General features: G+C 71.6%; 50 protein-coding genes, 2 pseudogenes and 1 riboswitch (1 of these 53 cut by a window edge). Of the genes and pseudogenes, 20 read left to right on the top strand and 32 right to left on the bottom strand.

Annotation, left to right across the window (positions count from 1 at the left end; translation table 11 throughout):
- The 4 genes in view from ABZ896_RS21620 to ABZ896_RS21605 are tightly spaced (at most 7 nt apart) and all read right to left on the bottom strand, a layout consistent with a single transcriptional unit that may run on beyond the window.
- A protein-coding gene (locus ABZ896_RS21620) for a Gfo/Idh/MocA family oxidoreductase (RefSeq protein WP_360931293.1) crosses the window boundary here: on the bottom strand, positions 1-1,125 show its 5' portion. It extends 60 nt beyond the left edge of the window; only the first 1,125 of its 1,185 coding nucleotides appear in the window; its start codon is at positions 1,123-1,125; its stop codon lies beyond the left edge, outside the window.
- Positions 1,126-1,128: 3 nt separating this feature from the next.
- Positions 1,129-1,965 carry a carbohydrate ABC transporter permease gene (locus ABZ896_RS21615; RefSeq protein WP_360931290.1) on the bottom strand — a complete coding sequence of 279 codons (837 nt, stop codon included), beginning with the start codon at positions 1,963-1,965 and terminating at the stop codon, positions 1,129-1,131.
- Positions 1,966-1,972: 7 nt separating this feature from the next.
- Entirely contained in the window at positions 1,973-2,980 is a 1,008-nt protein-coding gene (locus ABZ896_RS21610) for a sugar ABC transporter permease (RefSeq protein WP_360931287.1), read from the bottom strand.
- 2 nt (positions 2,981-2,982) lie between these two features.
- Positions 2,983-4,251 (bottom strand): sugar ABC transporter substrate-binding protein, encoded by a 1,269-nt coding sequence (locus tag ABZ896_RS21605; RefSeq protein WP_360931284.1) that lies wholly within the window; start codon positions 4,249-4,251, stop codon positions 2,983-2,985.
- A 142-nt stretch (positions 4,252-4,393) separates the two neighbouring features.
- On the opposite strand from ABZ896_RS21605, the gene ABZ896_RS21600 reads away from it, so the two are divergent.
- Positions 4,394-5,179, top strand: a complete 786-nt coding sequence (locus ABZ896_RS21600) for a DeoR/GlpR family DNA-binding transcription regulator (protein WP_360931281.1) — start codon at positions 4,394-4,396, stop codon at positions 5,177-5,179.
- Positions 5,180-5,345: 166 nt separating this feature from the next.
- Here ABZ896_RS21600 and ABZ896_RS21595 read toward each other — a convergent pair whose 3' ends face one another.
- The 3 genes from ABZ896_RS21595 to ABZ896_RS21585 form a co-directional block, all read right to left on the bottom strand.
- A complete protein-coding gene (locus ABZ896_RS21595; RefSeq protein ID WP_360931278.1) occupies positions 5,346-6,581 on the bottom strand; it encodes an MFS transporter in 1,236 nt (411 codons plus the stop codon).
- Between the two features lie 143 nt (positions 6,582-6,724).
- Positions 6,725-7,111, bottom strand: a complete 387-nt coding sequence (locus ABZ896_RS21590) for an NUDIX domain-containing protein (protein ID WP_360931275.1) — start codon at positions 7,109-7,111, stop codon at positions 6,725-6,727.
- Between the two features lie 211 nt (positions 7,112-7,322).
- A complete protein-coding gene (locus ABZ896_RS21585; protein WP_360931273.1) occupies positions 7,323-9,581 on the bottom strand; it encodes a M4 family metallopeptidase in 2,259 nt (752 codons plus the stop codon).
- Positions 9,582-9,990: 409 nt separating this feature from the next.
- On the opposite strand from ABZ896_RS21585, the gene ABZ896_RS21580 reads away from it, so the two are divergent.
- Entirely contained in the window at positions 9,991-10,617 is a 627-nt protein-coding gene (locus ABZ896_RS21580) for a DUF4232 domain-containing protein (protein ID WP_360931270.1), read from the top strand.
- A gap of 11 nt (positions 10,618-10,628) precedes the next feature.
- On the opposite strand, the pseudogene ABZ896_RS21575 reads toward ABZ896_RS21580, so the two are convergent.
- Positions 10,629-11,297, bottom strand: a pseudogene (locus ABZ896_RS21575) (DNA alkylation repair protein).
- A 228-nt stretch (positions 11,298-11,525) separates the two neighbouring features.
- Here ABZ896_RS21575 and ABZ896_RS21570 point away from each other — a divergent pair.
- The 3 genes from ABZ896_RS21570 (at position 11,526) to ABZ896_RS21560 (ending at position 14,692) form a co-directional block, all read left to right on the top strand.
- On the top strand, positions 11,526-12,437 hold the full coding sequence (locus tag ABZ896_RS21570; protein ID WP_360931267.1) for a glycoside hydrolase family 16 protein: 912 nt from the start codon (positions 11,526-11,528) through the stop codon (positions 12,435-12,437).
- A gap of 104 nt (positions 12,438-12,541) precedes the next feature.
- Positions 12,542-14,332, top strand: a complete 1,791-nt coding sequence (locus ABZ896_RS21565) for a serine/threonine-protein kinase (RefSeq protein ID WP_360931264.1) — start codon at positions 12,542-12,544, stop codon at positions 14,330-14,332.
- 90 nt (positions 14,333-14,422) lie between these two features.
- Complete coding sequence (locus ABZ896_RS21560; RefSeq protein ID WP_360931261.1) at positions 14,423-14,692, top strand: hypothetical protein; 270 nt, start codon at positions 14,423-14,425, stop codon at positions 14,690-14,692.
- On the opposite strand, the gene ABZ896_RS21555 is transcribed toward ABZ896_RS21560, so the two are convergent.
- Complete coding sequence (locus ABZ896_RS21555) at positions 14,683-15,138, bottom strand: hypothetical protein (protein ID WP_360931258.1); 456 nt, start codon at positions 15,136-15,138, stop codon at positions 14,683-14,685. The two genes, ABZ896_RS21560 and ABZ896_RS21555, sit on opposite strands and share 10 nt — an antisense overlap.
- A 165-nt stretch (positions 15,139-15,303) precedes the next feature.
- Between ABZ896_RS21555 and ABZ896_RS21550 the strand changes: the two genes are divergently transcribed.
- From ABZ896_RS21550 to ABZ896_RS21535, 4 genes are all read left to right on the top strand, one after another.
- Entirely contained in the window at positions 15,304-16,500 is a 1,197-nt protein-coding gene (locus tag ABZ896_RS21550) for an EfeM/EfeO family lipoprotein (RefSeq protein ID WP_360931255.1), read from the top strand.
- On the top strand, positions 16,497-17,714 hold the full coding sequence (gene efeB / locus ABZ896_RS21545) for an iron uptake transporter deferrochelatase/peroxidase subunit (RefSeq protein ID WP_360931252.1): 1,218 nt from the start codon (positions 16,497-16,499) through the stop codon (positions 17,712-17,714). Before ABZ896_RS21550 ends, efeB begins: the two co-directional genes overlap by 4 nt.
- A gap of 166 nt (positions 17,715-17,880) precedes the next feature.
- Positions 17,881-19,704, top strand: coding sequence for an alkaline phosphatase family protein (locus ABZ896_RS21540; RefSeq protein ID WP_360931248.1), 1,824 nt, complete (start codon positions 17,881-17,883; stop codon positions 19,702-19,704).
- Positions 19,705-20,139: 435 nt separating this feature from the next.
- Positions 20,140-20,964: a hypothetical protein gene (locus ABZ896_RS21535; RefSeq protein WP_360931246.1), complete on the top strand. Its 825-nt coding sequence runs from the start codon at positions 20,140-20,142 to the stop codon at positions 20,962-20,964.
- A 61-nt stretch (positions 20,965-21,025) separates the two neighbouring features.
- Here ABZ896_RS21535 and ABZ896_RS21530 read toward each other — a convergent pair whose 3' ends face one another.
- The 11 genes from ABZ896_RS21530 to ABZ896_RS21480 form a co-directional block, all read right to left on the bottom strand.
- On the bottom strand, positions 21,026-21,487 hold the full coding sequence (locus ABZ896_RS21530) for a hypothetical protein (protein ID WP_360931308.1): 462 nt from the start codon (positions 21,485-21,487) through the stop codon (positions 21,026-21,028).
- Between the two features lie 125 nt (positions 21,488-21,612).
- Positions 21,613-23,043: an Nramp family divalent metal transporter gene (locus tag ABZ896_RS21525; protein WP_360931243.1), complete on the bottom strand. Its 1,431-nt coding sequence runs from the start codon at positions 23,041-23,043 to the stop codon at positions 21,613-21,615.
- Positions 23,044-23,088: 45 nt separating this feature from the next.
- Positions 23,089-24,003 carry a phosphoglycerate dehydrogenase gene (locus tag ABZ896_RS21520; RefSeq protein ID WP_360931240.1) on the bottom strand — a complete coding sequence of 305 codons (915 nt, stop codon included), beginning with the start codon at positions 24,001-24,003 and terminating at the stop codon, positions 23,089-23,091.
- Positions 24,000-25,145, bottom strand: coding sequence for an exo-alpha-sialidase (locus ABZ896_RS21515; protein ID WP_360931237.1), 1,146 nt, complete (start codon positions 25,143-25,145; stop codon positions 24,000-24,002). The genes ABZ896_RS21520 and ABZ896_RS21515 overlap by 4 nt, the downstream gene beginning before the upstream one ends.
- Positions 25,142-25,921 (bottom strand): aldolase/citrate lyase family protein, encoded by a 780-nt coding sequence (locus tag ABZ896_RS21510; RefSeq protein ID WP_360931234.1) that lies wholly within the window; start codon positions 25,919-25,921, stop codon positions 25,142-25,144. The genes ABZ896_RS21515 and ABZ896_RS21510 overlap by 4 nt, the downstream gene beginning before the upstream one ends.
- Positions 25,922-25,940: 19 nt before the next feature.
- A complete protein-coding gene (locus tag ABZ896_RS21505; RefSeq protein ID WP_360931231.1) occupies positions 25,941-26,921 on the bottom strand; it encodes an aldo/keto reductase in 981 nt (326 codons plus the stop codon).
- Positions 26,918-27,733 (bottom strand): dipeptide/oligopeptide/nickel ABC transporter ATP-binding protein, encoded by an 816-nt coding sequence (locus ABZ896_RS21500; protein ID WP_360931228.1) that lies wholly within the window; start codon positions 27,731-27,733, stop codon positions 26,918-26,920. The genes ABZ896_RS21505 and ABZ896_RS21500 overlap by 4 nt, the downstream gene beginning before the upstream one ends.
- Positions 27,730-28,578: an ABC transporter ATP-binding protein gene (locus tag ABZ896_RS21495; RefSeq protein WP_360931225.1), complete on the bottom strand. Its 849-nt coding sequence runs from the start codon at positions 28,576-28,578 to the stop codon at positions 27,730-27,732. The genes ABZ896_RS21500 and ABZ896_RS21495 overlap by 4 nt, the downstream gene beginning before the upstream one ends.
- Before the next feature lie 3 nt (positions 28,579-28,581).
- Positions 28,582-29,481, bottom strand: a complete 900-nt coding sequence (locus tag ABZ896_RS21490; protein WP_360931222.1) for an ABC transporter permease — start codon at positions 29,479-29,481, stop codon at positions 28,582-28,584.
- Between the two features lie 3 nt (positions 29,482-29,484).
- On the bottom strand, positions 29,485-30,414 hold the full coding sequence (locus ABZ896_RS21485) for an ABC transporter permease (RefSeq protein ID WP_360931219.1): 930 nt from the start codon (positions 30,412-30,414) through the stop codon (positions 29,485-29,487).
- A 3-nt stretch (positions 30,415-30,417) separates the two neighbouring features.
- Positions 30,418-32,028, bottom strand: a complete 1,611-nt coding sequence (locus tag ABZ896_RS21480) for an ABC transporter substrate-binding protein (protein ID WP_360931216.1) — start codon at positions 32,026-32,028, stop codon at positions 30,418-30,420.
- A gap of 370 nt (positions 32,029-32,398) precedes the next feature.
- Here ABZ896_RS21480 and ABZ896_RS21475 point away from each other — a divergent pair, with 370 nt between their 5' ends.
- The 3 genes from ABZ896_RS21475 to ABZ896_RS21465 are packed head-to-tail and all read left to right on the top strand — an operon-like array spanning position 32,399 to position 35,670.
- Entirely contained in the window at positions 32,399-33,766 is a 1,368-nt protein-coding gene (locus ABZ896_RS21475; RefSeq protein ID WP_360931213.1) for a four-carbon acid sugar kinase family protein, read from the top strand.
- A complete protein-coding gene (gene pdxA, locus ABZ896_RS21470) occupies positions 33,763-34,821 on the top strand; it encodes a 4-hydroxythreonine-4-phosphate dehydrogenase PdxA (protein ID WP_360931210.1) in 1,059 nt (352 codons plus the stop codon). Before ABZ896_RS21475 ends, pdxA begins: the two co-directional genes overlap by 4 nt.
- A 51-nt stretch (positions 34,822-34,872) precedes the next feature.
- The gene (locus ABZ896_RS21465) at positions 34,873-35,670 is read left to right on the top strand and encodes a DeoR/GlpR family DNA-binding transcription regulator (protein WP_360931207.1); all 798 of its coding nucleotides are present in this window, start codon (positions 34,873-34,875) and stop codon (positions 35,668-35,670) included.
- Positions 35,671-35,680: 10 nt separating this feature from the next.
- Here the strand turns inward: ABZ896_RS21465 and ABZ896_RS21460 are convergent.
- A pseudogene (locus tag ABZ896_RS21460) lies at positions 35,681-36,103 on the bottom strand (kinase); the annotation flags it as partial.
- Positions 36,104-36,158: 55 nt separating this feature from the next.
- On the bottom strand, positions 36,159-36,851 hold the full coding sequence (locus ABZ896_RS21455) for a haloacid dehalogenase type II (protein ID WP_360931205.1): 693 nt from the start codon (positions 36,849-36,851) through the stop codon (positions 36,159-36,161).
- A gap of 48 nt (positions 36,852-36,899) precedes the next feature.
- Between ABZ896_RS21455 and ABZ896_RS21450 the strand changes: the two genes are divergently transcribed.
- Positions 36,900-37,457: a GrpB family protein gene (locus ABZ896_RS21450; RefSeq protein ID WP_360931202.1), complete on the top strand. Its 558-nt coding sequence runs from the start codon at positions 36,900-36,902 to the stop codon at positions 37,455-37,457.
- Positions 37,458-37,497: 40 nt separating this feature from the next.
- The gene (locus tag ABZ896_RS21445) at positions 37,498-39,441 is read left to right on the top strand and encodes a CHAT domain-containing protein (RefSeq protein WP_360931199.1); all 1,944 of its coding nucleotides are present in this window, start codon (positions 37,498-37,500) and stop codon (positions 39,439-39,441) included.
- Positions 39,442-39,473: 32 nt separating this feature from the next.
- Here the strand turns inward: ABZ896_RS21445 and ABZ896_RS21440 are convergent, their stop codons facing one another.
- The 6 genes from ABZ896_RS21440 to ABZ896_RS21415 all read right to left on the bottom strand — a co-directional run bounded on the left by ABZ896_RS21440 (position 39,474) and on the right by ABZ896_RS21415 (position 48,380).
- Positions 39,474-40,466 carry an ABC transporter substrate-binding protein gene (locus ABZ896_RS21440; protein WP_360931197.1) on the bottom strand — a complete coding sequence of 331 codons (993 nt, stop codon included), beginning with the start codon at positions 40,464-40,466 and terminating at the stop codon, positions 39,474-39,476.
- An 8-nt stretch (positions 40,467-40,474) separates the two neighbouring features.
- Complete coding sequence (locus ABZ896_RS21435) at positions 40,475-41,227, bottom strand: ABC transporter ATP-binding protein (protein WP_360931194.1); 753 nt, start codon at positions 41,225-41,227, stop codon at positions 40,475-40,477.
- A 2-nt stretch (positions 41,228-41,229) separates the two neighbouring features.
- Complete coding sequence (locus ABZ896_RS21430) at positions 41,230-42,267, bottom strand: iron ABC transporter permease (protein WP_360931191.1); 1,038 nt, start codon at positions 42,265-42,267, stop codon at positions 41,230-41,232.
- A 127-nt stretch (positions 42,268-42,394) separates the two neighbouring features.
- Positions 42,395-42,475: riboswitch (cobalamin riboswitch) on the bottom strand.
- Between the two features lie 37 nt (positions 42,476-42,512).
- The gene (locus tag ABZ896_RS21425) at positions 42,513-44,171 is read right to left on the bottom strand and encodes a serine/threonine-protein kinase (protein WP_360931188.1); all 1,659 of its coding nucleotides are present in this window, start codon (positions 44,169-44,171) and stop codon (positions 42,513-42,515) included.
- 219 nt (positions 44,172-44,390) lie between these two features.
- Positions 44,391-45,452, bottom strand: a complete 1,062-nt coding sequence (locus ABZ896_RS21420) for a LacI family DNA-binding transcriptional regulator (RefSeq protein ID WP_360931185.1) — start codon at positions 45,450-45,452, stop codon at positions 44,391-44,393.
- A gap of 6 nt (positions 45,453-45,458) precedes the next feature.
- On the bottom strand, positions 45,459-48,380 hold the full coding sequence (locus ABZ896_RS21415) for an aminotransferase (protein ID WP_360931182.1): 2,922 nt from the start codon (positions 48,378-48,380) through the stop codon (positions 45,459-45,461).
- Positions 48,381-48,408: 28 nt separating this feature from the next.
- Here ABZ896_RS21415 and ABZ896_RS21410 point away from each other — a divergent pair, with 28 nt between their 5' ends.
- On the top strand, positions 48,409-48,789 hold the full coding sequence (locus ABZ896_RS21410) for an iron chelate uptake ABC transporter family permease subunit (protein ID WP_360931179.1): 381 nt from the start codon (positions 48,409-48,411) through the stop codon (positions 48,787-48,789).
- A 65-nt stretch (positions 48,790-48,854) separates the two neighbouring features.
- Here the strand turns inward: ABZ896_RS21410 and ABZ896_RS21405 are convergent, their stop codons facing one another.
- Positions 48,855-49,529: a GntR family transcriptional regulator gene (locus tag ABZ896_RS21405; RefSeq protein ID WP_360931177.1), complete on the bottom strand. Its 675-nt coding sequence runs from the start codon at positions 49,527-49,529 to the stop codon at positions 48,855-48,857.
- Between the two features lie 100 nt (positions 49,530-49,629).
- Here ABZ896_RS21405 and ABZ896_RS21400 point away from each other — a divergent pair, with 100 nt between their 5' ends.
- Both ABZ896_RS21400 and ABZ896_RS21395 read left to right on the top strand, forming a co-directional pair.
- The gene (locus ABZ896_RS21400; protein WP_360931174.1) at positions 49,630-50,163 is read left to right on the top strand and encodes a YbhB/YbcL family Raf kinase inhibitor-like protein; all 534 of its coding nucleotides are present in this window, start codon (positions 49,630-49,632) and stop codon (positions 50,161-50,163) included.
- 8 nt (positions 50,164-50,171) lie between these two features.
- The gene (locus tag ABZ896_RS21395) at positions 50,172-50,861 is read left to right on the top strand and encodes an iron dependent repressor, metal binding and dimerization domain protein (protein WP_360931171.1); all 690 of its coding nucleotides are present in this window, start codon (positions 50,172-50,174) and stop codon (positions 50,859-50,861) included.
- A 500-nt stretch (positions 50,862-51,361) separates the two neighbouring features.
- Here the strand turns inward: ABZ896_RS21395 and ABZ896_RS21390 are convergent, their stop codons facing one another.
- Entirely contained in the window at positions 51,362-53,728 is a 2,367-nt protein-coding gene (locus tag ABZ896_RS21390) for a helix-turn-helix domain-containing protein (protein ID WP_360931168.1), read from the bottom strand.
- Positions 53,729-53,904: 176 nt separating this feature from the next.
- Here ABZ896_RS21390 and ABZ896_RS21385 point away from each other — a divergent pair, with 176 nt between their 5' ends.
- Entirely contained in the window at positions 53,905-54,360 is a 456-nt protein-coding gene (locus ABZ896_RS21385; protein WP_360931165.1) for a carboxymuconolactone decarboxylase family protein, read from the top strand.
- 55 nt (positions 54,361-54,415) lie between these two features.
- Positions 54,416-54,871, top strand: coding sequence for a DUF1801 domain-containing protein (locus ABZ896_RS21380; protein WP_360931162.1), 456 nt, complete (start codon positions 54,416-54,418; stop codon positions 54,869-54,871).
- A 116-nt stretch (positions 54,872-54,987) separates the two neighbouring features.
- On the opposite strand, the gene ABZ896_RS21375 is transcribed toward ABZ896_RS21380, so the two are convergent.
- Positions 54,988-55,353: a DoxX family protein gene (locus ABZ896_RS21375; RefSeq protein WP_360931159.1), complete on the bottom strand. Its 366-nt coding sequence runs from the start codon at positions 55,351-55,353 to the stop codon at positions 54,988-54,990.
- Between the two features lie 108 nt (positions 55,354-55,461).
- On the opposite strand from ABZ896_RS21375, the gene ABZ896_RS21370 reads away from it, so the two are divergent.
- On the top strand, positions 55,462-55,848 hold the full coding sequence (locus ABZ896_RS21370) for a helix-turn-helix domain-containing protein (protein ID WP_360931157.1): 387 nt from the start codon (positions 55,462-55,464) through the stop codon (positions 55,846-55,848).
- Positions 55,849-55,866: 18 nt separating this feature from the next.
- Here the strand turns inward: ABZ896_RS21370 and ABZ896_RS21365 are convergent, their stop codons facing one another.
- Positions 55,867-56,424, bottom strand: a complete 558-nt coding sequence (locus ABZ896_RS21365) for a TetR/AcrR family transcriptional regulator (RefSeq protein ID WP_360931154.1) — start codon at positions 56,422-56,424, stop codon at positions 55,867-55,869.
- Positions 56,425-56,497: the final 73 nt, after the last annotated feature.

Raw genomic sequence — 56,497 nt, 5'->3', positions numbered from 1 at the left:
CTCCACGGGTGTCCCGCCCGCCCGCAGCGAGTGGGCGGCGGCGACCCCCGCGGCGACCGCCTCCCGGGCCGCGACCGGCGAGGTGTCGGTGGGTCCTCCGACGGCGGCGAAGCGCAGGAACTCGGCGACGAGCGCGGCGTCGGCGCCCCCGTGGGCGCTGTCCCCCGCGCTCACCTCGATCGTCAGGTCGGCGTCGGCGCGGTAGCCCGAGCGGCCGGTGTTCCAGACCCGGACGACCGCCGGGTCGCCCTCGATGCCGTCGCCGAAGTTCTCCATGCGGCCGGCGTCGCCGACGACCGTGTAGTTGCGCCAGTAGTCGGGGGTGTAGTGGCACTGCTGGTAACTGGTCAGGACGCCGTTGTCGAGCCGGGTCAGCATCATGCTGAGGTCCTCGACGTCGACGACCGGGTTGAGGTCGGTCAGCGTCGACGGCGGCCACACGGACCGGTCGAACCACTCGGTGACGCGCTGCTCGGTCGGGGTGTCCCGGCGCGGGTTGGCGCCGTAGACGGTGAGCCCGCCGAGCGCGGTGACCGTGCGCGCGTAGCCGCCCGCCAGCCAGTGGACGGCGTCCAGGTCGTGGGCGCCCTTCTGGAGCAACAGGCTGGTGGTGCGGGCGCGTTCGGCGTGCCAGTCCTTGAAGTAGTAGTCACCGCCATGCCCGACGAAGTGCCGGCACCACACCGCGCGGACCTGCCCGATGGCGCCGTCGTCGATCAGGGCGCGCATCCTCCGCAGGACGGGCAGATGACGCAGGTTGTGGCCGACGTAGAGCCGGGTGCCGGTGCGGGCGGCGGTGGCCAGGACGTCGTCGCACTCCTCTACGGTGATCGCCAGGGGCTTTTCCACGAAGACGGCGACCCCGGCCTCCAGGAAGCGGCGGGCGGGCTCGGCGTGCCGGTCGTCGGGGGTGAGGACGAACACCGCGTCGAGGCCGTCGTCCAGCATCTCCTCGTAGCGATCGTGTACGGCGGTTTCGGCCCCGAAGATCTCCCGCGCGTGGTCCCTCGCGCGCGGGTCGGGGTCGGCGCAGGAGACCACCCGGGAGGTGCCGGGGCGGTGGGCGAGGGTCGCGAGCAGGGCGCGCTGGCCGACGCCGACGACACCGATGCGCAGTTCCGTCACGGCTCAGCCCTTCGTTCCGGACAGGGCGATGCCCTCGACGACCTGCTTCTGGAGCACGACGAAGACCACGATCACCGGGAGGGTGGCCAGCAGTGCGGCGGCCATCATCACGGGGTAGTTGGTGATGACCTGGTCGATGAGGGCCAGCAGGCCCACGCTGAGGGTCATCTTGTCGGTGTCGGAGTTGACGATCAGCGGCCACATCATGTCGTTCCAGGACCAGATCATCGTGAGGATGCTCAGGGCGATCAGGCCGGGGCGGGCCAGCGGGAGCATGATGCTCCAGAAGATCCTCAGCGGACTCGCGCCGTCCAGGCGTGCCGCCTCCTCCAGTTCGGCGGGCAGCGCCATGAAGAACTGGCGCAGCAGGAAGGTGCCGAAGGCGCTGAACATGCCCGGCAGGAAGAGGGCCGGCAGGGTGTTGAGGAGGTGCAGGTTCTGCATCACCTGGTACTGCGGGATGACCAGCAGCTGGCTCGGGACGAGCAGGACCGACAGGAACAGCCCGAACAGCACGCGCCGGCCCGGGAATTCGAGGCGGGCGAACGCGTAAGCGGCCATGGAGCAGAACAGCAGCTGCCCGAGGGTGCGGGCGACGGCGTTCAGGACGCTGTTGAACATCATCCGCCCGAACGGGATCTGCCCGAAGACGGTCGAGTAGTTGCCGGTGTGCCAGGAGGAGGGCAGCAGGGTCGGCGGGACGTGGGTGGACTCGGCGAGGCTCTTGAACGAGGTCAGCAGCTCCCACACGAAGGGGCCGGCGAACACGAGCACGGCGGCGACCAGGAAGGTGTGGGCGCCGATCGAGCCCGGCCGGAAGCGCGGTCGTGCGCCAGACATACGTGCGCTAGACATAGTGGACCCACCTCTTCTGGAGCCGGAACTGCAGGCCGGTGACGGCGGCGACGACGATCAGCAGCAGGAAGGCCATCGCCGCCGCGTAGCCCCGGTCGTTGTTCACGAAGGCGTCCTGGTAGAAGAGGAAGACCACGCTGCGGGCCTGGGGCAGCGCCGGGTTGGTCTTGCCGATCACCGCGTAGACCAGGTCGAAGCTCTGCAATGAGCTGATGACCGACAGGACGCTGACGAAGAACAGGGTGGGGCTCAGCAGCGGCAGTGTCAGCGAGAAGAACTGGCGCACCGGGCCCGCGCCGTCGAGCGCGGCGGCCTCGTAGTAGTGGCGGGGGATGGACTGCAGGCCCGCCATGAGGATGATCAGGTTGTAGCCGACGGTGGTCCAGATCGCGACCAGGGCGACCGCGACGAGCGCGGTGTGGGGGTCGTCGATCCAGTAGCGGCTGTGGATGCCGATCTTGCCGAGCAGGTAATTGATGATGCCGTAGTCGCCGTTGTACAGCCAGCGCCACACCATGGCCACCGCCACGGGCATCGTCACCACGGGCAGGAACATCAGCGTCCGGTAGACGCTGACGCCCTTGCGGCCGGGGCGGCTCAGCAGCACCGCCACCACCAGCGAGACCGGGATGCCGAGCAGGCCGTACAGGCAGTACCAGAGGGTGTTGCCGAGTGCCTGGTGCAGCTCCGAATCGTGAGCGAGACGGCGGTAGTTGGCGAGGCCGGTCCAGGTGTGGCCGCCGAAGGGGCCCCAGGCGGTGAAGCTGAAGTAGAAGGTCTGCACGACCGGCCAGAGGTAGAAGACCCCGAGCCCGATCGCGGTGGGGGCCAGGAAGAAGGCCGCCCACAGCGTGTTCGCCCGGCGCCGCCGGGCGGCGGCGGACCCCCACGATTCCCACGGCCGCCACTGCCGCCGCTGTCTCCGCTGCCGCCGCTCGGCGGAGGAGTCGCTCGGAGCGGCCGTGGGGGCCGGCGCGTCGGCGGACTTGGGCGCCGCCATGGTCACTTGGGCTCCTTGGCGAGGGCCGCGTCCATCTGCGTCGCCAGGGTCCTGGCGGCCGCCGCGGTGGACTCGGTGCCGTTCCACGCCTTGGTGAGGTTGCTCAGCTCCAGGGCGTTCCAGGCCGCCGTGTTGGCGGAGGACGGCAGCGGGACGGCGTAGGGAAGCTCGTCCAGGAAGCTCTGCAGGTGGTACTGCGGGTGCGCCTTCACCCACGCCTGCTGGGTGCCGTTGTAGGCGGGGATGACGGTGCCGGTGGCGGCCTCGATGTCGGCGGCCTGCTTGGAGCCGAGGAACGCCTCGAACTTCTCCGCCTCGGCGACGTGCGCGGTGTGCGCGGAGACCACGTTGGCCAGACCGTGGATGACGGTGGCCCGCTTCTCACCCGCGGGCAGCACGGTGACGTCCGCGTCCGTCTTGGTGGCGGCGTTGGAGCCGAAGGCCGCCGCGTCCCAGGAACCGCCCCAGAACATGGCGAGCTTGCCCGACTGGAACATCGCGTACGGCTGCGTGTCGGTCATCTGCTTGAGGTTCGGAGACTGCTTCTTGGAGATCAGGTCGGTCCAGAACTCCAGGCCCTTGATGGTCTTGGCGTCGGCGTAGCCGGACTTCTTGCCGTCGGCGGAGATGATCGAACCGCCCGCCTGGAAGACGGTGTTGTAGAAGTTCTCCTGGCCCTCCAGCGTGGCCCCCACGCCGTAGACGCCCTTGGCGGGGTCGCTGAGCTTCGCGGCGGCCTGCTGGAAGTCGCTCCAGGTCCAGGAGGCGGTCGGGTAGGCGACGCCGGCGGCCTTGAAGAGCTTCTTATTGTACCAGAGGCCTACGGTGTCGAAGTCCTTCGGCAGTCCGTACTGAACTCCCTTGTACCGGTAGAGCTTCACCAGGGAGGACGGGTAGACGGAGGTGTCGGTCTTCAGGTCGGTCAGCGGCCTGATCACGCCGTTGGACGCGTACAGCTGGAAGTTCGGGCCGTTCATCCAGAACACGTCGGGTGCCTGGCCGCCGGTGGCTGCGGCCTGGAGCTTGGTGAAGTACTGGGTGTACGGCGTGAGTTGGACCTTGACGGTGATGTCGGGGTTGGCCTTCTCGAAGGCGGCGACGATCTTCTTCATGGCCGGGACCTGCGTGGTGTCCCAGACGCCGTAGCTCAGCGTCACCTTTCCGCCGTCGGCGGACGAGGAGCCGCCGCTGGAGCACGCCGTCGCCGACGCGAGCAGGGCCGTGGACACCGCCGCGACCGCCAGTCTTCTTGCCTTGCCTGTTCCGAGCACCGCACAACTCCCTGCTTCAAGACTGTCGTTACCGCCGACCAGCCCCCGCCTGTCGTGGTTTTCGATGACCATAGAATGCTCGTTAGTGGTCGTACAGAGGATTCTGTGAGCAGTTTCGAGCATTTCTGCTAAGATCGGCGTCGTGAATCGTTACGCGCGGATGAACGCCCTGCTCGACGCCATGGCGAGCGAGGGGCATGTGGACGTCGAAGGTCTCGCCCGCAGCTTCGGGGTGTCCCCCAGCACGATCCGGCGGGACCTCAACCACCTGCACGAACAGCAGTTGGTGACGCGTACGCGCGGCGGGGCGGTGGCGACCACCGTCAACTACGACCTGCCGATCCGCTACCGCCGGGCCGCCCGCGGCTCGGAGAAGATCCGCATCGGCCAGGCCGCGGCGGCGCTGGTCGGTCCGGGCGACGTGGTGGGCATCAACGGCGGTACGACCACCACCGAGGTCGCCCGCGCGATCGCCGAACGCCAGCCGCCGGAGGGGGAGGCCGGGCCGGAGCAGATCACCATCGTCACCAACGCCATCAACATCGCGAGCGAGATGACCGTCCGACGGCACGTCAAACTCGTGATGACCGGCGGGGTTTCGCGGTTGCAGTCCTTCGAACTCACCGGACCGCTCGCCTACGACACCCTCTCCAAGGTCGACCTGGACGTGGCGGTGCTCGGTGTCGACGCCTTCGATCCCCGCTCGGGCGCGAAGGCCCTGGACGAGGACGAGGCGCACATCAACCAGCTCATGGCCCGCCAGGCGCGGCGGGTGGTCGTGGTGGCCGACAGCAGCAAGCTCGGCACCCGGGCCTTCGCGCGCATCTGCCCGCTGAGCGCGGTGGACTGCTTCATCACCGACAGCGAGGCGCCGGTGGAGGTGATCGAGCAGATCCGCGAGGGCGGGGTGGAGGTGATCGTCGTCTGACGGGGTGGGGCGGGGCGGAGGCAGTGGCGGCCGCGTAAGGCAGCGTTACCGGCGGGTCTGGTCAGGCGAACCAGCGGGGCGGGGGCGGGCTCCGGCCACAGCAAGGCCAGCACTACGCCCCCGGCGTGTGCGGTTTCGAGCTCCGGGCGGTCCCCGCAACGCGCCCTCAGGACCCTGCTGACTCCCGGAGCGGGCCAGGACACGAGTCGTCCGGTGCCTTGAGCGCGGGGGCCTCATCATGCGTAGCGCGGGTCAGGGCGAGGGCTGTCAAGGGTACGGCGGTCAGGGCCGCCGCCACCGTGCCCACCAGGGCCGGCCCTGCCTCCCGCAGGGACGAGGTCAGGGCGAGGCCGGCGATCCAGGAGCCCAGGGTGACACCCACGTTCGAGGCCGCGCTGCTCAGGGCGGAGGCGAGGGTGGGCGCGGAGGAGGCGAAGCGGACGACGAGCGCGCCGAGCACCGGGGTCGCCACGAAGCCGGTCACGCCCAGCAGGACCGAGAGGACGACCGTCGGCACCGGGCCGGTGGAGAAGAGCACCAGCAGGAGAAGGACGAGGGTGGCCGATCCGGCCGACCCGATCATCGTGGCGAGCGGCCGGGCGTCCCCCACCCGACCGCCGATCGCCGTGCCGAGCACCGCGCCCACGCCGTAGCCGGCCAGTACCAGGGGGATGGCGTCGACGGGGACACCGGCGCGGTCGGTGAGCAGCGGGGAGATGTAGCTGTAGGTCGCCAGGACGCCGCCCATGAGCAGGGCGATGAAACCGAGCACCAGCCACACCCTCAGCTGTCGCAGCGCCGCGAACTCGGCCCGCACGGACGGGGGTCGGCGCTCCGGCTCGTCGGGGATGAACCTCCCGACGACCGCCGCGGCGCAGGCTGACAGAACCGCCAGCACCCAGAACGGGCCCCGCCAGTCCGAGGCATGTCCCAGCCAGGCCCCCAGCGGCACTCCGACGACATTGGCCACGGTCAGTCCGCCCATCAGCAAACCCAGCGCCCGGGAGGTGGCCGCGGGACCGGCCGCGCTCGCCGCGACGACGGTCGCCACGCACCAGAAGGCGCCGGTCGCCAGGGCGGTCGCCACGCGGGAGACGAGCACCACCGTGAACGACGAGCTGAGTGCGGCGACCACGTGGCCGACGGAGAAGACGGCCAGCGCGAGGACCAGGGTCGAGCGGCGCGGCAGCCGCAGTGTCGCGATCGCCATCGCCGGCGGTCCGACGATCATCCCCGCGGCGAACGCCGTGATCAGCAGACCGGCGCGGGACACGCTGACCTCCAGGTCACCGGCCACCTCGGGCAGCAGACCGGCCACGACGAACTCCGTGCTGCCCATCAGGAACGTCCCGACGGCCAGCACCCACACGACGAAGGGCAGCTTGCGGGGGCGGTCGGGCATGGGTGCGTTCCCTCTCCGGGATTCACGGCATCGCCCTCGTGCGGTCGGCCGGACACGCGCGAAGGGCGATCAGCGGCGCCGGGGGCAGCGCTTGGATAACGATACCCACGACCGCAGGAGTCGGATCCGGGACCGGGACGGGCTCACAGTCCCAGCGGTACCGGGTCGGCCGGGACGCCCTCGGTGATCAGCGCGGTGAGGGGAGTTGCGAGGTCGCGGGGCGAGAACAGGTCGGGGCCGCCGTAGACGGTGATGTCCTGCGGTCGCCACCAGCGCAGGCCCTGGATGTTCTCGGCGGCGAGCTGCTCGTCCGTCATCGCGCCGCGCGGCCGGAAGGAGGCGGTGCGGACGAGGAAGTAGTCGTTGACCACGCCGTCGTAGCCCTCGGCGTGCCCCGGAGCGACGACTTCCTGGTGCCATACGTGAGGGGGGTCGGTGTCCAGGACCAGGCCGATCTCCTCGTGCAGTTCCCGGCGCAGGGCCTCCAGCAGGGTCTCCCCTGTTCGACACCGCCGCCGGGTGCGGCCCACACGGTGATCGTGCCGGGCGGCTCCGGGAAGACGAAGCGGCAGAGCAGGATGCGGTCGTCCTCGTCCAGGACGATCGCGCGGACGGCGTGGCGCAGGTTCGGCGGGGGCATCCGGGCAAGGTATCCGGTTTCGGGGAGCCGGGAGGAAAGGCGCCGTGCCGCGAATGCGCCGCCCTGGTCCCGCGGGACCAGGGCGGCGAGGTGATGACTTGTCAGGGGGTCAGTTGCCAGCGGGCGATGTAGCCGACGTCGATGGACGCCCGGTCCTGTACGCGGAGTTTCCAGGTGCCGTTGACCGGCTGGGCGGAGGCGTCGACCGTGAAGGTCTGGTCGACGTTGTCGGCGGAGCCGCCGCTGCGGTTGAGGAGGGAGTACACCGTGCCGTTCGGGCCGACGAGGTCGACGGTCAGGTCACCGCGGTAGGTGTGGACGATGTTGACGTACACCGTGGTGGTCGCGGAGGCGTTGCCGTCGCGGCCGGTGATGGTCACCGGGGACTCGACGGCGGCCCCGTTGTCGGGGATGTCCACGCGGGTGGCGTTGGCGTAGACGTAGGCGATCTGCCAGCTGAAGGTGTCCGAGGCACTCGCGCCGGTGGCGTCGGTCACCGTGACGGTGACGTCACCGGTGCCGAGGGTGGTCGGGGTGCCGCTGATCAGACCGCTCGGGCTGAGGGTCAGGCCGTCCGGCAGGCCGGTCGCCTCGTAGGTCAGCGCGGAGCCGGAGTTGGTGGTGTAGGCGTCCAGTTGGAGGCTGACCACCTGGTTGACCCCGCTGATCTGGTCGGCGACCGGCGCGAGGTTGACGCCGAGGGCGATGCGGTTGCCGACGTTGATCGCGGCCCACGCGTCGGCGACGGCGAGGTAGGTCGGGCTGTAGGCGCCGAACAGGTCCGCGGCGGCCGACAGGGTCGCGGTGCGGGCGCCCGCGTAGTTGGTCGTCGAGGTCATGTACGTCGTCAGCGCGCGGTACCAGACGGCGGCGGCGTTCTCGATGCCGATGCCGGTGACGGGCCGGCCGTCGGAGGTCGGGCTGTCGTAGGAGACGCCGTTGACGGTCTTCGCGCCGCTGCCCTCGGAGAGCAGGTAGAAGAAGTGGTTCGCGGGGCCGGAGGAGTAGTGGACGTCGATGCCGCCCAGGGTGGAGCTCCAACTGTCCCTGGAGTCCCCGTCCTTGGAGGGCTTGTCCATGTAACGCAGCGGGGTGCCGTCGCCGTTGATGTCGATCTTCTCGCCGACGAGGTAGTCGCCGGGGTCGGCGGCGAGGTTCTCGTGGAACTCGACGGCGGCGGCGAAGATGTCGGAGGTCGCCTCGTTCAGGCCGCCGGACTCGCCCGAGTAGACCAGGCCCGCGGTGGCGGCGGTGACGCCGTGGCTCATCTCGTGGGCGGCCACGTCCAGTGCGGTCAGCGGGTGGGTGTTTCCCGAGCCGTCGCCGTACGTCATGCAGAAGCAGGAGTCCTGCCAGAAGGCGTTGACGTAGTTGTTGCCGTAGTGGGCGCGGCTGTAGGCGGCGACGCCGTCGTTGCGGATGCCGTTGCGGCCGAAGGTCTCCTTGTAGTAGTCCCAGGTGGCCGCGGCGCCGAAGGCCACGTCGACGCCGGCGGTCTGCCGGTTGGACGGCAGCCCGTCGCCCCAGACATCGTTGTCGTCGGTGAAGAGGGTGCCGGTGCCCGACGTCCCCTGGTTGAGGTCGTACGTGCGGTGACCTGCACGGTCGGGGTCGACGAGTTGGTACGTCGATCCGGACGGGGTGGTGCCGAGCGGGACCGTGCCGACGAACTGGCCGGTGCCCTCGCCGGTGTGCACCTTCTCGGCGGCCAGGAGTTCCTTGCCGGTGGCGGCGTCGGTTACGACCTGGAGTTCGCTGGGCGTGCCGTCCTGCTGGACGCCCTCGACGACGGTCTCCCAGGCCAGCACGGGCTTGCCGCTGCCCGCCCACACGACCAGGCGGGAGCCGTTCTCCACTTCGGCGCCCTCGACCCGGTCCGCCTTCGAGGCTGCCAGCGCCTTGCCGGTGGCCGCGCCGGCCGTGAGCTTCGGGGTGAGCGAAGGCACCGTGAGCCGCGCCGAATTGGCCTTGGTGACGGTCGTACGGCCGCTGTCGTCGTGCACGACGAGGTCGCCGCCGAGGACGGGGAGTCCTGCGAAGGTGCGCTCGTAGCGGGTGTGCGTGGTGCCGTCGGCGTCGGTGACGACGTCCTTGACGACGAGTTTCTCCTTGGCGCCGAGGCCGATGCGCTGCGCGGTGCCGGTCGCCGCGGACTGGGCGCTCTTGATCAGGGCGGTGCGGTGGGCGGGGGTCAGGGCGGTCTGGGCGGCGCCCGCCCGAGGACTGGCGGTGATCTTCGCGGGCGCCGGGGCGGCGGTGGCCAGGCCGGGGGCGGCGAGGGCGAGCAGCGAACCTATCGCCGTGAGGGCGAGGGCGGTCGTGCGTCTGCTCCGCACGAGGGCGCGGTGGTGCAGGGACAACGGGGGCTCCTTCGGTACGACGGGCGGCCCGTGGTGGGGGCCGTGGACGAGACGGACCCGCGGGGTACGCCGGTCCGGTGCGCTGCACGGCATGCGGGTGGAAGGAGGTGGGGGGTGGGAACACACGGCTGCGCCGCGTGGTGAAACTGTCAAGGAACTGTGAATGACTGGAGAAGAGTGACACCGCCTCCGACCGATTGTCATGAGAGCGTCAAGGTAACGGCTGGAATTGGTCGTGCCGGTCGGGCAAATCGGAACCCACGGCGCCGGTTTTCGGCCTCACGTGATCATCGCTGTTGCAGAACCCGCACATCATGATCAACTGTTCGTGACCGGTCGGCCGGTACAAAGGAGCCCGCACCACGGAGTCATCCGGACCTCACCGACCGTTCCGCATCACGGGGGAATCATGTTGCACACCCGCAAGGCCGCCGCCGCTGTCATCGGCCTCGTCGCCGCGCTCTCGCTCACCGCCTGCAACGGCGACGACAACGCGTCCGACAGCGCGCAGGCGGCCCCCACCGAAGCGACGGCCACGCCGGGCAGCGCCGGCGCGTCGGAGCAGGCGGGCCAGAGCGCCGGCGCCAGCGCCGGTACCAGTACCGGTGACACGGGCAGCGGCAAGGCCGGCATCTGCCGTACCGACGAGCTGGAGGTCGACGCCAGCGACAACACCACGGACAAGACCGAGGGTGTCGTCACCGTCTCCTTCAAGAACGGCGGGGGCCGCGACTGCCGCATCTACGGGTTCGCGGGGGTCGACCTCAAGACCGCTCAGGGCGACACGCTCTCCGTGACCCGCAACAGCGAGAAGCCGCTCTCCGAGATACTCGCGGACGGTGACAGCGCCGCCTTCAACATCACGTTCCCGTACAACAACAGCGGCGGTTCCGGGGTGCAGTTGACCGACCTCGTGGTGACGCCGCCGAACGAGACCAAGAGCGTCACCCTGAAGTGGCCGGCCGGCAGCCTGCCCGTCTCCGACGGCAGCGACAGCGTGAAGCTGGAGATCAGCCCGGTCGGCAAGGTCGGCTGACCCGGAGTGACTCAGGGCGCCGTCGTGCCGCCCTGCCGACGCACCGTCTCCGCGATCCAGACCGGGGCGAACGGAGACGTGCAGCCCCGGGGCGTCGGGTAGTCCTTCAGGACCTCCAGCCGCTCGCCGATCTCCACGGCCCGGGCGCGGTGCTCGGCGTGGGAGATGCCGATCTGCGCCAGGCAGTGGTTCATCGCCCACTGCAGACGGTCGGGGGCGTCCTTCATCTCCGACTCGATGATGTCGAGGCGTCCGGCGAGGTCCAGACCCTCGGGGCTCTTCGCGACGCGTTCCGTGGTCAGGGCCCAGCCCGCGCTCGCGACCACGGGATCCTGGTCGGCCGACCAGGACAGGCGCAGTTCCTCGGCGTGCGGGCTCTTCTTCACCGCGTAGTTCACGAGCCAGTCGTGCACCTTGGGTGCGCGTGCCTCGCGCAGCATGGTGTCCAGTTCGTCGCGGCCGAACTCCTTGGGCCGGCAGATCAGCAGGGACAGCAGACGGGCCGCGGTGTCGCCGGTCCCCCACAGGCTCCGGGCGAGGTCCTGCTAGGTCTTCAGGCGCTCGGCCAGTGCGCGCAGCCTGCCGAGGTTCACGCCGTGGTCGTCGCCGTGTCGCTCGTTGACCGCGCGCGCTTTCGGGTCCTCGAGGGCGGCCAGCTCGGCCATCACCTCGGCGACCATCGTTCCGGGCACTGCCGTCTCCCGTCCCTCACATACGACTGGCTTCGCGTACGACCTGCTTCGCGTACGACCTGCTGCGCCTACGACAGCGAGCCTATGGCGCGAGGCCGTGGAGCGCCTTCCTCCGCATCCCGCGGGGTCCCGGGGGCTGACTCCGTCTCCACACCCGCGCGAGGATGCTCCTTCGGAGGACGCACCGGCGGAACCGAGGAACGAGGGAGCCTCCAGATGGGTGCACACGCGGCGCGGCGCCATCCCCACGGCAGGCGGATCCTGGTGGTGTCCGTGGCCCTCATGATCGCGGGCGTGCTGCTGGGGTTCCCCCGGGCCGACGGAGCCCCCGTCGCCGCCGACGCCTGTCGTACGGTGAGCGCGGCTCTGCCCCGCGGTGACTGCGGGCCCTTCTGGCAGGTGCTCGCGGAGGACTTCAACGGCGACCGGGTGCCGCTCGGCGCGTTCAGCGACTGCGCGCACAACATCGAGACCTCGGGCGCCCACTGCGCGGGGCTGAGCGGGAAGTACCGCGACAACTGGTGGGCGTATCCGACGGGTTGGCTCGACACCGCCAACAGCCGGGGGCGGGACGTGGTGGGTGTCTACCACCCCGAGGACACCGTGAGCGTCGGTCCGGCCGAGAACGGCGACGGGCGGATGTCCATCCGCATGTGGCGGCCCGCCGACGGAGGACCCGTGCACGCCTCGGCGGTGGTTCCGCGGGCGGTGATGGACATGAAGTACGGCAAGTACAGCGCCCGGATCAAGGTGGTGAAGCCGGCTCCCGGTTACAAGTCCGCCTGGCTGCACTACGGCGGGGGCTGCGAGATGGACCATCCCGAGGGCAACTGGACCGGTGACCTCACCGCCTTCCACCACCCCTGCGGCGGCGGTGAGCAGGGCTACTTCCCCGGCGCCGACGACTGGACCGAGTGGCACACCGTCTCCACCGAGTGGACCCCCGGCAACGTGCGCTTCTTCGTCGACGGCCGGCAGATCGGGCACGACACCCGCGAGGTGCCGAGCCGGCCGCTGTCCTGGGTGCTGCAGAACGAGAGCGCGCTGGAGGGGCCCGGAGCGGCCCCGGGGAGCAGCGCGCAGCTCGACATCACCTGGGTCGCGGCGTACGCGTACGACTGGAAGTGACGGCGGAAGTCGCCGATTGGCTGAACACATGTGCGGGCTGGGGCTAGCCTCGTCTTCCACGGGGGGCGAACTGGCGTGCATCGAAAGTGACTTCGGGGGATTTCTTGTCGGAACAGCGGCCCCTGCCGGCGGACGACGCGACGGCGGCGTTGCGGCAGACGGGCGCCTCACCGCTGCGGCTCGGCGACCCGCGGCGGGTCGGCCCCTATGTACCTGTCGCACTGCTGGGCAGCGGGGGCATGGGGCGGGTCTATCTGGCGCGGCCCGCGGACGACGGTCCCGGCCTGGTCGCGGTGAAGGTGATCAGGCCGGAGTACGCGGAGGATCCGCGGTTCCGGCGCCGGTTCGAACGCGAGGCCGCGGTCCACGCCCGGCTGCGCACCCCGCACGCGCCGCGGCTGTGCGGTACGGGCTTCGAGGACGAACTGCTGTGGATGGCCACGGAGTACCTCCCCGGCTTCGATCTGACGGAGGCCGTACGGGAGGACGGTGCCCTGGCGGCGGCCGCGGTCTGGCGGCTGGTGGCGGAGCTGGGGCGGGCGCTCGCCCATCTGGCCGCCGAGGGGATCGTGCACCGGGACCTGAAGCCGTCCAACGTGCTGCTGACCGTCCGGGGCGCGCACGTCATCGACTTCGGCATCTCCAAGGCCGCGGACGCGAGCGCGATCACCGGGACGGGCAACCGGGTGGGGACACCGGCCTACATGTCGCCCGAGCACCTGAGGGAAGGTGTGTCCGACACGGCGTCGGACGTGTTCTCGCTGGCCGGGACGCTGGTCTACGCGGCCGCGGGGCGTGCCCCGTTCGGTGACGGCACCGGCGTCGACGTGATGCACCGGGTGGCCTTCGAGGACCCCAACCCCGAGGTGCTCGCCGAGATCTCGGCGGCCGACCCCGCGCTCGGTGCGCTGCTGACCGCCTGTCTGACGAAGGAGCCCGCGCGGCGGCCCACTCCGCAGGAGCTGATCGACGCGGCCGGGGCGCGTGCCGTACCGGCCGACTGGCCGCAGCCGCTGGGCGGCAAGGTGCTGGCGCGGCAGCGGGCGTACGAGGGGCTGCACCTCCTGCCGGTGGCCGACATGCCCGGCCTGCGGACCCCGCCGGTCATGCCGCCCGCCCAGGTGACGCCACCGGCCCAGCCCGTACCACCGGCCGCCGTACCCGTATCGGAGCCGGAGAAGGACGCCGTCGGCGATCCCATGGCGACGTCCTCGGTACGGCTGTCGGGGCTCGCGGAGGTCTTCACGCGGGTACGGAGGAGGCCGTTACCGGTGGTCCTGGTCGCCCTCGCGGTCTGTGCCGCGGTCGCGGTCGCTCTGGTGCTCCTGCGACCGGACGCCCCCGCGACCGCCACTCCGGGCGCCGGTGGGCTGCGGGGCATCGGATCCGCGCCCCGTGGCATCTCCGCCGGGCCCGAGTCCCCGGGGACGACCGGCCGGACGCAGCAGGACGTGGACGGCGCCGCGGACCTGGAGACCGAGGGCCGGACCGGGGCCGCTTCGTCGTCCACGGCCCCGGGGACCGCCGGCGACCCGGCGACCCCGGGCTCGGGCTCGGGCTCGGGCGACGACAGCGCCTCCGCTCCCGGCGCGTCCCTCTCCCCCACGCCGTCCACCGACAGCCCGTCCACGGACACCGACGGCACGCCCTGGCTCACCGACTGCACGTACTACAACGGCAAGGGCCGCACGGGTCTCGGCGACAGCGGCAGCAAGGTCGAGCAGGTGCAGTGCATGCTGGTCAAGCGGGGGTACAGCGTGGGCGGCGGCGGGGTGGACGGCGAGTTCGGGACGGACACCGAGTCCGCGGTCCGCGCCTTCCAGAGCGACCGGGGGCTGGACGCCGACGGGGTCGTGGCCCACGACACCTGGGACGCGCTGCGCAGTACCGAGTGACACACGCGCGGGCCGACCCCGGTGAACCGGCCCCCGATTCCGGTGGCGACAATTCCTCCACCATCGCGTCATCGAGAAGGGGGAAGCACCGTGAGCGCACCCGCGCGCGGCTCCGTCGTCCTGTACACGGTCTCCGCGACCTGTGCCGTCATCGGCGCCCTGTTGTGGTTGCGGGGCCAGGCCGACCCGCCGAGGGTGTACGGGGCCTACCTCGCGGCCGACAGTTACACCGCGTCGGCCTGGCGGGTGTGGTCGCCGGCCGTGCCCGACCAACGCCTGGGCCTGTACCTCGTCGTGGCCGCCGTCGTGACCGCGGCCGTGGCGCGCTGGTTCTCCGTACGCGGTGGGCGTCAGTTGTAGTAGGTGTGGAACGAGCCGATCCACCAGGCCGCCGCCGGGAGGACACAGATCTGTACGGCGGCCGTGGTCCAGCAGCGGCACAGCACCGCGGTCCCGAAGGTCCACCACGCCGTCGTGTCGAGCACGTTCACGACGTCGGCCTGGTAGCTCTGTCCGGTCGGGTCCATCATGCCGGAGTGGCCCATCCAGCCCTCGGTGAAGACGCCGTCCACCCCGAACACGATCGCCGTCGAGATCAGCCACAGGTCGGCCAGGAGAGCCGTCACGGCGAGCGCGACGTCCAGGCGCCGGAAGGCGGGCGTCGGCAGCAGCAGTCGTACCGCCGGATTCCCCCGGCCCCGGACCCAGTCCACCCGCCGGATGCGGACCAGCACCACGACGGCGCGCACCAGCGCGGCGAGGGCGGCCGCCCACCCGAGAAGGAAAACGAACCCGAACAGCAACATCAACACGGGATGCCAGATGCCCGCCGGTCGTGGAACGGTTCCCTCCGAATCGTCGGTGAACCCGGAGGGAACTCTTGGTCATGGGTTCCTCTGGACGGTCGTCCGGGTGCTGGGGGCTGCCTAGCATGAGGTGATCGCTTACGGTACGACCCCGGGAGGCCCCGGATGGTGTTGTCCGGCCTCACCTGGAGGTCGCCGCGTCTGTGGGGCGTCACGGGTGTCGTCCTCGTGTGCCTCGCGGCCGCCCTGGTGGCCTTCACTCATGGCTCACGTCCGGCGCGCGCCGCCTCCGACGGGATGCCCCACACCACCGTCGAGGTGTCGGCGGGTCACTGCGGGCGCGGGTGGACGAGCCCGGTCTCCGGTGTCCAGGTGTTCGACCTGCACAACCCGTCCGACGGGGCCGCAGAAGTCTTCCTGGAGGATCCGGCGAGCCAGGCCGTCTACGGCGAGGTCGAGGACATCGGGCCCGGTACGACACGGGAGTTGACGGTTCGCGTCGGCAAGGGGTCGTATGCCTTCAAGTGCGTCCCGGACGACGCCGACGCGGTGACCGGGCCCACGGTCCGCATCGCCACCGGGAAGAGGGGTCCGGCGGCGGCGCCGATCACCGAGCACGACCTGATTCCGCCCGCGCTCGCCTACCAGAAGTGGGTGGGAGACGGGCTCGCCGAGGTCGTACGGCTCACGTCGCGGCTGCGGGACGACATCGACCGCGGGGATCTCGCCCGGGCGCGGACGGACTGGCTGCCCGCGCATCTGGAGTACGAGCGGCTCGGTGCCGCCTACGACGCCTTCGGGGACGCGGACGCGGCGATCAACGCGACCGACGCGGGGCTGGCCGGCGGGGTGCGCGACAAGGACTTCACCGGCTTCCACCGCATCGAGTACGGGCTGTGGCACGGCCAGTCCGCCACCACACTGCGCGCCCCGGTCGACGCTCTCGTAGAGGCGGTCACCTCGCTGCGCGACAGCTGGGCGCAGACCCGTATGGACCCCGCCCAACTCGGGCTGCGGGCGCACGAGATCCTGGAGAACACCGTGCAGTTCGAGCTGACCGGGCGGACCGACTACGGCAGCGGCAGCAACCTGGCCACCGCCCGCGCCAATCTGGACGGCACCCGTGAGGTCCTGTCCCGGCTGCGGCCGCTGCTCGCCACCCGGTACGCCGATCTCGCCGGCCTGGAGGGCGAGTTGGACCAGGCGGGGCGCAGGCTCGACGGCTTCCGGCACGGCTCCGGATGGACTCCGCTGGACCGACTCAGCCGTACCCAGCGCGAGGACGTGAACGCCGTTCTGGGTGATCTGGTGGAGCGGTTGGCCTCGGTGGCGACCCTGTGCGATCCGCGGAGGACGGTGTGAGTACGACCGGACGGCCGGGCGGAGTCGGTCGGCGCGGGTTCCTGCGCGGTGCCGCTCTCGCGGGCGCGGGGCTGACGGCGGGTGGTGCGGCCGCCCCCGCCTCCGCGGTCAGCGGGAGCATCGCGCCCTTCCACGGTGTCCATCAGCGGTCGGCGATCGCGCCGCCCCGCCGGACGACCGTGTTCGCCTCCTTCGACATCACGGCCGAGAGCCGGGCCGAACTCACCGACCTGCTGCGCACGTTGACCGACCGCGCCCGCTTCCTGACCACGGGCGGGACGCCCGACCCTGTCGGGATCACCGGACCGCCCGCCGACTCGGGCGTGCTCGGGGAGCAACTGCCGTCCGGCGAACTCGCGGTGACCGTCGGAGTCGGTGCCTCGCTGTTCGACGGCCGGTTCGGTCTGGCGAAGTCGGTGCCGCGACGGCTCACCGCCATGCCCGCCTTCCCCGACGACGACCTCAGGCCCGAGTGGTGCCACGGCGACCTCAGTCTCCAACTGCACGCCGACGACACGGACACCGTGCTGCACGCCCTGCGGGACATCGCCCGGCACACGCGGGGCGGCATGCAGGTCCGCTGGCGTCTGGACGGCTTCAGCAGCCCGCCCCGCCCGTCGGGGACCTCGCGCAACCTGCTGGGCTTCAAGGACGGCACCGCCAACCCCGAGACCACCGCCCGCGAGATGGACCGCCTGGTGTGGGTCGGCAAGGGGTCCGGCGAGCCCGACTGGGCGGTCGGCGGGAGCTATCAAGTCGTCCGGCTCATCCGGATGTTGGTGGAGTTCTGGGACCGGGTCTCGCTCAGCGAGCAGGAGCGGATGTTCGGCCGGTCCCGGGAGTCCGGGGCACCGCTGGACGGCGACGCCGAGCACGACACCCCCGACTACGCGGCCGATCCCAAGGGTGACGTCATCCCGTTGGACGCGCACATCCGGCTCGCCAATCCGCGCACCACGGCCACCGCCGACCAGCGGATCCTGCGCCGCGCCTACAACTACGACCGGGGCATGGACGGCAACGGCAACCTCGACATGGGCCTGCTGTTCTCCTGCTACCAGCAGGACCTGGCCCGGCAGTTCGAGACCGTGCAGAAGCGGCTGGCCGGCGAACCGCTCGTCGACTACATATCCCCGTTCGGCGGCGGCTACTTCTTCGCGCTGCCCGGCGTACGGGATGCGGCGGACTGGTACGGGCGCGCCCTGCTGAGCTGAGCCCGTCCGGACAACTTCCGTCACCTGAGCGGTCAATGGGCGGTCAAGATTCGCCCCTTTTAGCCTGACCCGGTGTTCACCCGCTCGCCACCCGCCCTCCGCCGAGGTGCCGTGCACCGGGCGGAGCATCCAGGCCGTACGACAAGCGCGCGAAGGGTGAACGAGCATGGCCGGCAAGGCAACCAGAACAACGGTCCGGAGCCTGGGGGCACTGGCGGGCGCCGCCGCGCTCACGGTCCTCGGCGGGGCGGCGCCGGCGGGGGCCGCCGGCCCCGCGGCCCTCTCGTCGACGGCGACACCGATCAAGCACGTGGTGGTGCTGTTCGACGAGAACATCTCCTTCGACCACTACTTCGCGACCTACCCGAAGGCCGCGAACACCGACGGCACGAAGTTCACCGCGTCCAAAAAGACCCCCAAGGACGTCGACACCCTCGCGCACGCCGGGCTGCTGACGAAGAACCCGAACCAGTACACCCCGAAGCGGCTGAGCGCGGCCCAGGCGATGACCTGCGACCAGAACCACTCCTACGGGCCGGAGCAGTACGCGGCGAACGGCGGCAAGGCCGACCAGTACGTGCAGAACACCGAGGTCGACAAGTGCAGCGGCGGCCTGTTCGGCGAGCCGGGCCTGGTGATGGACTACTACGACGGCAACACCGTCACCGGACTGTGGAACTACGCCCAGCAGTACGCCCTCGACGACCGGTCCTTCAGCTCGGTCTACGGTCCCTCCACGCCGGGCGCGCTCAACCTGGTCTCCGGGCAGACCCACGGCGTGGTGTCCATCGACCCGGCGACCGGCAAGCGGACGGCCACGCCCGACTCGTACGCGGTCAAGTCCCCGGACGCCAAGGGCGTCGGGACCGTCGTCAACGACCCGGACCCTGCCTACGACGACTGCGCCGACAAGGACCACACCAGCACCAGCGCGCTGGCCGCGATGCAGGGCAGGAACATCGGTGACCTGCTCAACGCCAAGAAGGTGACGTGGGGTTGGTTCCAGGGCGGCTTCCGGCCCTCCACCTCCTGGGACGGCAAGTCCGGCGACCACGCCAAGTGCGACGCCACCCACACCAACGTCGGCGGGGCCTCCGTGGTCGACTACAGCCCGCACCACAACCCCTTCGCGTACTACAAGTCGACGTCGAACCCGCACCACTTGGCGCCGAAGAACGTCGCCGAGATCGGGCACAACGGACAGGCCAACCACAACTACGACCTCACCGACTTCAGCGCGGCCCTCAAGGCGGGCAAGTTGCCGGCCGTCAGCTTCCTGAAGGCCGGTGAGTACCAGGACGGGCACGCCGGGTACTCCGACCCGGTCGACGAACAGCACTTCCTGGTCGGCGAGATCAACGCGATCCAGAGCTCGCCGCAGTGGAAGTCGACCGCGGTGGTCGTCGCCTACGACGACTCCGACGGCTGGTACGACCACGCCTACGCCAAGCCGCGCAACGGCTCCACGGACACCTCGCTGGGCTCCAACAATCTCGCCACCGACAGTCCCGCGTGCCAGAAGGGGCCGAAGGCGTCCGGTGGTTACGCGGACCGCTGCGGGCCGGGCACGCGGCAGCCGCTGCTGGTGATATCGCCGTACAGCAAGGTGAACAAGGTCGACCACACGCAGACCGACCAGTCCTCGATCATCCGCTTCGTCGAGGACAACTGGCACACCGGGCGCATCGGCGACCACTCCTTCGACGCGACCGCGGGTTCGCTGAGCGGCATGTTCGACTTCCGGCACCCGAACAACAAGCAGGTGCTGCTGAACGCGAACGGCTCGGTGAAGTCCGTCGGCCCGATCCGGCACGTGGCCCCCGTCTCCACGGACATCACGCCGGGGCCGGCGATGGTGAACACCGCCGCCGTCACGGACACCTCGGCCTTCCCGGCGCTTGAGGTGGGCCTGGGCGCGGGGGCGCTCGTGGCCGCCGGTGCGACGGCGTCGTACCTCGCCCTGCGGCGTAGGCAGCGGGCCACCGCCTGACGCCACACCGCCCGACCCGCTCGGCACGGTCCTCCTCCCCGGACCGTGCCGAGCGGGTGTTCATGCATGCCCGTCGCAACTTCATGAACCCTGACGGGGGTTGAGGGGCCCGTGGCGGGGAAAGCCTCCTTCGCACACGCGCAACGCGGACTATGCCGGGGAGGCGACCATGAGGCGTATTCAGCAGACGAGGCTTCCCCGTATTCCGCGGCGGCCGGAGCCCCAGGACCTGCGGACCCCCTCCGGGCGGCCCCTGCCCTACTGACTTGCGCCTCTGCGGAGAAACATGGACCGCATCTCCGCAAGAGCACCACACAGGCTGCACACCGCCTTGCCAAAGGCTCGCTACCGTACGTGCCGTTCGATCTCTCGTGCGATCGGGCCCAGGCCACGGCTGAATCCGCCGGTGGCGCAGCCGAGTCAGGAAGACCGCGGATGGACTACTGCTCCTCGTGCCGACGGCATCTCAACGGTGCCCTGGCGTGCCCCGGGTGCGGCGCTTACGCCCCGGACATCGCTCCCCTCCCGCTCGCGGAGGCGGCACCCGTTGCTGCGCACGGCGCGGCTGTGTGGCAGGACCCGGGCCCGGAGACCTGGCACGACCCGGCCGCCTACGCCGAGGACGTAGCGGCGGACCCCTACGACGGCACGGAGGGCCTGCCCGTCTCGCCGACGGGCCGGGCCGCGCGGCGGCGCCAGCGCGAGCGCTGGAAGAAGACCCAGCGGCGAGCCCTGGTGGCCACCGCGGTCGCGCTGGTCGGCGGCGGTCTGACCGTGGCCTCGATGGAGCGGCAGTCCACGGACCGCACGCAGGCGGCGTCCGCGCCGGACCGAGAGGTCATGGGCGGTGCGGAGGACGTGGCGGTGGAGCCGGCGTCCGACACCGCGACGACGCCCGGCACCCATCAGTCCACCCCGGCCGCGGCCGGCGCCGCCCACAAGTCCACGGCGAAGACCGCGCACGAGCAGGCGGCCGCGCTGCCGCAGGCCACCCCGACGACGCAGGCGGTCCGTCAGGACACCGCGGCCGCAGCGCTCCCCAAGGCCGTGTCCGCCACCACCGCGGCGGTCGACTCGGTGGTCTCCGGCGCCTCCGACACGGTGAGCGGGACGACGTCCACGCCGACAGCCTCGGCGACCGACAGCAGCAGTGACAGCACGAGTAGCAGCAGCGACTCGGCGTCGACGGCGACCCCCTCGACCTCGGCGACGGACTCCTCCGGGCTCTGCCTGCTCGGCGGGGTGCTCTGCATCAACTAGGCACCACGCGTGACAGCCCCGGCGGAGCGTCGCTCCCCCGGGGCTGTTCGTCGTCGGCGCCTCACGCGGACGGTGTCGGCCCCATGCCCCGCAGCTGCTTGACCGTGCCGCCGAGCTGGTCGCGGAAGGAGTCGAGCATCTCCGGCTTGGCGCTCACCACCCAGCGCAGGCCGACCAGGTACTTGCCGCCGTACACACTGGCGGCGTCCAGCCAGGCCTCCTTGTACTGCTCCTCGGGGAAGGTGGTGATCAGGTAGTCGGCCTTCTCGGTGTGACACAGGCCCTGGCGGAGTTCGTCCGCGTCGACGCGGATCGTGGCCTTGCAGCCGGTCAGACCGGCGATCACCTCCACCTTGGCGGGGGCGACGACTCCGGCGGACGGGGCGGCGGACATCTTGGAGGGGGTGACCGCCTTGACCGCCTTGTCCTCGTCACCGCCGCACGCCGTGGCCAGGGGAAGAATCACCAGGCTTCCGACGACGGCCGCGCGCCTCGCGGACGCGAAAGGCGCGCTTCGGTCGATGGGGCCTCGCGGTTGCTGCTGGGGCACGTCGCCACTCCCGGTCGTATGCTGATCGTCCTCGCCCTGGGGTACGGATGGCGGCGCAGGGCCGTTCACCTCGTACGACGTCGGAAGCGGACGGGTCGTCACTCGGCCGGAACGAGCCCCAGCGTGTCCAGAACCCCGTACACGCCGAGGAAGACGATCGCGGCGCTGCTGAGGGCCAGGGCGGCCGTCCGCCACGAGTTGGAGCGGAAGCGCCGGGGCACGCCGGTCGCGCGCATCCGCCACACGGCGACGACCACGGCGAGCAGGAACACGCCGCCGCCGATGCCGCCGATCTGGACCATCAGGACGGGCGACTGGACGTAGAGGAAGAACGCGCCCCACACCGGCGGCAGACAGCAGGTCAGGATCCGGATCGTACGGCGGCGGACCCGGACGTCCCGCCAGTCGACGACGCCGAGCAGGCCGAGGGTGTTGGTCCACAGACGCGGCACGCTGGCGGTGGAGCCGATGAGCGTGGAGTACAGGACCGCGATGGCGCCGGCGAGGAAGAGGTACTCGGCCCACGGGCCCATCGTGTCCGTGTAGATCCGGGAGAGGGTGGTGATCATGTCGTTGCCCTCGGGGACCAGGTTCTGCGGGTGCAGGACGGCCGCGCCGATGACGTAGAAGGACAGCGTGCACAGGGTGCAGACCAGCCAGCCGGCGGCGACGTCGAGGCGCATGACCTTCAGCCAGCCCTCGGCGCGCTTCGCGCGGGCCTCGGTGCCGTCGTCGGGGCCGGTCCAGCGGGCGTAGCCCTTCTCGATGCACCAGTAGGTGTACGTGGTCATCTCGTCGGCGCCGACACCGGTGATGCCGAACATGGCGAGCGCGATGCCGGCGGTTCCGGCGGGGATCTCGAAGCTGAGGCCCTGGCTCAACTCGTCGCCGCCGTAGCCGAATTGGGTGAGCGGGAGGCCGAGGGCGAGGCCGACCGTGGCGAGGGTGAAGACGACCACGCAGGCGACGCAGAGCCATTCGACGACGCCGTAGCGGCCGGTGCGCAGCAGCAGGACGGCCGAGCCGGTGACGAGCACCGTCCACACGGCCAGGGAGGGGAAGCTGAGGGCTTCGCCCGTGATCGGCCAGAGGATGGAGCAGGCGGCCGCGGTGCCGCCGATGATGCCGCCGCGCTGGAACATCTTGGCGAAGTCCATGCCGATCCAGAGCCAGTTGATCCAGCTCACGGGGCCGATGCGGGGGCCGACGTCGCGGTAACCCTCCAGCGCGGTACGGCCGTTGAGGACGGTCCAGCGGGCCAGCTCCAGTTGGACCCAGACCTTGACGGCGGTGCTGACGATCACGAGCCAGAGGAGCGCGAAGCCCGCCCTTGCGCCGAGCGAGGTGGTGACGATGAGTTCGCCGGAGCCGACGACGGCGGCCGACAGGACGAAACCGGGGCCGAGGTGGCGCAGGCGGCCGGGGAAGGTGGTGGGGGCTTCGCGGATGTCCTCGGCGCGGAGGGCGTAGGGGTCGTGGAGGGCTGTCGACGGGGGTAGGGCGGTCGGTTGGGAGGTGGTTTTCGACATGGGGGGCCTCCGGGCGGCGGGACCGAGGGGGGACGGGGGCGAGTGTCAGGTGGCCGGGTTGAGAGGCTCGTCGCCGGCGAGGACGCGGACCACGTCCTCGGCGACCGTCACGCCCATCAGGCGGTTGGCCTCCTGGCCACAGGCGGCCATGTGGGAGGTGAGCAGGACGTTCGGGGCGCCACGCAACGGACTGTCGGGGAGCAGGGGTTCGTGGGCGAAGGCGTCGAGCGCGGCCCCGCCGAGGTGGCCGTCGGTCAGGAGCGCGGCGAGGGTCTCCTCGTCGACGAGGCCGCCGCGGGCGGCGTTGACGAGCAGGGCACCCCGCTTCATCGAGGTGAGGCGGGTCCGGTCGAGGAGGGGGCCGGCGGCCGGGTCAGCGGGGAGGTGGAGGCTCACGACGTCGGCGCGGGCGAGGAGTTCACCGAGGGCCGCGGGCTCGGCGCCGGGCGGGTCGGGGACGTAGGGGTCGTGGGCGAGCACCCGCATACCGAAGGCGGCGCCGTATCCGGCCACCAGGCGTCCGATGCGCCCGAAGCCGATCACGCCGAGCGTCCGGCCGTGCAGTTCGGGTCCGAACAGCTTGGGCCACTCCCCCGCGGCGACTCCTTGGTGGGAGGCGAAGATGCCGCGGGAGGCCGACAGGATCAGGCCGAAGGTGTACTCGGCCACGGCACGGGAGTTGCTGCCCGGCGCGCACACCACGGGGATGCCCCGGGCGCGGGCGGCTTCCAGGTCGATGGTGTCGACGCCGACACCGTGCTTGGCGATCACCTTCAGGCGCGGGGCGGCGGCGATGACGTCGGCCGTGATCGGTTCCATGCCGACGATCAGGGCGTCGGCCGTGCGCAGGTCCGGTGCACCCTCGGGGCGGATCGGGCCCGCTCCGGCCAACTCCAGGATCTCCCAAGGGCGGTGGGCGCAGCGGGCGAAGGTCGGGGTGGTGATCAGGGTGGTCGTCACGCGGGCAGCTCCCGCTTCAGCCAGTCGGCGTCCAGCCGGACGTGCTTGATGGTGCGCCGGTGGCGGGTGTAGGCGAGGTGCACGCTGCCGTCCGGGGTCTGGGCGATCGACGGGTAGGACAGTTCCCGGTTGAGGCCGTCACGGGAGTTGTTGGTCAGGCAGTGGCCGTCGCCGGTCTCCACGTCGTGGCGGGCGGGCCAGGTGCGGCCGCCGTCCGAGGAGAGCGCGAGGGACAGGGGCGCGCGCGGGGCACCCCAGAACGCGTCGTCGGTGAACGGCTCCTCCCCTCCGGCGTCGTCGATCTCGTCGTACAGCGACTCCCGGCGGGCCACGGCGTCGGCGCGGCTGCTGTGGTTGTAGGCCAGCGCGAGTCGCCCGTCTGCCAACATCGTGTACTGGATGGAGGAGTTGTTGTTCGGCAGATCCAGGGGGCTCGGCTCGGTCCAGGTCTCGCCGCCGTCGTACGACATGCTGCGGTGCACGGCGTCCGCGCGGCGGCTGCGGAACAGCGCGAGGAGCGAACCGTCGGGCAGCGGGCGGACGTTCATGTGCACGAGGCCCCGTGAGCCGGGGACCGGGCGTTCGCGCCAGCTGCGGCCGCCGTCCTCGCTGAGCATGACGGAGCTGGTGTCGTGGCCGCCGGACCAGCGTTCCCCCGGTGCGGCCACGCAGCGGAAGACGGGCAGGAGCAGTCGGCCCGGCAGTTCGATGACGGGTTGGCGCACGAACACCCCGCCGTCGAAGAGGACTTGGGGCTCGCTCCAGGCCCCGCCGTTGTCGGCGCTCACTCGGCGTAGCACCTCGGCGGTGTCCTGGTGGCCCGACCGCTGGGCGGTGTGCAGCAGCCACAACTCGCCGGAGGGGGCCGGGAAGAGGAGGGGGTTCTGTTCGGAGCGGGTGGCGTCGTCGGAGAGGCGGACCGGCAGCGACCAGGTGTCGGAGCCGGGCGCGAGGCGGGCGAACCACACCGAGATGTCGGCGACGCCCTCCTGGGTGCCGCCGAACCAGACGCAGCCGAGTTCGCCGCCGGGCAGGACGGTGAGGTTCGCGGCGTGGTTCTGTACGGCGGGCGCGGCCAACTCGGTCTCGGAGCGGCCCGGTTGGTCCGGGTGGGCGCGCATGATGCCGTGGGCGCCGGTCAACGGCCCTCACCCGCCTGGCAGGCGGCGGCCAGGTGGGAGCCGGCGGCCTGTTCGAGGTGGACGAGGTCGCAGGCGACGGTGGCGAAGGTGAAGCCCTCGGCGAGTCGCTTGGCGGCGCTCGCGCCGTCGGGGTTGTGGATGCCGGCCGCGATCCCGGCGGCCGCGGCGGCCGTGCGTACGGTGACGAGCGCGGCCTCGAAATCGGCGGCGACCGCCGGGTCCGTGGAGGTGGCGCCGCCGAGGGCGATGCGCAGGTCGGAGGGGCCGATGTAGACGCCGTCGAGGCCGTCCGTGGCGCAGATCTCCTCGACGTTGGCGAGGCCTTCGGCGGTCTCGATCATCGCGAGGACGACCGTCTCCTGGTGCGCGTCGGCAGGGTTGGGTCCGATGCGGAGTGCCGAGCGCATGGGGCCGTAGGAGCGACGGCCGAGCGGCGGGTAGCGTACGGCGGCCACTGCGTCGGCGGCGTCCTGGGCGGTGTCGATGAGCGGGACGATGACGCCCGCGGCTCCGGCGTCGAGGGCCTTGCCGATGGGCGAGGGGTCGTTGGCCTCGACGCGGACCAGGCCGACGGCGGTGGAACCCTTGGTGTCGATGGCGGTCAACGAACGCAGCACACCGGCGTATTCGAGGAGGCCGTGCTGGGCGTCGAGGGCGATGTAGTCGTAGCCGAGGCGGGCGACGCGTTCGGTGGAGACGGGTGAGTCGAGGACGGCCCAGTAGCCGATGAGCTGTTCACGGGCGCGGAGGGCGGCGGCGAAGGCGGCGGGGGTCATGCGGTGCTCCTTGGGGTGGTCAGCGGTTGTAGGCGGGCATCGGACCGCGCAGCCCGGCGCCGATCTCGTCGCAGGCGGCGGTGACGTCGGCGGGCAGGGGTCCGGCGGCCGCGGCCGCGATGTTGGCGAGCAGGTGGGAGGTCTTGGAGCCGCCGAGGAGCAGGGCGTCGGTGGAGGGGCGGTCCAGCAGCCAGCGCAGGGCGAGTTCGGTGAGCGGCAGCCCCGACTGCTCTGCTACGGCGGTGAGTTGGCGTACGGCGGTGAAGAGCCGTTCGTCCCAGTAGCGCTGCCGGTACATCTCGGCGAGCCGGGAGGTGCCGAAGCGGCCCTCGTCGGGCGTGTCGGCGAAGTGGTGACGCCCCGTCAGGAGGCCGCCGCCGAGGGGGTTGTAGACCATGGTGCGCAGTCCGCTGACGGCCGCGTACTCGACGTACTCCTCCTCGATGCGGCGGGCGAGGAGGTTGTGCAGCTGCTGGGCGACGACCGGGCGGGGTGCGCCCACCTCGTCGGCGGTGCGGACGAGTTCGGAGATCTGCCAGGCCGCGTAGTTGGAGACACCGAGGGCGCCGATCTTCCCCTCGTCGACCAACTCCGCGACGGTGGCGAGGGTTTCGGCGAGCGGGGTCGCGCGGTCGGGCTGGTGCAGGTAGAAGAGGTCGATGTGGTCGGTGCCGAGCCGCTTGAGGCTGCCGTCGAGGGCGGCGCGCAGACCGGCCGGGGACAGGGGTGCGTTCTCGCCCTGGTCGGGGTGTGGGATGCCGGCCTTGGTGGCCAGGACGATGCGGTCGCGGCGGCCCGGCAGGAGTTCCCCCAGCAGCCGCTCGCTCTCGCCGCCCGCGTAGCCGTTGGCGGTGTCGACGCCGGTGATGCCCGCGTCCAGGGCGGCGTCGAGCATGGCGGCGGCGCCGTCCCGGTCGACGGTGTCGCCGAAGGTCATGGTGCCGAGGACCAGGCGGGAGAGCGGGACGGGCGTGTGCGGCAGGGTGATGCCGGTGGTCACGTGGGGGTTCCTTCCAGGACGTGGCGCGGTTTGAGGCCGTGAAGTGCGGTGGGGTCGAGGGCGGTGCGGCGCAGGGCGCGGGTGTAGGAGTCGGCGGGGGCGGCGAGGACGGTCTCGGTCGGGCCGGACTCGACCGTGCGGCCGGCCCGCATCACGACGACGTCGGTGCTCATCTCGCGGACCACGCCCAGGTTGTGGGCGATGACGAGGTAGGCGATGCCCGTCTCGGCCTGCAACTCCCTGAGCAGGGTGAGGACTTGGGCCTGCACGGAGACGTCGAGCGCGGAGGTGGCCTCGTCGCACACCAGGACGTCGGGGCGGGAGGCGAGGACGCGGGCGATGCCGATGCGCTGGCGCTGGCCGCCGGAGAAGTCGGCGGGGTGGCGGTCGAGCGCGGTGGCGGGCAGGCCGACCTGGTCGATCAACTCAGCGGCCCGGCGGGTGCGTTCGGCGCGGTGGGACATGCCGGCCAGCCGCAGCGGCTCGGCGACGATCTGCTGGGCGGTCAGGTGCGGGTCGAGGGAGCCGTAGGGGTCCTGGAAGATCATCTGCACGCGGCGGCGCAGCGGGCGCAGTCTGCGTTCCGGGAGGGTGGCGATGTCCGTGCCGTCCAGGACGATCCGGCCGGAGCGCGGTTTGAGGAGGCGGACGAGGGCGCGGGCGAGGGTCGACTTGCCGCAGCCGGACTCGCCGACGACGGCGAGCGAACCGCCGCGCTCCAGCCGGAAGCTCACCTGGTCCACGGCCCGGAAGGGCCCGTTCGCGGTCGGGTACTCGACGACGAGGTCCTCGACGGACAGCAGTGCGGTCATGAGGCGGCTCCCTGTGTCTCGTCCCAGGCGCCCAGCCGGGGCACGGCCGCGAGCAGGGCGCGGGTGTAGGGGTCGGCGGGGGTGTCGACGATCCGGTCAGCCGGGCCGGACTCGACGAAGCGGCCGTCCTTCATGACGTGGATGCGGTCGGAGACCAGGCGGGCCACGCCGAGGTCGTGGGTGATCATCAACATGCCGATGGCGGTGCGTTCCTGAAGCTCCATCAGCAGGTCGAGGACGCTCGCCTGGACGGTGGCGTCCAGGGCGGAGGTGGGCTCGTCGGCGACGAGGAGTTCGGGTTCGCCGGCCAGGGCGACGGCGATGAGGATGCGCTGGAGCATGCCGCCGGAGAACTGGTGCGAGTAGGCCTTCCAGCGGGTCTCCGGCCTGCTGATGCGGACCTGGGCGAGGAGGTCGATTCCCTTGTCCCTGGCCTGTGTTCGGGACAGTGAGGGGTGGCGCAGGCGGATGGCGTCGCCGAGCTGGCGGCCGATGGTGTGCACCGGGCTGAGGGCGGTCATCGGGTCCTGCGGGATGAGCGACACGGTCCGGCCGCGGACCGCGCGGGCCGCTGCGGGGTCGGCGAGGACGTCCCGTCCGGCGATGCGGACGCTGCCGGAAAGGACGGCGAGCCCTTCGGGCAGCAGGCGCTGAACGCCCATCGCGGTGGTCGACTTGCCGGAGCCGGACTCGCCGATGAGGGTCACGGTCTCGCCCCGGCGGACGGTGAAGCTGACGCCGTCGACGGCGCGGACGACTCCGCGCGCGGTGACGAGTTCGATCTGGAGGTCCGCCACGTCGAGCAGCGGGGACTCCTCTTTGGACGTCAGGGGCTGTTCGGTCACCGGTCAGGCTCCCTTCCGGTCGCGCAGGCCGTCGCCGAGGAGGTTCACGCCCACGACCAGCAGCGCGATGACCAGGCCGGGCAGGGTGACGAGCCACCAGGAGGTGGTGATGTACGCCTGGCCGTCGGAGATGATCCGCCCCCAGGTGGCGAACGGCCGCTGCGGACCGGCCCCGAGGAAGCTCAGCGCGCTCTCCAGGAGCACGGCCTGGGCGAGCAGGAGCAGCACCACGAGGCTCACCGGCCGGACCACGTTCGGCACGACGTGCCGGGCCAGCACCTGCGTGCCGCGCAGTCCGAGCACCCGCGCGGCGGCGACGTACGGCTTCTCCCGTTCGACGAGCACCAGCGAGCGCGTCAGCCGGGCCACCTCGGGCCACTGGGCGACGGCGATCACGCAGGTGATGACGGTGACCGAGGGCCCGAAGAGGGCGACCACGAGGAGCAGCATCATCAGGAGCGGCAGGGCGAGTTGGGCTTCGAGGAAGCGGGAGACAAGGGCATCGATCCAGCCGCCGAAGAACCCGGCTGCCGAGCCCGCGGCGATGCCGATCAGACCGGAGACGAGGACGGCGAGGACGCCGACCGACAGGGACACCTGGCCGCCGTGCAGGATGCGGGAGAGCAGGTCGCGGCCGAGCTGGTCGGTGCCGAAGAGGTGGCCGTCGGTGAAGGGTGGCAGTCGGCGCCGGGAGAGGTCCTGGGCGTTGGCGCCGGGCAGCGGCAGCAGGTTCGCGAGGAGCACCGGCAGGACGACGAGGGCCGTGCAGACGGCGCCGATCCAGATCTTGACGCGGGCGCTGCGCCGGCGCCGGGTCGCGGTGGCGCGGGCCAGGTCGCGGGCGGTGACGGCGCTGGGCCGGCCGGCGTCGGCGACCGTGCGCGGGGTGGCGGTGTCGGTCATGGCTCAGGCCGCCTTTCCGAGTCGTACCCGTGGATCGAGGAGCGGGTAGGCGAGGTCGACGAGGAGCTGGACGAGGATCGCGAGGGTCGCGGTGACCAGGACCGTCGCCTGGATGAGGGGGTAGTCACGGGTGGCGAGGGCCCGGACGACGAGCGAGCCGACGCCCGGCCAGCCGAAGACGACCTCGACGACCACGACTCCGTTGAGCAGCGCGGCGAAGCGGGTGCCGAGGGTGGTGAGCAGCGGGACGGCGGAGTTGCGGAGGCCGTAGCGCCAGGTCAGCGCGTGTTCGGAGACGCCTCGGGAGCGGGCGGTCGTGGTGTACGGAGCGGCCAGCGCCGTGGTCATCTCGCGGCGCACCAGCCGGGAGACCAGGGCGAGTTGGAGTACGGCGACGGTCACCGTGGGCAGCACCAGGCCGCTCCAGGAGGTGAATCCGGAGGCGGGCAGGACCGGCAGCAGCACCGCGAACACGGTCAGGAGCATCACGCCGGTCCAGAAGTCCGGCATGGACTGCCCGGCGATAGTCAGGACGTTCGCGCCCAACTCCCGCCGCGTGTCGGCCCGTCGGGCCATCCACACCCCGAGCGGCACGGCCACGACGGTGGTGAGCGCGATCGCCGAGACGGCGAGGGTGATGGTGTACGGCATCCGGTCCAGGACCACGTCGAGCGCGGAGGTGTGGAAGGAGTAACTGGTGCCGAGGTCGCCGGTGAACAGTTCGCGCAGGAAGATGCCGTACTGGTTGATCAGCGGCTCGTCGAGGCCGAACTCGGCGCGGATGCGGTCGAGGTCGGCACTGGGCGCGTTCGGGGCGGCGTAGGCGGCGGCCGGGTCGCCCGGGGCGAGGCGGACCAGCAGGAAGACCGTGGTGAGGGTGAGGAAGACGGCCAGCAGACTCTGGCCGAGGCGGCGGACGAGGTAGGTGGCCACGGCTCAGCTCTCCAGTCGTACGGCGGACAGGTCGTAGGAGTTGAGCTGCAGCAGGCCGAGATCGCTGACGCGGTCGCGGCGGGCCAGCATCGTCTTGGGCACGAAGGCCCACAGGCTGGGCCAGGTGCCCCAGACGGCGTGCTGGACGACGGCCAGCTTCCGGTCCCGCGCGGCCGTGTCGGTCTCGGTGCCCGCGTCGGCGAGCCAGCGCTGGACGTCCGGGACGACATAGCCCATGTAGGTGTCGCGGCTGCGTTCCTTCGCCGCGGTGCCGCCGTACATGCCCTGGAGGGAGGTGAGGGCCTGTCCGGTGGTGCCGGGGTAGCCGTTGCCGATGACGTCCCAGTCGCCGGCCCGCCCCTGACGCCATTTCAGGATGTCGCCGCCCGGCTCGAACTGGAGCAGTGAGGCCCGTACGCCGATGTCGCGGAACATGTCGACGACGGCCTCCATGACGGAGGCGTCGGCGGCGAACTCCCCCGACTCCCAGATGATCCGGATCCGCAGTCCCTCCGCGCCGAGGGACTTCAGCTGCGCCTTCGCCTTCTTCGGGTCGTAGGTGTACGTGCCGGTGCGCACCGCGCCTTCGAGGGCGAGCGGGACGACTCCCTGGGCCTCCTCGGCCGAGCCGGTGAGGACGTCCTTGACGAGGGACTCGCCGTCGACGGCGTAGGTGAGGGCGCGGCGGACCCGCGCGTCGGCGAGCGGACTCCCCTTGGGCTTGCGGAAGTTGTAGAAGAGCTGGCAGATGCGGACGCCGGAGGTCTCCTGGAGGGCGACCCCGGGCAGGCCGGTGAGCTGTTCGGCCGAGTCGGGGGTGAGCGTGTCGACGACGTCCAACTCACCGCTGCGCAGGGCTATTACGCGGCTGGACTCCTCCGGGACGAAGCGCACGCGGACCGTGTCGACGCGTGGACGGCCGCCCCAGTAGCGGGTGTTGCGGGCCAGGGTGTACTCCCCCACGCCACTGTTGGCCTTCACCACGGTGTACGGGCCCGAGCCGACGCCGCTCTGCAGCTCCTCCGGCTTGTTGGCGGCGGCCGGGGTGATGTGGATGTTGGCCATCAGGCGGTCGAGCACCGGGACCGGGCGCTCGGTGTGCAGCAGGAAGGTGCGGTCGCCGGTCTTCTCGACGCTGGGCAGCTCCGGGAAGAGGCCGAGGAGGAAGGAGCCGTTGACCTCGCCGTACATCTTCAGGGCGGTGGTGACGTCCTCGACGGTGACGGGGCTGCCGTCGGAGTAGCGCGCCTCCGCGTGCAGGCGGACCGTCCACGTCGTCGGCGCGGTCATGGTGAAACGGTCGGCCAGGACCAGCTCCCGCTTCATACCGGGGCCGATCCGGGTGAGCGCCTGACGGACCGCGCGCTGCACGGTGACCGCCGCGTCGAACTGGTTGAGCTTGTTGTCCAGGCTGATCAGGGAGCGATTGAGGCCGAGCGTGAGGGTGCCGGGGCCGGGGGCGCCGGTGGGACCTGCGCAGGCCGACAGCGGGCCCAGAGCCAGGGAGGCGCCGCCGACGGCGCTCCAGCGGAGGAGGGTCCGGCGGGCCGGGGCGGGGAGCGAAGCATGCCCCGGGGGCTCGGGGGGCGGGGCGCTGAATGGAGTTGGGGTCATCGTCGACCTTCTCGCGTTCCGGGGGCGACCGGCTCGGGGTCCGTTCCGGGCTACCGGAGCGGGGTGTGCGGAGTGTGCGGGGTGTGCGGGGTGTGCAGTACGTGCGGGGTGCGGCTCTCGCGGCGACCCGGTGGTCCTGTGATCCGTGGCCCGCAGTCCGACGGTCCGTGGCCCGTGGTCCGGTGGGGTGCCGGTCGTGGGGGTCGTAGGGGTCCTGGGGGGCGTGCGGGTCGGCGGGAGACGAACGGGTGTCGCGCCGGAAAAGGTGGCACGGTTGCGCGAAGTGCGCAAGGGGTCTCGCGCGGTTCGCGCATCTCGTGTCATCATCGGTGCCCGAGGCCGTCCGACCGGACCGCCCGAGGAGGTACCCGTGTCCCTCACCGCCGTCACCGACGTCACGGCCGTCCACGCCGTCGACCGCCCCGTCCTCGCCCTGGCCGACGATCTCTCCGGTGCCGCCGAGACGGCCGTGGCGCTCGGGCTGCCGGGGCAGGTGCTGCTGGGGCCCTTGTCCGGGGGCCTCTCCCAGGCGGCCGGCGCCGGGACCGTCGTGGTCGACCTCGACTCCCGGCAGCTGACCGGCGAGGAGGCCGGGCGGGCGGTGCGCACCGTGACAGCACAGGCTCCCGAGGGGGCCACGCTGTTCAAGAAGGTCGACTCGCTGCTCCGGGGCAATCTCGCCGCCGAGGCGGCCGCCTATGCCGAGGGCTGCGCGGGCGTGGTGATCGCCACTGCCCTGCCACCTGCGCGGCGCACCGTGCGCGACGGGGTCGTCCGGCTCGACGGGGTTCCGCTGCACGCGACCGCCGCCTGGCAGGCCGAGTCCCGGCCCGCCCCGGAATCCGTCGCCGCCGCGCTCGGGGACGTGCCGACCGCGCCGGTGCCGCTCGCGGTGGTCCGGGGCGGGCATCGCGCACTGCGGGACGCGTTGACTGCGCGAATCGCGCAGGGACGGCATCCCGTGTGCGATGCGGAGACCGACGCGGACCTCGACGCGATCGCCCGGTCCGCGCTCGAACTGGGGTCCTCGGTACGGCTGTTGGGGACCGGAGGGCTTGCGGGGGCGGTGGGGCGGGCGCTCGGGCGTGGCGGGGGCTCCTCGGTGCCGGGGGCTTCTGGATCGGCGGGGCCGAGGGGTATCGGATCGCCGACGCCGGTGAGCTCCGGATCGTCGGTGCCCGTGTCCCCTGGATCGCTGGCGCCTCCGGAGTCGCCGGCTCCGCCCTCCCCCGCCACCACACATCGCCCGCTGCTCGTCGTCGTGGGCAGTGCCGAACCCTCCGCCGCTCAGCAGGTCACCCATCTCGTGGCGGAGGGCGCGCATCACATACCGCTCACCGCGGACGACCTGCTGCGTGCCGGGCGGCCGCTCGTCGTCCCGCCCGAGGGGGTGACCGTGGTCCGGATCGCCGGGCTGCTAGCCCCCGGCTCGGCCCGCCGTCTCGTGGCCGCGCTGGCCGAGACCGTCGCGGCATCGGCGTACGACTGCGATCTGGTCCTCACCGGCGGCGAGACCGCACGCCGGGTGCTGGACGCCCTGCGGGTCTCGCACCTGCGCCCGGTCGGCCAGATCCACCACGGCGCCGTGCACTCCCACACCCCGGACGGCCGCCAGGTCGTCACCCGGCCGGGCAGTTACGGCGAGGCCGACTCCCTGCTGCGCATCGTGCGCGCGCTGCGCCGTCCCGCATCCGTACGACCCGTCCCGACCGACCACCCCACAGGAGTGACCTCGTGAACGCAGCCCCCACCGCCGCCACCTCCGCCGTCGACCAGGGCGGTGCCGCCGAGCGGCCGCTTCCGGTCGTCGCGGTGACCATGGGCGACGGCGCCGGCATCGGCCCGGAGGTCGTCGTACCGGCACTGCTGGACCCCGCCACCCTGCGCGTCTGCCGCCCCGTGGTCGTGGGCGACGCCCGACGGCTGCGGCAGGCGGCCGAGATCCGGGGCATCACCTGCACGGTCGTACCGGTGAAGACCCCCGCGGAGGCGGAGTTCACCCCCGGGCGGATCAACGTCATCGACCTCGGCCTGCTGCCCGCCGACCTGCCCTGGGGGGAACGGTCCGCCGCGGCCGGGGACGCCGCCTACCACTACGTCCGGGTCGCGGCCGAACTCGCGCTCAGCGGCGAGGTCGACGCCATCTGCACCGCGCCGCTCAACAAGGAAGCGCTCCAGGCGGCCGGTCACCTCTACCCGGGGCACACCGAGCTGCTCGCCCACCTCACCGGTGTCGAGGAGGTGTCGATGATGCTGTCGACGCCCAAGGTGAAGGTCATCCACGTGACCACGCACATCGGGCTGATCGACGCCGTGAACCGTATCGAGCCCGGGCTGGTGGAGCGGACGGTGCGTCGCGGGCACGAGGCGATGGTGCGGGCCGGGGTCGCGCGGCCGGTGATCGGGGTGTGCGGCATCAATCCGCACGCCGGGGAGAACGGGCTGTTCGGCAACGGCGAGGAGGAGTCGAAGATCGTGCCCGCGCTGGAGGTCCTGCGCGCCGACGGCATCGACGCGCGCGGCCCGCTTCCCGCCGACACGGCGTTCTACCTCGCCTCGCGCGGCGACTACGACCTGATCGTCGCGATGTACCACGACCAGGGGCACGGCCCGGTCAAGGTCCTCGGCATCGAGGCGGGCGTCAACCTCACCGTAGGACTGCCCGTGATCCGCACCTCCGTCGACCACGGCACGGCCTTCGACATCGCAGGTACGGGCCGCGCCGAGCCCGGTAGCATGGTCGAGGCCCTGCGCCAGGCCGCCGAGATGTCGACCGCTCCGGCCACCCGCTGACCGTCGGTTCGCCTTCGTACGGCACTCAGGACACCGGAGGACACCAGACCGATGTCTGCGATCGGATCCCAGGCCCGGCGCGACCGCATCGTCCACCTCGCCACGACCACCGGACTGGCGAGCGTCGAAGAACTCTCCCAGCTCTTCGGTGTGACGGCGTCGACCATCCGCCGCGACCTGGCCAAACTGACCACGGACGGCCGCCTCGCCCGCACCTACGGCGGTGCCATGGCGCTGACCGCGCATCCCGAGGCCTCACTGCGGCAGCGCGTCGGCGAGGCGTTCGAGGCCAAGCAGGCCATCGCACGCTGGGCCGCGTCCCAAGTACGGCCCGGGGAAACGCTGTTGCTGGACGCGGGGTCCACGGTGGGGGCGCTCGCCTATGAGTTGCGGACGGTCAAGGACATCACCGTCGCGACGACGGGGCTCACCTCGCTCCAGGCGCTGTCCGACGTGGAGACGATCCATGTCGAGTGCCTCGGAGGGACGCTCCGCCCGCTGAGCCAGGGCTTCGTGGGGCCGCTCACCGAAGCCGCCCTGGAGCGGATGACGTTCGACCGGGTCTTCCTCGGTACGGACGGTATCTGGCCCGAACTGGGCATCTGCGAGGCGGACTTGCGCCAGACGCGCCTCAAGGAGCTGATGGCCCGGCGCGCCGACCACGTCTACGTCCTCGCGCACGCGGCGAAGCTCGGGCGCCGTCCCTTCCACGCCTGGACCGCGCTCCGCGAGGGCTGGACCCTGGTGACGGACGATTCGGCCGACGCACGGGTGCTGGAGGAGGTGCGGGCGCGCGGGGTGGTTGCCGTCGCGGTGACGGCGGAGCCGGAGCCAGGCGAAACGGACTAGGCGGGGGCTGTCACCGGTCCACGGGCGGCAGCACGGCCAGGCCGGACTCGCGCAGGATGCGGTCGACCGTCGCCGTCAGCGGACTGTCGGGGCCGATGACGGTCTCGATGCCGTCGGGCAGCACGTCATGCTCCCGGTACCAGCTGCGCAACTCCTTCTCGCCGAACTCGGCCGCCTGCGGCTTCGTGGCGTGGCGGACGAGGGTCTCCGTGAAGGGCACGTCCAGGTAGTACGCGTGGGTGGGGCCGCGGTGGTCCGCACGGAGCCGGCTCAGCATGTCGCCGTAGCGGTCGGCGTACAGGACGCCCTCGACGACGACGTGGTAGCCGGCGTCCAGCGCGTAGCGGGCGACGGTGTCGATCAGACCGATGTTCGGCGCGCCGGGGCGGTCGCGCTCACGGAGGACGACCCTGCGCAGGTTGTCCTGGCCGACTCACGGGGCGCAGAGTATCCGGGCGGCTTGCACTGGGTCCTTGATCCCTAGGGTGTCATCCCGTCGTCAGTGCGGTGAACAGGTCGTCCAGTCCGCCGCACCGGAGGTCGAACGTGTCGTCGTCGGTCGGTGGGTCGCCGACCGGTCGGTGGACGTAGGCGGTGCGCATGCCGCTCGCCTGGGCTCCGCGCAGGTCCCAGGCGTGGGCGGCGACCATGAGGACACGATCCGGTGGGCACCCGGCGGTGTCGAGGGCGAGCCGGTAGACCTCCGGGGCCGGTTTGTAGGCCCGGACCGACTCGGCGGAAAGGGCCTGGTGCCAGCGCAGGCCGGCGTGCGCGTTGAGTCGCAGGAGTGCGGTTCGGGAGGCGTTGGAGAGCCCGAGTACGGGGAAGCGGCGTGCGAGCCGGTCAAGACCGGCGACGGAGTCGTGCCAGGGCGGCAGGCGATGAGCTGCCGTGGACAGGCGGGCGACGGTCTCGGAATCGGTGACACCGGCGCGGTCGGCGACGTGTTGAGCGGCCTCTGCGTCGATGACCTGGGTGTTCGCATAGGATCGGCGGCCTTCCGCGATGTGCCGTTGCTCCCGCTCCACATGCTGCTGCCAGAGACTGAGCAGTCCCTCCACGGTCTGATCGTCGGACGCGGGTACGGCTTCGCCTATGGCGGCTCGTAGACCGCTGGGTTCGTCGACAAGGGTGCCGAGGACGTCGAAGACGATGACGTCGATGCCGGGGGTGTCGACCATGCGTTCTCCTGATCGTGGGTGACAGTCAGCTCGGGGAGGATCACGCACATGGTCACGCCGGATGTTGAGATCGTCGAGTACGACCCCGCTTGGCTGGGGCGTGCGGCGGAGGCAATCACGGAGTTGTGGGATGTGCTGGCCGGGGTGTTGGTGGCGGTCGAGCACATCGGGTCGACCGCGGTGCCGTGGTTGGTGGCGAAACCGGTCATCGATCTCATGGCTGCCGTCGCGGATCTCACCGAGGTGGAGGGGCGGGAGCAGGGGCTGGCAGAGCTGGGGTACCGGCGGCATTTCAACGGCATGGTCGATCGGCTCGTCTACGTGCGGGGCGTGGAAGGCCGTAGAACTCATGTACTGCATGTGGTCACCGAGGCGAGCTGGCCGACGCGCAACCAGCGCATCCTGCGGGACCATCTGCGCACGCATCCACAAGACGCCGCCCGCTACGGGGAGTTGAAGAGGGCGATCGTCGCGGCGGGCACCTCCCCGCGTGACTACTCACGCGCCAAGACCGCTCTGGTCCAGGAACTCACCGACCTCGCCCGTGCGCGGCTCGGGCTGGAGTCGGTGCCGGTCTGGGAGAAAGAGGGCGGGGCCTCGCACTGAGTACCGTTGCGCCTGGGAATCGGGTGGTCGAGGGGAAGTCATGGATCCCGAGTTGGAAAGCTTGGCGGTCGCCGCCGCGCGTGTGCTGTCGGGGATGTCGACGGACGAGGAACGCGTGCGGGTGCTCGGTCGTCTGGAACGCGTACGCGGGAGCGGGCCGTTGCTCATGCGGCTGCGGCTCTACGAGCCGGACGAGCGGGAGTTGGTCGCCGATCTGCGTCTAATCCTGGCAAAGGATGCGGGATTCGCGGCTGAACTGCGTGTGTTCGTCGCCGAGTTCGCGGCCCCGCCGGTCGCCGATGCCGATGAGGACGTGGACGGCACTCCGCAGTCTCCCTACCAACCCGCTGTCGGCCAGGCGACCACATCGGCCTGGCCCGACCAGACGCAGCCCGGCGCAGCGGGTACGCCGTCCTCCGGCGGATACGGCTGGCCGCAGGCCGTCCCCGAAACCTACGGTTCCAGGCCCGACTGGTCGCTCGCGGCAGACCGGAAGGCCAAGACAGGCGGGCCTGGAGGCGACGATTCGGCGGAGCCCCGGTGGCTGGTGGCCGAGATGGTCGAGCAGGTCTCCCCCGGGCGAGAGGTGCCGCTCCAGGTGCAGATCGTCCGGGACGGCGGTGGACGGGGTGCGCAGTTGGCCGCGTTCCATGTGCCCCGCGAGGGTGCCCGGGTGTGGGTCACGATCCACGCGCCCGGGCTGGTGACCGTCGACGAGCTGCAGCAGGAGGTGCACGTCATGCCGGACCGGGACTCGGACGTGCTGCTGTTCCGGCTGCGGGCGGCGGCGCCGGGGCTGCACCAGGTGACCGTGCGGGCGTTCCGGGGCGGCACCTTCCTCGGGGAGATCCGCTGCCAGGTCTCCGTGGAGCACGGCAGCATCACCCGCGACGGCCCCCGGCGCCATGCCGCGATGCCGTCCCTGGCCTTCGACCCCGGCGAGGTCACGCTCCAGGTGCTCAAGGACGAGGCGGCCGGCACCTACACCTTCCAGCTGATCAGCGAACGCTTCTACGCCCCGGAGGTGTTCCGCTTCCGGGGCGGCGACCCCCGCCGGGCCACCGAGCACCTCTACGCCGAGCTGCGCAGGGCCGCGCAGGCTGCGGGCACCGGCGCAGCCACCGGCAGGGGCGACGGGGACGCGCGCCGGCTGCGGGACCGCCTCCGCAATCACGGCGTACAGCTGTGGACCGCGGCCGTTCCGCAGGCCGTGCAGAGCCAGTTCTGGGAGGAGGCCGACCGGGTGTCGGCGTTCACCGTCCTCGGCGAACACGACATCGTCCCCTGGGAGTTGCTGTATCCGCTGAACGAGGGCCGCGAGGACAGAGGGTTCCTCGCCGAGTGGCTGCCCGTGGTGCGGCGGGTGTTCGGGCAGGACCGGGTGCGCAGCATCGGGCTGCCGGGGGCGGCGTTCGTGGTGCCGCCCGGGTCTCCGGCCGACGCGGCCGAGGAAGTGGCCGCGCTGCGCGCCCGGTTGGGTGCGGGCGTGGCCGACGCCGGTGTGCTGACCGAGCGGGTGGCGCTGACCGAACTCATCGAGCGGGGGCACGCGGGGCTGCTCCACTTCGCGTGCCACAACGCCTTCACCGGCAGTGGCTCGTGCGTGACCATGGCCGACGGGCCCTTCGATCCCATCGACCTCGCGTCGGCGGCACAACTGCGCTCACTGCGCCCGTACCGGCCCCTGGTCTTCTTCAACGCCTGCCGGAGCGCCGGGGAGATCGACTGGTTCGGCGAGAGCCTCGGGTGGGCACCGCAGTTCCTCAACGCGGGCGCGGGCGCGTTCGTCGGCACGCTGTGGCCCGTACGGTCGCGGTCCGCGCTGCGGTTCGCCGAAGTGTTCTACGACCGACTGCTCACCGGTCGCGAGCCGCTCGGGCAGGCGTCGCTGGCGGCCCGGCAGGCCGTCCGCGACCTGCACGGCGGTGATCCGACGTGGCTGGCGTACGCCGTGTACGGCAGCCCGGCCGCCACCGCCGCCTGAACGGGGCCCCTTGCTTGAACCGGGCCCCGCTTCTACTGGCCCACGGTGCGCAGATACGCGCCGAGCCGGGCGATCGCCGACGGGTTGCGGGGGCTTTCGACCAGGTCGACGTAGTCGAGGACGAAGATCCGGCAGTGCTTGATCGCGGAGACGTCGCGCAAGGGGGCGTACGACAGCAGGAACTTCCGCTTCTGCTCGGCGCTGACGTCGCCGTAGTCGCAGATGACGATGGCGTCGGGGTCGCGTTCGACGACGGTCTCCCAGCCGACGGTGGTCCAGGAGTCCTCGACGTCGTGCATGACGTTCGCGCCGCCGGCCGCGCTGATGATCTGGTCGGGGGCGGCGTAACGGCCGGAGGTGAACGGGGCGTCCTGGCCGCTGTCGTAGAGGAAGACCTTGGGGTGGTGGGCCGGTGCCTGGGCCTCGGTGGCGGCGACCTGCTTCTTGAAGCCGGCGATCAGCGTGGCCGCCCGCTTCTCGACGCCGAAGAGCTTTCCGAGGTTGGTGAGGTCGGTGTAGAGGGCGTCGAGCGGCGGCATGATGCCGCGTGAGGTCTTCGTACGGCCGTTGCGGCAGGACTCGGTGAGGATGTACGAGGGGATGCCGAGCTTCTTGAGGGCGTCCGGGGTGAAGCCGTTGTCGTCGCGGAAGCCGTAGTTCCAGCCGGCGAAGACGAGGTCGGCGCGGGCGTCGAGGACGTTCTCCTTGGTGAGCTGGTCCTTGGAGAGCCACTTGACCTTGTCGTAGCCGTCCTTCCAGGGCACGTCGGTCAGGTCGCCCTTGTCGTCGGGCATCGCGAACCCGGCCATACGGTTCTCCAGGCCGAGGGCGAACATCAGCTCGGTGATACCGACGTCGTTGGTGACGACGCGCTCGGGAACCCGGTCGTAGGTGACCTTCCGGCCGCAGTTGGTGAGGGTGACGGCAGCCGATTTGGCGTCCGTAGACGGCTCGACGCTCGCTCCGCATCCGGAGACGGTGACGGTGGCCGCGAGACAGAGCGACACGGCGAGCAACTTGCGCATGGGGGTCCTCACTTGGCGGGGAGCAGATCGAACAGGAGCTGAACAGCGCCGGTCTCGGGATGCCGTACCGGATGCGCGCGCACCCCGAACACCTCGGCGAGCCGCGCGGGTTGGAGCACGTCGTGCGGGGGCCCGGAGGCGACGATCCGGCCGTCCGCGATGACGTACAGGAGGTCGCAGTGCGCCGCGGCCAGGTTCAGGTCGTGCAGGGCGGCCAGGACGGTCGGGCCGCTGTCGCGGACCAGGGACAGGACGTCCAACTGGTGGGCGATGTCGAGGTGGTTGGTGGGTTCGTCGAGGACGAGGACCTTCGGCTGCTGGGCGAGTGCGCGGGCGATGAGGACGCGCTGCTTCTCGCCGCCGGAGAGGGCGGGAAAGCCACGGTCGGCGAGGTGCGCGACCCCGGTGCGTTCCATCGCCCGGGCGCACAGTTCGCGGTCCTCGGCGGCCGTGCGGTTGCGGTGCGGAAGTCGTCCCATCGCGACGACTTCGTGGACGGTGAAGTCGAACTCGGCGGAGGACTCCTGGGGCAGGGCGGCCAACTGCCGTGCCGTGGCCCGGGGTTCCATGGCGAGGAGATCGGTCCCGTCCAGCCGTACGACTCCCCCGGTGGGCCGCAGCGCCCGGTACACGCAGCGCAGCAGTGTGGACTTGCCGCTGCCGTTCGGACCGACGAGACCTACGAAGGCGCCGCTGTTCACGGTCAGTTGTATGTCGTCGAGGATTCCGTCGACGCTGACGTTCTCGATGTCGAGCCTCATGGTCAGCGGCCTCCGAACGCGTAGCCGCCGCGCCGCATCAGCAGCAGGAAGGCGGGGACTCCGACCACCGCGGTGATCACACCGACGGGCAGTTCGGCGGGTGCGAGCAGCAGCCGGGACAGGACGTCCGCCCAGACCAGGAGCACGGCACCGGCCAAGGGTGCCACCGCGAGCACCCGGCGGTGGTCGGCGCCGACGAGCATCCGTACGACGTGCGGCACCATCAGCCCGACGAACCCGATCGCGCCGCTGACGGCGACGACCGTGCCGGTCACGGCGGCGGTGACAAGGAACAACTCCCGGCGCAGCCGCCCGGGTTGGACACCGAGCGCGGCTGAGGTCTCGTCGCCCATGGCGAGCGCGTTGAGCGGTTCGGCCCGCCACCGCAGCCACACCCACCCGGCGGTCACCGTCGCGGCCGCGAGCGGGACTTGCGCCCAGGTCGCGCCGCCCAGGCTGCCGAGCAGCCACATCATCGCCGAGCGGGCCGCCTCGCCGCGGGCCGCGCCGAACACCATGACCGTGGTGACGGCCTCGAAGCCGTACGCCAGTGCCGTACCGGTCAGGACCAGCCGCAGCGGGGTCAGTCCGTGCGGCGAGCGGGCGACGGCGTACACGAGGACCATGGCCGCGAGGGCCGAGGCGAACGCCGACACCGACAGCGCCCACACGCCGAGGCCGGCGAACGCGCCCAGCAGGATGACCGCGTTGGCGCCCACGGCGGCGCCGGAGGAGATGCCGAGGACGAAGGGGTCGGCGAGCGCGTTGCGGACCATCGCCTGCACGGCCACGCCGACGGAGGCGAGCCCCGCGCCGACGACCGCGCCGAGCACGACACGCGGCAGCCGGATCTCCCAGACGATGGTGTACGCGGCGGCGTCACCGGCGTGCACGGTGCCGCCGGTCAGCCCGGCCCAGAGGAAGCGGGCCACGTCCGCCCAGCGGATTCCGGCGGCGCCGAGTCCGACCCCGCACACGAGGCTCACCAGCAGGAGGACACCGAGCCCGGGAACCAGGACGGGCAGGGGTATTCGGCGCACGGTCGGGCGGTCCTTCGCCTGGGGCCGCCTGGTGAACGTCGGTCAGGGAGACAGCCCGTACGACACCGTGGCCGCGCGGTCCCTTCTCGCAGTCCGCGGCGAGCAGTCAACGGGTCGCGCCACCCTCGGGCGATCGGGCTCGCGCGACACCACCAGGGCTCCGCGCACACCGTTGCGGGTCAGCGCCGGACTCTCACCGGACTTCCCCCGCGGGAGGCTTCGGGAGCGTAACAGAGGAAGATCCGTCAGCTCTTCGCAGGGGTGACGTCGACCACCTTGCCCTTGACGTTGGCCCTCAGCATCCCGCTCCGGTTGTACTTGTCGGAGAGGTAGACGGACAGACCGAACTCCGGGAAGAAGGTGTTGGGGTCGCTCACGCTGATGTAGCGGCTCGTCGGGTTCTTGACGTTGAGCCTCTTGTCCGCCTCCGCGAGGAGCGCCGGGACCTTGTCCCAGTCGAACATGTCGAGGGTGAAGGGTGTCTCCAGACTGGTCAGGCTGCCGTCGATGATGCCCTTCTCCACGCCTCGGCCCGGATAGTACGTATAGGTCTCGTAAGCGACGTCGCTGTCCTTGAGCAGCACTCTGGCCCACACGTAGTCCGGGTAGACGGAGAAGGCGCCGTACCTCTTGCGCCCGGTCTCCTTCTCGATCGCCTTGATGGCCATGCGGATGTTGGCCGGGGTGAGCATGTTCGTGCTCGCGGACGGCGTCTCGGTGTCCGTGTCCTCGGACTTCTTGGCGGCCGGAGCGACGGATCGCGAGCTGGAGGACGTGGGCGTCGAGCCCTTGGCGTCCGCATCGCCCGAGTCACCGGTTCCCAGGGGCAGCACCCACCACATCAGGGCAAGGGCTCCGACGAGGGAGGTCCCCGAGAGGCTGAGGAGGACCGGGCGGGCCGATCCTCTTCTGCGAGGCGTGTGCGCGGGTGCGGTCACCGGCTGGAGTACCGGTGGAGGGCCGAAACCGGGAGAAGCGGGTGGCGACACAGAGGGCGTCGCGTGGGCGGACGGCGGCCTCAGCGGGTAGGACGTGGGCTCGTCCCTGGGCGTGGTCGGTTGTGCCTCGACCGCCGCCAGGAGTCGATCCAACTCCGCGGCGGACGGACGTGCCGCGGGATCCCGTACGAGCACGCTCATCAGTACGTCGCCCAGGGCGCCGGCGCGCACAGGCGGCGGGACCTCCTCGTGCAGGACCGCGGCGAGGGTGGCCAGCGTGGTGCCGCGGCGCAGCGGGTGGTGGCCCTCGACGGCGGTGTACAGCATCATCGCCAGCGACCAGAGGTCGGACGCGGCGCCGCCCTCGTTGCCGGTGATGCGTTCCGGGGCCATGAAGTCGGCGGTGCCGATGATGGAGCCGGTGGCGGTGAGGTTGGTCGTCTCGCGGATCGCCGCGATGCCGAAGTCGGTGAGGACGGGGCGGCCGTCCGGCCGCATGAGGACGTTGGCGGGCTTGACGTCACGGTGCTGGATGCCGGCGTCGTGCGCGGCGGTCAGCGCGGCCAGGACACCGCGGCCGATCCGCGCGGCCTCGGCCGGAGGCATCGGTTCCCGGGCGAGGCGGTCGGCGAGGGAGCCGCCGGTGACGAGTTCCATCACGAGCCACGGGTAGGTGCCCTCGCCGCCGTCGACGATGTGGTGGATGGTGACGACGTTCGGATGGTCGATCCGGGCCAGCGCCCTGGCCTCGCGCAGGACACGCTCGCGCAGCATCCGGGCGGCGTCGGGGTCGTACTCGGCGAGGTCGCGGTCCGGCGGGCGGACCTCCTTGACCGCCACCAGTCGGTGCAGGACCAGGTCCTTCGCCCGCCATACGGTACCCATCCCGCCGCCGCCGAGGCGGGCCTCCAACTCGAAGCGCCCGTCGACGACCCGTCTGCCGGGACCTCTTTCAGCCTCACTCATGGGCGGGAGCTTAGTTGGCCCCAGTGACATCACCCACCGGACCTCGGGACATCCGCCCAGGGCAGCGCGGGTCACGAGTCCCACCAGTGGCGAGCGGGAGGTGAGGGAGGTCTTGCGGGTGGATGGCCGAAAGGCGTGGACTTCCGGTCCTACCGGCCTCCTCCACGCCCCCGGGTGGGCAGGCGGGGCAGTTGGCGGGACGACGCATTCCTGTGACGCCTAAGGGCACGTGGACGCCCGTATGTTCAGCTCGATGGGAAGATCGCGGACGGTACCCCTCGGCGTCTCGCCGGAGAGGATCTCGCAGAGCAGACGGGCGCATTCGGCGCCCATGGTCCGCGGTCGCAGGTCGACCGCGGTGATCGGGGGCTCCGCCGTACGCATGGCGGAGCTGTCGACGCAGGAGGCGAGCAACAGGTCGTCGCCCACCTTGCGCCCCGAGGACCGGAGTTCGGGCAGGACCGCGGCGGCCGCGCCGTCCGCGGCGCACACGATCGCGTCGATCTCCGGTGTCGTGGCCAGCAGTTGGCGTACGACGCCTTGGAGGACGTCGGGTGTCGAGCCGAACGGCGCCTTGCCGGCGAGTTCGGGCAGTCCGCGCTCGGCGCTCCAGCGGGCGTACGTGCGCTGGAGGGTGAGGGCCCAGTCGCCGGTGGTGTCGGAGGCGACGAACGCCGGACGGCGGGCGCCGCACTTGTACACGTGGTCGAGGAGTTCGGTCATCGAGGCGTCGTGGTCGGACCAGATGACGCCGGTGGGCCGGCGGTCGCCGACGTACCGCTCGGCCGTGACGACCGGCAGTCCGCTGCTCATCAGCTGCTCGACGACCGGGTCCTCGGCCACCGGGTCGCACAGCACGAGCCCGTCGACCTGCGGGACCGTGCCCCGGCGGTCCGGGAGGTGACCGGAGGAGAGCAGGGTGACGTTGAGCCCGGCGCGGGCGGCCTGTTCGGCGACGCCGAAGACGAACGACATGTAGTACTCGGCGCTCGTCAGGAACTCCGGGATGTGCAGGGCGATGGTCTCGGTCACCGAGGTGCGCAGGCTGCGGGCGCTGCGGTTGGGGGCGTAGCCGAGCCGCTCGGCGGCGTCCAGGACCGCGCGGCGGGTGGGTCCCGAGACCCGGCCGTGGCCGCGCAGGGCGTCCGAGGCGGTGGTCTTGGAGACGGCGGCCTCGCGGGCCACGTCGGCGATGGTGGGCGGCGCGACGGAGACGGGCGCGGCGGTGGGGACGGGCTCGGCGGCGGGGGTTCCGGAGGCCGCGGGGGTTCCGGAGGTCATCGCGAGTCACCAGCCGTTCGTGAGAACGTCGTCGAGGGCGGCGACGAAGACGTCCGCGCTGTCCCGGGTCAGGCACAGCGGCGGCTTGATCTTCAGCACGCACTGCCGGTCGGACGTCGGCTGCATGATCACGCCGAGTTCGCGCAGCCGCTCGCAGATGGCGGCCGTCTCCTCGGTGGCGGGTTCCAGGGTCGTACGGTCGCGCACGAACTCCACGCCCAGATAGAGCCCGGAGCCGTGCACCGTGCCGATCAGCGGGTGCCGGTCGGCGAGTTCGACTAGCCGCCGCTTCAAGTACCCGCCCACCTCACGGGCGTTGGCCTGGAGGCCCTCGTTCCGCAGGATGTCGAGCACGGTCAGGCCGACCACCGAGCTGACGGGGCTGCCGCCGGCCGAGGAGAAGAAGTAGCCCTGGGTGCGGTAGGCGTCGGCGATCTCGCGGCGGGTGATGACCGCGCCGAGCGGGTGTCCGTTGCCCATGGCCTTGGCGACGGTCACGATGTCCGGGACGACGCCTTGCTGCTCGAACCCCCAGAAGTGGGTGCCGAGTCGGCCGTAGCCGACCTGCACCTCGTCGGCGATGCAGAGGCCGCCTACGGCCCGGGTCGCCGCGTAGACCTGCTCCAAGTAGCCGTCGGGCAGGGCCATTCCGCCGGCGTTGCCGTAGTACGGTTCACAGAGGAAGGCGGCGTGGGCGTGTCCCTCAGCGGCGAGTTCGGTGATGCGGGCGGCGGCCTCAGGGCCGTAGCGGCGCGCCTCCTCGCCCCGGTGGCGGCCCCGGTAGGAGTTGGGCGCGGCGACGGTGTGCACCCAAGACGGGCGTGATTCCAGGGCGTTGGGGTTGTCGGCGACCGAGGTGGAGACGGCGTCGCTCGCGAAGGTCCAGCCGTGGTACGCCTCCTCAACCGCGACCACGTCCTGGCGCCCGGTCGTCGCCCAGGCGAGCCGCAGCGCGAGGTCGACCGCCTCGGAGCCGCTGTTCACCAGGAACACGGTGTCCAGCTCGGCGGGGAGCAGCCCGGTGAGCCGTTCCGACAGCTCGACCACCGAGGCGTAGTGGAAACGGGAGTTGGTGTTCAGCCGCTGCCACTGGCGGTGGACGGCGTCGCTGAGGACGGGGTGGCCGTGGCCGAGGATGGTCACGTTGTTGAGCATGTCGAGGTAGCCGCGCCCCCGGGTGTCGACCAGGTACTGACGCCAGCCGCGCTCGATGCGGGGAGGCTCCTCGTAGTAGTGCTCCTGGACGGTGGCGAAGGCGTCGTTGCGGCGGCTCAGCAACTCCTCGTCGGTGGCGCCTGGTTCAGGCGTCCCAGGCAGGAGCAGTGCCGTGGGGTCGGGGCACAACTGGAGCCAGCCGTCGGCGAGTTCGGGGGTGACGAAGCGGGGCGGGCGTGCGCCGGGGAGGTGGCTGAGCTGGACGCCCAGGACGTGGAAGCCGTCGAGTTCGACGACCGTGCCGAGCAGTTGGCCGGACTTGACCGGCCCTGAGGTCAGGGGGTCGGTGTCGAGGCCGTCGAGGATCAGGTCCGGGCCGTCGTCCTGCCGTAGCGTGACCACCCAGTCGGTGTCGCGGGAGAGCATGCCCGCCCAGGGGGCCCGGACCTCCAGCGGTTCGGTGAGGTACAGCTCGACGCCGAGGGCGCAGGTCTCGGCGGGGCCTTCTCCGTCGACCGTCGTCCGGGTCATCCGGAACTCGCCGTGCCGGGTACGGACGGCCCGCGTGGCGCTCAACTCCGCGCGGACCAGGTCGTGTTCGGCGTTCGGCGACAGCCAGAAGCCGGTGTGCAGGTCGTCGGCGAGGACCGAGAGGTCCAGGGCGTGGACGCTCTCCGGGAGGGCGGCGATCATGCGTTCGCCGGTCACCGGCACCCCCTGTGGGGACACCAGGTCCAGCGCGTGGCGGAGCTGTGCCGTCATCACCTGGGCCGGGACCGACGCGGCCACCTCGAACATCGTCCACTCGCGCTCGAGCGCGTCCAAGGCGTAGTCGTTGTCCGGGTCGAGGCGTACGTCGTACTGGCCGCTCACCACGAGGACGGCCGCGCGCAGCACGACGAGCGGCCACAGCACTGCCAACTCGTCGTCGCCGAGCGGGCGTTCCGCGTGGAAGGCGCGGACGGCGGACAGCACGGAGGCCGGTCCCGCGCCATGGTGATGGAGGACCGAGGTGCAGGTGACGGCCAGTTCGGCGACGGTCCAGCCGAGGCCCAGATCGCCGAAGTCGATCACGCCGACCGGCATCGGACGTCCGTCGGGGGCCGTCTCGCAGACGACGTTGTTGTCGGTGAGGTCGCCGTGGATCAGCTGCGTCGGCAGGCGGTCGGCGTACGGCTCGACCAGGGCGTGGGCGGCGCGGGCCGCGCGCAGGACCCGCTGGGCGCGGATCTGGTCCGGCAGGTGCGGGGCGAGCGTCTCGACCACCGTGAGCGCGTTGCGCAGGTCCCACAGGCGGGGGCGGTCCGCCGCGGGCGTGTCGAGTGCGGACAGGGCGGTCGCGACCCGGCCGGCGATCCCGCCCAGCCGGGCGACGACCGCGGGGGCGAGGTAGCGGCTGTCCATGATGGGCTCCCCGGGTACGAAGTCCAGCAGCAGACAGGCGAGTTTCGAGCCGTCGGCCGTGAGCCACTGCAAGGGGTCGCCGTCCACGCCCGGGCGCGGCTCGGGCAGCCGCAACTCGGGGAGGGCGGTGGCCAGTTGCTTGACCGCCGTGCACTGCAGGCGCAGGGCGGCGGGGTCGACGGCCGGGTTGGTGACCTTGAGGACGTGGTCGGCGGTGTCCGTACGCACCCGGTAGTTGCGGTCCTGCTGGCTGCCGAGCGACTGGAGGCTGCCCTGGACGCCGTAACGCTCGCCAAGGAGCGCGAGCGCGTCGGCCTCGTCGACCGGGGCGATCGGTCGGACGAGCCAGTCGGCGGAGGGAAGACCCATGGGTGGCACCGCTTCTCTTGCGTGTCTCATGCCGGAACGTTCCGGCAAACGTAGAGCGGACATCCGGGTGCGTCAATGCGTCGCGCGGCGGCTGTCGGCCGTACTGCCGGCGCCGGCCTGGCCGTTGACGGCGCTGCAACTCGACGACGACAGTGCGCGGGAGCTGGGTACGCGGGTGAAAGCCGTACGACCGACTCTGGTGCCCGGCGCGGTCGGGCTGACCGCGCTCGCCACAACCTCGACCGGCCCGATCGCGTTCCTCTCGGCCCCGCTCACCCACCGCCGGACCGGAGCCAACGCCTCACCGGTCCTGCCTGCGGGACTCACCGACCCGGTGCTGGTCCTGACCGCGGGTCTGATCGGCCAGGTCGCTTTCAACACCCGGTTTGCTGGAGCGGTCCCGTCGTAGTGGAGGAACCGTGACGGCCCGCACCGATCGGCGCAGGTGGCGCCCGGCCGGGTCGGCGGGGCGTTTCACGCTTGCTTCGCGGATTCCCCGTGGGCGCGGTCCGTCAGGTCGGCCGCGGTCTGGGTGAGGTGGTGGGTCAGTACCTCCGCCGCGGTGTCGGCGTCGCGGTCCAGTGCCGCCTCCTCCAGCCGACGGTGTTCTCCGGCCCCGTCCCGGTCCGGGTTGTGGTGCGCGGACCAGCGGCGGGCCAGCTCGCTCGCGGTCCACATCCGGTCGAAGGTGTCCAGCAGGACGGGGTTGCCGCAGCCCTCCAACAGGGCGCGGTGGAAGACCCGGTGGGCTTCGGACCATGCGCCGCTGTAGTACTCGCCCTCCTCCGGCACGTACACCGGGGTGCGGGCCAGGCGGTGGTGGGCGGCTCGCACCCGGGCCTCCCACTCGACGTCCCCGCGCTCGACGGACATCCGCAGCACGACCGGTTCGATGGTCCTGCGGGCCTCCGCGATCTCCTGCCAGCGCCGGTCGGAGAAGTCCGGGACGGCGAAGCCGCGGTTGGGCAGCCGGTCGGCGAATCCCTCGCCGACCAGCCGCACGAGTGCCTCACGCACGACGGCCAGGCTCACGCCCTGTTCCTTGGCGAGGTCCTGCGGTTTGAGGGCGTCGCTCGGAGCGTGATCCCCGCGCATGATCGCGTCCCTCAGGTGTGCGTAGACCTGCTCGGAGAGCATCGGCTTTCCCATGCCCCTCAGCATAGACGATCAACTCAATAATCGATTATTAGTGTTATGGTCGATCAGCGACTGCCACTCCACCCGACACGATCCGAAAAGGAACAACGCGATGAACGCCAACGACCCCTTCGCCCGCCTCCCCGAAGCGGCCTCCTTCACCGTCACCAGCACGACCGTCACCGACGGCGCCGCCTGGTCGCCCGAGCAGCACTCCTCCGGTGTCCCCGGCGGGAAGGACGTCTCCCCGCAGCTGTCCTGGAGCGGCGCCCCGGACGGCACCAGGAGCTACGCCGTCACCGTCTACGACCCCGACGCGCCCACCGGGTCCGGGTTCTGGCACTGGGCGGTCGCCGACATCCCCGCCACCGTCACCGAGCTGCCCGAAGGCGCCGGCGACGACACCGGTTCGGGTCTGCCCGAGGGCGCCTTCCAGCTGCCCAACGACGCGCGCGCGACCCGCTTCATCGGCGCCGCGCCGCCGGCCGGACATGGCCCGCACCGCTACTTCGTCGTGGTGCACGCCCTCGACGTCGAGTCCATCGGCGTCCCGGCCGACTCCACCCCGGCCGTCCTCGGCTTCACCATGGCCGGCCACATCCTCGGCCGCGCGGTCCTGACCGCCACCGCCGAAACCCCCGCCTGACGAACAGCGTGTCCGGACTCATCGACACCACGGAGATGTATCTCCGCACGGTCCTGGAGCTCGAAGAGGAGGGCGTGGTCCCCCTGCGCGCCCGGATCGCCGAGCGCCTGGACCAGAGCGGACCCACCGTCAGCCAGACCGTCGCCCGCATGTCGCGCAACGGTCTGCTGCACGTCGCCCGCGACCGGCACCTGGAGCTGACGGCGGAGGGCCGGCGGATCGCCACGCGGGTGATGCGCAGACACCGGCTCGCGGAGTGTCTGCTCGTCGACGTGATCGGGCTGGAATGGGAGCAGGCCCACACCGAGGCCTGCCGTTGGGAGCACGTGATGAGCGAGGCCGTCGAGCGCCGCATCCTCGCGCTGCTGCACCCGACCGAGTCGCCCTACGGCAACCCGATTCCGGGTCTGGAGGAACTCGACGGGAAGAGCGCCGTGGATCCCTTCCCCGACGAGAACATGGTCGGCCTCGACGACCTCGAACCCGGGCCGAACGGCGCGAGCGCGGTCGTACGGTGCATCAGGGAGCCGATCCAGACCGACCTGCACCTGATGTACGCCCTGCGGCACGCCGGGGTGCGGCCCGGCGCGGTCGTGAGCGTGACGTCCTCGCCCGGCGGCGTGACGGTCAGCGGCGGTGGGGAGGCCACCGAACTCCCCACGCGGACCGCCGCGCATGTCCTGGTGGCCAGGTGCTGAGCCTGGCACGTTTGCGGAGCTGGGCGATCGACCCGGCCCAGCCTTCGCCGGCGTCCCGTTGCGCCTTGTACTCGCGCCGGGCGGCCGGTATGCGCTGGACGTCCAGGAGCCAGGCCAGGTAGTCGCGCATGGTGCGGATGCGCTGGTGGGCGGGGCCGCCGGGGGTGGTGCGGGCGAGGGTGAGGGCGGCGAGGGCGCGCCCCGATGAACCAGCCGGGAAAGGCCTCCTCGCCGCCCTCACCCTGGGCGTCCCCCGCCGCGCCGACAGTTGAGCGACGTCAGTTGAGCGCACGCAGCACCGCCTGGGCGGCTCCCGTGATCCCTCGCCACACCCATCCGAACACACCCGTCAACGTAAGCGTGTCGAGGGCGCCCCCGATCACCGGCTCCCTGTCCCGCTTCGACGAGCACTGGGAGCAGGATCGGGACCAACGGCCTTTGTTAGCGCCGCAGTTCTTGCACATCGTCATGATCCTATTATCGATGCCGTCCCGTGGTCGTCACGGCGGCGCGTCGAGCAGGGCCGCGATCCCCTCGTGGGCCCTCGCCTCCGCTTGGCGGTTTCCGAGTCGCCGGGCGAGTTCGAGCGCTTGGCGGTGAAGGCGCAGGGCCTGGTCGGCGAGTCCCGCGAGGCGGGAGGTCTCCGCGTAGCCGTCGAGGAAGTGGATCTTCCAGTGTTCCTCGAAGAGGTCGTCGAGGAGGGCGAACGCCTGCGCGTGGCTCGCCAGGGCCTCCTCGTAGCGGCCCATCCGGCGCAGGGCCACGCCCAGGCAGTTCAGGCACCATGCCTGGTTGTGGAGGTGGCCGTCGTCGCGGGACACCGCCAGGGCCCGGTGCAGTTGGTGCTCCGCCTCGTCCGGCTCCGTGGCGGCGACGGCCACGCCGAGGGTGATCCGGGCGGTCAGGGCCGGGGGCCACGCGGGGTCGGTGTGCGGGGTGGCGAGTACCTCCCTGGCCCGTCGAGCCGCCTCCTCGCCCTGGCCCAGCTGGAGCAGCGTCCACGCCTCGGCCGCGACCGCGTGTGCCGCGTCCGTCGGGCAACCCGCCTGCTCGTAGAGCTTCCCCGCGAGGCGGAAGAGTTCCAGCGGCTCTTCCGTGTGCCCCGCGTCCCAGCTCAAGTAGCCGCGGCGCATGGTCAGTTCGGCCTCCGCCCGGGAGTCCCCCGTCCCGGCCAGCCGCAGGGCGGCCGCCTCGTACGCCGCCGAAGCCTCCCCCATCCGGCCCGCGTTGTAGCGCGCGAACCCCAGATCGCTGTGCGCTTCGGCCAGTTGGATCGGATCGCCGAGGCGCTCGGCGGCGGCGAGGGAGCGCTCGAAGAGGACGTTGAGGTGGGTGGTCCCGCAGCGCCGGGCGAAGTAGGCGCGCAGGAAGCGCGGCAGTTCACACACGTGCGCGTCGGCGCCCAGGGCGGCGGCCGTCTCGAAGACGGCGACCAGGTTGCCGTACTCCGTCACCAGCCAGGCGAGGGCCGCGTCCTTGTCGGCGAACCGGGGCAGCCATGACGGTAGCGGGCCCGCAGATACGGGCCGGGACGGTGACACGAACGGCATCGCGGCGTCCGCCGCGGCCGCCGCGTGCACGTAGTAGTCGAGGACCCAGGTCAGCGCCCGCTGCCGCTCGGGCGCCGCGTCCTGTTCCTCCGCGGCCCTGCGCGCATGCTGGTGCACCAGGTCGTGCAGCCGGTACCGGCCCGCCGTCGGCTGTTGCACGAGGTGCGCGTCGACGAGGTCCTCCAGAATCTCCTGGGCGCTGTGCAGCGGTACGTCGGCCAGCGCGGCGACGCCGTACTCGTCGAAGGACGCCCCGGGCAGCAGCCCGAGCAACCGGAACAACCGGGCCTGAGGGCGACTGAGTTGTCGTACGGACATGGCGAACGCGGTGTCGAACTCGCTCGCCCCCTGTGCCAGTCGCTCGACGAGGACGCCGACCGTCCAGCCGGGGCGGTGCCGCAGGCGTGCCGCGGCCAGGCGCAGGGCCAGCGGCAGGTGGCCGCACAGCCGGAGCACCTCGGCGGCGGACTCCGGTTCGCGGGTCAGCCTGCCCTCGGAGCCGGTCGGCTCTCCGCTGGCGCGGGCCAGCAGTTCGGCGCTCTCCCGCGGGGTCAGTACGTCGAGGGAGACCGGGGGCACCTCCTCCAGACCGAGGAGGCGGTTGCGGCTGGTGATCAGGGCCACCGAGGGCCCGGCGCCGGGGAGCAGCGGGCGTACCTGGTCGGCGTCGGCGGCGTTGTCGAGGACGACCACGACCCGGCGGCGGGCCAACTCGGCGCGCCAGCAGGCCGCCAGGGATTCCAGGCCGTCCTGGGGGACCCGCTCGGACGGGACGTCGAGGGCGCCGAGGAGCATGCGCAGCGCGGAGTCGGGGTCGAGCGGGGGCCTGCCCTCGGTGAAGCCGTGCAGGTCCACGTAGAGCTGGGCGTCCGGGAAGTCGGCGGCGAGCCGGTGGGCGGCGTGCACCGCGAGACAGGTCTTGCCGACGCCCGCCATGCCGTCCACGGTGACCGCCCGGTGCGTGTCGATCGCGGCGAGCACGGCGGCGAGTTGCTCCTCGCGGCCGGTGAAGTCGGGGGCGTCGCGCGGGAGATCGTTGCGCGGTTGTGGGTGCGCCAGGCGGCTGCTCTTCGGGGGCGCGGGCAGGGGGTTCGAGATCCGCTCCCACAGCGGGCGCAGCGGCCGGGGGTCGCGCTTGACCAGGCGGCAGAGGGCGACGACCGCGGGCCAGGGTGGCACGGTCTGTCCGGTGAGGTAGCGCGACAGGGACGAGGAGCTGAGTCCCGCGTCGCGGGCGAGGGCCCGGACGCCGAGTCCGGACAGTTCCTGGAGCAGGCGCAGCCTGGCCGCCAGTTCCTGCTGCGGATCGTTCTCCACTGTTCCCCCCGGTTCTCTGTCCCGCCCCGGCAGAAGTCTTTCCAGTGATGTCTGCGCTGGTCAAGACAGTCGGCGCTGTCCCACGGTGTCCCACCGTCGTGGTCGCGGCACGCCGTCCCGGCTGTCATGGAGTCACGCCCCGACGGAACGGGGCACCGGGAGAGGAGCCGATCGACATGCAGTCCCGTATGCGCAACCCCGCCGTCGTCCTGTCCGACGCGATGCGTCCCGTCCAGGAGATCCTCAAGGCCGCGCACTCCGGTGGCGTGGAACCGCAGACGCTCGAACTCGTGCATCTGCGGGTCAGCCAGATCAACGGGTGCAGCGCCTGTGTCGACGCCGGGGCCAAGACGGCCCGCAAGGCCGGCGTGAGCGAGGAGCGGCTGGCCACGGTCGCCGCCTGGCGCGAGGCGCCGTACTTCTCGGAGGAGGAGCGGGCCGCGCTCGCCCTCGCCGAAGCGGCCACGCGTCTCGCCGACCGTCCCGACGCGGTGAACGACGAGATCTGGGACACCGCCGCCACCTACTTCGACGAGAAGCAGCTCGCCGCGCTCGTCCTCATGGTCGGCGTCACCAACCTGTTCAACCGGCTCAACGCCACCACCCGGCAGATCGCCGGCGCGTGGGGCTGACCCCGAGACCTGCCCCCTTCACGACTCGCGACGGCACGACGGAAGGAAACCGATCATGAACGACGTACAGACCACCACGACCGCTCCGAAGTTCACCGAGGAGGAGCGCGCCGCGATGAAGGAGCGTTCCCAGGAGCTGAAGGCCTCCGCGCGGCGCGGGTCGCGGGCCGACAAGGCGGCGCAGGAAGAGGCCGCCGTCCTGGAGAAGATCGCCGAGATGCAGGACGGCGACCGGGTCTTGGCGGAGCGGGTGCACGCCGTCGTCCGGGCTGCCGCGCCCGAGCTCGCGCCGAAGCTCTGGTACGGGATGCCGTCGTACGCCAGGAACGGCAAGGTGGTCTGCTTCTTCCAGAGCGCGGCGAAGTTCAAGGCGCGCTACGCCACGCTCGGGTTCAACGACGAGGCGCGGCTCGACGAGGGGTCGATGTGGCCGACGGCCTTCGCGCTCAGGGAGCTGACGGCCGCGGACGAGGCGCTGATCGGTGAGCTGGTAAAGCGGGCGGTGAGCTGACGGGCAGGCGGTGCGCCGCGGGCGGGGCGGGGGCGCGCCACAGGCGGGTCGGGGGCGCGCCGCAGGCGGGTCGGGGGCGGATGCCGAGGGGCGTCCGCCTCCGCGCCTGCGGGCCGTCACAGTCGTACGGCGGCCAGCCAGGCGGTCACCGCGGCGAGGGCCAGCAGCGCGATGTTGAGGCCGATCACCCGGGTCTCCCCGCGGGACACGTGCACGTAGGTCCCGCCGACCTGGACGAGCGCGAGCCCGATCGCCGCGGCGACGGCGAGGGCGGGTGCGATACCGGTCAGCGGCGGGAGTATCAGCCCCACGGCGCCGAGCGCCTCCAGCGTGCCGATGAGCCGGACGACCGGCATGGGGATCCGGTCGACCCACCCCATCATGGGCCGGAGCTGCTCCTGGCTCTGGAGGACCTTCTTGCCTCCGGCGTGGAGGTAGAACACCGCCAGCAGTGCGGCGACGATCCAGTAGGCGACGTCCAATGGTGCCCCCTTGTGCGTTGGTTACCGGGCGGAAGGTGGCCCATCATGGGTGACCGTCGGGGGGCTTACAAAAGGCACACGTGTGTGCGTAGGGCACAGGGGGCTGTCATGTCGCAGTACGAGGACACCTGCATGATCAAGGGTGACGGCGGGCGGACCCTGCGGGCGGTGCTCGACCGGATCTGCGACAAGTGGACGCTGCTGATCGTGGTGACCCTGGACCAGGGCCGCCTGCGCTTCACCGACCTCCAGCGCCAGGTGCCCGGCATCTCCCAGCGCATGCTGACGCTCACCCTCCGAAACCTGGAGCGCGACGGCCTGCTGACCCGGACCGCGTACGCCGAGGTGCCGCCGCGTGTCGAGTACGAGCTGACGCCCACCGGCCGCAGCCTCATCGCCCCGGCGCTCACGCTCGCCGGGTGGGCGATCGAGCACATCGCGGACATCGAGGCGAGCAGGACCGCTTACGGCGAGCGGGGCAAGGCGGGCCGCTGACGCGCGTAACTCCTCTGACTACTCAGGCCGACGCAGCCCCGCGACAAGAACACCCACCAACCGTCGCGCGTCATACCGCTCGTCGCTCTCCGCACCGATGCAGAGGTTCCCGACGCCCCGCATGACCTCGTACGCCTCCAGGTCGGCGCGGATCTCCCCCGACTCGGCGGCAGCGGCGAGGAGTTGGGCGCAGACCGGTACGAGCCGGTCCAGGAAGTACGCGTGCAGGGTGTCGAAGCCCGCCTCGTCGGAGTGCAGCACGGAGGCGAGGCCGTGCTTGGTGACGAGGAAGTTGACGAAGAGGTCGATCCACTCCCCCAGCGCCGCATAGGGACTCGCGCCGCTCTCCAGCAACTGCGGGCCGGCCTCGGCACACGCCTCCACCTGGTGCCGGTAGACGGCGATGATCAGGTCCGCCCGCGTCGGGAAGTGCCGGTAGATCGTGCCCACCCCGACCCCGGCCTCGGCCGCGATGTCCCGGACGGGCGCCTCGACACCCGACGCCACGACGGCGGCGGCCGCCGCCTCCAGCAGCGTCTCCTTGTTGCGCCGCGCGTCCTTGCGCTTGGACGCCACCGCGCCCTCGCCGTTCTCGCCGGGGTGAGCGTCGACTACTACATCCGGCTGGAGCAGGGGCGCGGGCCGAGCG

Origin of the sequence: Streptomyces sp. NPDC047072, from assembly GCF_040643855.1 — a bacterium.
Lineage (GTDB): Bacteria > Actinomycetota > Actinomycetes > Streptomycetales > Streptomycetaceae > Streptomyces.
This window is presented reverse-complemented; position numbering and strand designations above follow the sequence as displayed.

Excerpts from the sequence above, each read along its gene's own strand:
- ABZ896_RS21615 (WP_360931290.1), bottom strand. The coding sequence starts at position 1,965 with ATGTCTGGCGCACGACCGCGCTTCCGGCCGGGCTCGATCGGCGCCCAC.
- ABZ896_RS21610 (WP_360931287.1), bottom strand. The coding sequence starts at position 2,980 with ATGGCGGCGCCCAAGTCCGCCGACGCGCCGGCCCCCACGGCCGCTCCG.
- ABZ896_RS21595 (WP_360931278.1), bottom strand. The coding sequence starts at position 6,581 with ATGCCCGACCGCCCCCGCAAGCTGCCCTTCGTCGTGTGGGTGCTGGCC.
- ABZ896_RS21580 (WP_360931270.1), top strand. The coding sequence starts at position 9,991 with ATGTTGCACACCCGCAAGGCCGCCGCCGCTGTCATCGGCCTCGTCGCC.
- ABZ896_RS21570 (WP_360931267.1), top strand. The coding sequence starts at position 11,526 with ATGGGTGCACACGCGGCGCGGCGCCATCCCCACGGCAGGCGGATCCTG.
- ABZ896_RS21555 (WP_360931258.1), bottom strand. The coding sequence starts at position 15,138 with ATGTTGCTGTTCGGGTTCGTTTTCCTTCTCGGGTGGGCGGCCGCCCTC.
- ABZ896_RS21550 (WP_360931255.1), top strand. The coding sequence starts at position 15,304 with ATGGTGTTGTCCGGCCTCACCTGGAGGTCGCCGCGTCTGTGGGGCGTC.
- ABZ896_RS21540 (WP_360931248.1), top strand. The coding sequence starts at position 17,881 with ATGGCCGGCAAGGCAACCAGAACAACGGTCCGGAGCCTGGGGGCACTG.
- ABZ896_RS21535 (WP_360931246.1), top strand. The coding sequence starts at position 20,140 with ATGGACTACTGCTCCTCGTGCCGACGGCATCTCAACGGTGCCCTGGCG.
- ABZ896_RS21525 (WP_360931243.1), bottom strand. The coding sequence starts at position 23,043 with ATGTCGAAAACCACCTCCCAACCGACCGCCCTACCCCCGTCGACAGCC.
- ABZ896_RS21510 (WP_360931234.1), bottom strand. The coding sequence starts at position 25,921 with ATGACCCCCGCCGCCTTCGCCGCCGCCCTCCGCGCCCGTGAACAGCTC.
- ABZ896_RS21500 (WP_360931228.1), bottom strand. The coding sequence starts at position 27,733 with ATGACCGCACTGCTGTCCGTCGAGGACCTCGTCGTCGAGTACCCGACC.
- ABZ896_RS21490 (WP_360931222.1), bottom strand. The coding sequence starts at position 29,481 with ATGACCGACACCGCCACCCCGCGCACGGTCGCCGACGCCGGCCGGCCC.
- ABZ896_RS21480 (WP_360931216.1), bottom strand. The coding sequence starts at position 32,028 with ATGACCCCAACTCCATTCAGCGCCCCGCCCCCCGAGCCCCCGGGGCAT.
- ABZ896_RS21465 (WP_360931207.1), top strand. The coding sequence starts at position 34,873 with ATGTCTGCGATCGGATCCCAGGCCCGGCGCGACCGCATCGTCCACCTC.
- ABZ896_RS21455 (WP_360931205.1), bottom strand. The coding sequence starts at position 36,851 with ATGGTCGACACCCCCGGCATCGACGTCATCGTCTTCGACGTCCTCGGC.
- ABZ896_RS21450 (WP_360931202.1), top strand. The coding sequence starts at position 36,900 with ATGGTCACGCCGGATGTTGAGATCGTCGAGTACGACCCCGCTTGGCTG.
- ABZ896_RS21445 (WP_360931199.1), top strand. The coding sequence starts at position 37,498 with ATGGATCCCGAGTTGGAAAGCTTGGCGGTCGCCGCCGCGCGTGTGCTG.
- ABZ896_RS21440 (WP_360931197.1), bottom strand. The coding sequence starts at position 40,466 with ATGCGCAAGTTGCTCGCCGTGTCGCTCTGTCTCGCGGCCACCGTCACC.
- ABZ896_RS21435 (WP_360931194.1), bottom strand. The coding sequence starts at position 41,227 with ATGAGGCTCGACATCGAGAACGTCAGCGTCGACGGAATCCTCGACGAC.
- ABZ896_RS21425 (WP_360931188.1), bottom strand. The coding sequence starts at position 44,171 with ATGAGTGAGGCTGAAAGAGGTCCCGGCAGACGGGTCGTCGACGGGCGC.
- ABZ896_RS21420 (WP_360931185.1), bottom strand. The coding sequence starts at position 45,452 with ATGACCTCCGGAACCCCCGCGGCCTCCGGAACCCCCGCCGCCGAGCCC.
- ABZ896_RS21415 (WP_360931182.1), bottom strand. The coding sequence starts at position 48,380 with ATGGGTCTTCCCTCCGCCGACTGGCTCGTCCGACCGATCGCCCCGGTC.
- ABZ896_RS21410 (WP_360931179.1), top strand. The coding sequence starts at position 48,409 with ATGCCGGAACGTTCCGGCAAACGTAGAGCGGACATCCGGGTGCGTCAA.
- ABZ896_RS21405 (WP_360931177.1), bottom strand. The coding sequence starts at position 49,529 with ATGGGAAAGCCGATGCTCTCCGAGCAGGTCTACGCACACCTGAGGGAC.
- ABZ896_RS21400 (WP_360931174.1), top strand. The coding sequence starts at position 49,630 with ATGAACGCCAACGACCCCTTCGCCCGCCTCCCCGAAGCGGCCTCCTTC.
- ABZ896_RS21385 (WP_360931165.1), top strand. The coding sequence starts at position 53,905 with ATGCAGTCCCGTATGCGCAACCCCGCCGTCGTCCTGTCCGACGCGATG.
- ABZ896_RS21380 (WP_360931162.1), top strand. The coding sequence starts at position 54,416 with ATGAACGACGTACAGACCACCACGACCGCTCCGAAGTTCACCGAGGAG.
- ABZ896_RS21370 (WP_360931157.1), top strand. The coding sequence starts at position 55,462 with ATGTCGCAGTACGAGGACACCTGCATGATCAAGGGTGACGGCGGGCGG.